We start from the raw sequence: 57,671 nt of genomic DNA, 5'->3' as shown, positions 1-57,671 counted from the left end.
CGCGCTTCCCCGCCGAACCGCAGGAAAACATCCTGTATTTCATCGAGAAGAACGCCCCGCTGCTGGAACCCTGGCAACGTGAAGTGGTGCGCATCGTGCGCAAGATCGCCCAGTATTTCTATCCACAGCGCCAAACCCAGGTGATGAACGAAGGCTGGGCGACGTTCTGGCACTACACGCTGATGAACGACCTGTACGACGAGGGGCTGATCACCGAAGGCTTCATGATGGAGTTCCTGCAGTCGCATACCAGCGTGGTGTTCCAGCCCGGCTTCGACAGCCCCTACTACAACGGCATCAACCCCTACGCACTGGGCTTTGCGATGTACACCGACATCCGCCGCATGTGCGAAAACCCGACGGAGGAAGATCGCCGCTGGTTCCCCGACATTGCCGGCAGTGACTGGTTATCTACCATCAAGTTCGCCATGAGCAGCTTCAAGGACGAGAGCTTCATCCTGCAGTACCTGTCGCCCAAGGTCATGCGCGATCTCAAGCTGTTCAGCATCCTCGATGACGACCAGCGCGACGACCTGTATGTACCTGCCATCCACGATGAGGCCGGCTACCGGACCATTCGTGAACTGCTGGCGGCGCAGTACAACCTGGGCAACCGCGAACCGAATGTGCAGATCTGGAGCGTCGACCGCCGCGGCGACCGCTCGCTGACCTTGCGTCACCAGCAACACAACCGCAAACCGCTGGGCGACTCGACCGATGAAGTGCTCAAGCACCTGCACCGCCTGTGGGGCTTCGACATCCATCTGGAGACCGTGCAGGGCGAGCAGGTAATGAAGACCCACCACATGCCACCGCGCGGCGAGCACGGCGAAAGCGCCGACTATGGCCGCATGGACCTGGCTGTCATCCACCACCTCTAGTGCCACGCCATAACTGCCGACAGGGTATCCTGTCGGCAGTTATGGAGAGTTGCCCATGCACATCTACAAAGTTGGCGGCGCCGTGCGCGATCGCCTGCTCGGCCGCCCTGTCAGCGATATCGACTGGCTGGTGGTCGGCGCCACGGTCGAGGAAATGCACGCCAAAGGCTTTCGACCGGTTGGTACTGATTTCCCGGTGTTCCTGCACCCGAAGACCGGCGAGGAATACGCCCTGGCGCGCACCGAGCGCAAGAGCGGGCGTGGCTATGGCGGCTTCACCTTCCACGCCAGCCCCGATGTGACCCTGGAAGAAGACCTGATCCGCCGTGACCTGACCATCAATGCGATTGCCGAGGACGAGGCGGGTAAGGTGTACGACCCTTATCATGGCCGAGACGATCTCGATCAGCGCCTGTTGCGCCATGTTTCCCCGGCGTTCGCCGAAGATCCCCTTCGCGTGCTGCGTGTTGCGCGCTTTGCTGCCCGTTATGCAGCACTGGGTTTCCGGGTTGCCGATGAGACACTTGAGCTGATGCGTCAGATCAGCGCCTCTGGTGAACTGCAGGCGCTGACCGCCGAACGCAGCTGGAAGGAATTCGAGCGGGCGTTGATGGAGGCGCAGCCACAGGTATTCTTCCAGGTGCTGCATGCTTGTGGCGCACTGCAAGAGCTGTTGCCTGAGCTTGGTGATGCCCCCCAGGCCCTGGCGGCACTGGAACAGGCGGCACTGCACGAACAGCCCCTGCATGTACGCTGGGCCTGCTTGTTGCGGGCGCTACCAGCAGCCGCGATAAAAGCCGTCAACCAGCGCTTCAAGGCACCTCGAGAATGCCAGGAGCTGGCGTTGCTGACGGGCGAGTGCCTGGCGCAAGGCAACCAGGCGCTGGAGCTGCCTGCCACGGCACTGCTGGAGCTGTTGCAGAAGTTCGATGTGTACCGGCGACCACAGCGGTTCGAGGACTTCCTGATCGCTTGCGAGATGACAGCGCTGGGCGAGGGCAAGTCGGGTTATCCACAAGCCGATTACCTGCGCGGGGCAGCTGCGGCGGCGCGGGCGGTGGATGTGAAGCCGTTGGTGCAGGCAGGCCTGACTGGCCAGGCCTTGGGTGAGGCGCTCAAAAGTGAGCGGTTGAAAGCGCTCGAGGCTTACAAGGTGGGTTGAACATACCGGCCTCTTCGCGGGCACGCCCGCTCCCACAGGTAAATCACAGGCCTTGAGAACAGTGACTTACCGGTGGGAGCGGGCGCGCCCGCGAAGAGGCCGGTACAGGCTTATGCCGGAGTCAGCTGCAACCCACGCCATTCAAAGGCAACCGGCGCCAGCACCTGATCGATCCGCGCCTCCTGCCACAGCTGCGCCATTGTCTTGCCTGCCCCCGGATGCACCAGTTGCGGCGCCAGCAGCGACAGCGGCCAAAGCACAAAGGCGTTCTTCAGGATCTCGGCCCGAGGCAACACCAGCCCGTCGAAGGTGCCGTGCAAACCGTCATACATCAGCACGTCGATATCCAGCGGCAGCCCCTTGCGGTCCGGCGCGTAGCGGCCATTGTCGGCCTCGATGAACTTCAGCCGGCGGTCCAGCTCGATCAACGGCAAGGCAGTCTGCCCGGTCACCACAAAGTTGATGAACGGCCCGCTCTTGATACCCACCGCCTGGCTTTCGAACGCCGGCGAACAGTGCATGTCGGTCAGGATGCCCGCCAACGCATCGAGCCCGGCGCACAAGTGCGCCTCGCGGTCGATGTTGCTGCCCAGGCCCAGGTAAACCGTGCTCAGAGACATCCGCGCTCGATCTCCACGCCAACACCACCACGGGCCGCAGGCACCGCTCCCGGCTTGGTCAGTTTCAAGCGCACCCACGGGATATGGAACTCCTCCATCAACGTCGCCACCAGGCGTTCGGCAAAGGTTTCCACCAACTCGAAACGGGCCTGCTCGGCAAACGCCTGGATGCGCGCCGACACGCTGGCATAGTCCAGCGCCAGGCTCAGGTCGTCGCCGGCCGCTGCCGGGCGGTTGTCCCAGGCAAAGCTCAGGTCCAGGCGCAAGCACTGGCGAATATCCCGCTCCCAGTCATAGGCACCGATGACGGTATCGACTTCCAGGCCTTCGATGAACACTCTGTCCAAGCACTTCTCTCCACAGCACGACAAGGGCGACTGGCGCCGTTAGAATCAGGGCGTCCTCGCCCGGAATAGTTAGCATGTTTTGGTTACTGGCGTTGCTCGCCTACCTGCTCGGCTCGCTGTCCTTCGCCATCGTCCTCAGCCGCCTTACGGGCAGCCCGGACCCGCGTTCCAGCGGCTCAGGCAATGCCGGCGCCACCAACATGCTACGCCTGGCAGGCCGCAAACTGGCGATCCTGACCCTGCTTGGCGACCTGTGCAAGGGCCTGTTGCCGGTGTTGCTCGCCCGCCTTGCCGGGCTGGACCTGCACGCGCAGGCCTGGGTCGGCGTGTGCGCGGTGCTGGGCCACCTGTTCCCGCTGTACTTCTGCTTCCGGGGCGGCAAGGGCGTGGCGACGGCCGCCGGCATGCTCATGGGCCTGTACTTACCGGCCGCACTGCTGGCCATCGGCGCCTGGCTGCTGACCTTCTACCTTACCCGCACCAGCTCGCTGGCGGCGCTGATCGCCACACCACTGACCTTGCCATTGCTGGCCTGGCGCGAGCCCGAGGCCCTGCTCCCGATCACCGTGTTGACGGTGATGATCGTGTGGCGCCACCGCAGCAACCTGCGCGACCTGTTCGCCGGACGCGAACGACACTTCTGACGCTCAAAGCGGCGGCAACTGCTCCATCGGCCAGCGCGCCTGCACGCTGATAGCCAGGTCCTGCTGCTGCCCGGCCAACAACCGCTGGCAGCCCGCGTAGGCGATCATCGCGCCGTTGTCGGTGCAAAACTGCGGACGCGCGTAGTACACGTTGCCCTTGATGCTGCCGAGCATGTCCTCGAGCGACGCGCGCAGGGCCTTGTTGGCACTGACGCCACCGGCAATCACCAGGCGCTTGAGGCCGGTCTGCTTGAGCGCCCGCTTGCACTTGATGGTCAAAGTCTCCACCACCGCCTGCTGGAATGCCAGCGACAGGTCGCAACGGGTTTGTTCACTGTCGTCGCCGGCATCGCGGCACTGTTGCCAAGTGTTCAGGGCAAAGGTTTTCAGGCCGCTGAAGCTGAACTCCAGGCCCGGGCGGTCGGTCATCGGCCGCGGGAACACGAAGCGGCCAGGAACGCCGCGCTCGGCCAGGCGGGCGATTTCCGGGCCACCGGGGTAGTTCAGGCCGATCAGCTTGGCGGTCTTGTCGAACGCTTCGCCGGCGGCGTCATCCAGGCTCTCGCCCAGCAGCTCGTACTGACCGATGCCATCGACCCGCACCAGCTGGGTATGGCCGCCGGAAACCAACAAAGCGACGAACGGGAACTGCGGCGGGTTTTCTTCCAGCATGGGCGCCAGCAGGTGGCCTTCCATGTGATGCACGCCAATCGCCGGGATGTCCCAGGCAAAGGCCAGCGCCTGGGCGCAGGAAGCCCCCACCAGCAATGCACCGACCAGGCCCGGGCCCGCGGTGTAGGCAATGGCGTCGATCTCGGTGGCGACGCAGCCAGCCTCGTCCAGCACCTGACGGATGAGCGGCAGCATGCGCTTGACATGGTCACGCGAGGCAAGCTCTGGCACCACACCGCCGAACACGCGGTGCAGGTCGATCTGGCTGAACAGCGCGTCGGCCAACAAACCGCGCTCGCTGTCGTATAATGCGACGCCAGTTTCGTCGCAGGATGTTTCCAATCCCAGTACTAGCATGGGTTCGTCCCTTGTGGGGGCTGAATTCGAAGCCGCGCATGATAGTCCCCGTGTCGGATGCCGACCAGCGGTTTTCGATCAGAGGCTTTGCATTCCGGCTTGCTAAGGGTTAACATCCGCAACCCTTGAAAACCGACGTTCTCCAGCACACCTTTGTTTTGCCAGGAGCACGTCTACCCCGGTAATGAATTAAGGTAGCCCTGGATGCCAGCCGTCAAAGTTAAAGAGAACGAACCCTTCGACGTAGCTCTGCGTCGTTTCAAGCGCTCCTGCGAAAAAGCCGGTGTACTGGCTGAAGTTCGTAGCCGCGAGTTTTACGAGAAGCCGACCGCCGAGCGTAAGCGCAAAGCAGCTGCTGCTGTTAAGCGTCACGCCAAGAAAGTTCAGCGCGAACAGCGCCGCGCCGTTCGTCTGTACTAATACAGGCGTTCTTCGCAAAGCTTCTGCCCTGCCCGGTTAACCGCCGGGCGATGGCAGTGGTCGCTTCAAACTTGAGCAGCTAGCTCAAGGCCCTGCACAAGCCTCGCGCGAACTGCACATGGGCAACCTGCCTGAAACGTCAGAGCTGGTCCTTCTTGCTGTATGACCAGACGTGCACGTCCGACTGACGGGCCCTCAGGGGCTGGCGACGAGCACACATTCCCTCGCACTTCCCCAAGCGGCACTCGCCCCATTCGGCGCGTGAGCGATTAGACTTGCCAGTTGCCAGATGACGAGACTGCCATGGCCGGGCTGATTCCCCAGAGTTTCATTGACGACCTTATCAACCGCCTCGACATCGTCGATGTGGTGAGTTCGCGCGTCCAGCTGAAAAAAACCGGCAAGAACTACTCCGCCTGCTGCCCGTTCCACAAGGAAAAGACCCCTTCCTTCACGGTCAGCCCCGACAAGCAGTTCTACTACTGCTTCGGCTGCGGCGCCGGCGGTAACGCCCTGGGCTTCGTCATGGACCACGACAACCTGGACTTCCCCCAGGCCGTCGAGGAACTGGCCCGCGCCGCCGGCATGGAAGTGCCCCGCGAGCAAGGCCGCCGCGACCACAAGCCGCGCCAGCCAACCGATTCGCCGCTGTACCCGCTACTGGACGCCGCCTCGGAGTTCTACCGCCAGGCCCTGCGCAGCCACCCGACCCGCAAGGCGGCAGTGGACTACCTCAAGGGCCGCGGCCTGTCCGGGGAAATCGCCCGTGACTTTGGCCTGGGCTTCGCCCCGCCAGGCTGGGACAACCTGCTCAAGCACCTGGGCGCCGACACCCTGCAGCAGAAGGTGATGATCGATGCCGGCCTGCTGATCGAGAACGCCGAAAGCGGCAAGCGCTACGACCGCTTCCGCGACCGGGTGATGTTCCCGATCCGCGACAGCCGCGGGCGCATCATCGCCTTCGGTGGCCGGGTGCTCGGCGACGACAAGCCCAAGTACCTGAACTCCCCGGAAACCCCGGTGTTCCACAAGGGCCAGGAACTGTACGGCCTGTACGAGGCCCGCAAGCACAACCGCAACCTCGACGAAATCATCGTCGTCGAAGGCTACATGGACGTCATTGCCCTGGCCCAGCAGGGCCTGCGCAACGCCGTGGCCACGCTCGGCACCGCCACCAGCGAAGAGCACCTCAAGCGCCTGTTCCGCGTGGTACCCAGCGTGCTGTTCTGCTTCGACGGCGACCAGGCCGGGCGCAAGGCCGCCTGGCGCGCCCTGGAATCGACCCTGTCGAACCTGCAGGACGGGCGCCGCGCACGCTTCCTGTTCCTGCCCGAAGGCGAAGACCCGGACAGCCTGGTGCGCGCCGAAGGCACCGACGCCTTCATGGCCCGCATCAACCAGCACGCCCAGCCGCTGGCCGACTACTTCTTCGAGCAACTGAGCGTCGAAGCCGACCCGCGTTCGCTGGAAGGCAAGGCGCACATGGCGACCCTGGCCGCACCGTTGATCGAAAAGATCCCCGGTGCCAACCTGCGCCAGCTGATGCGCAACCGCCTGAAGGAAATTACCGGCCTCGACCCGCAGCAGGTCGAGCAGCTGGCGCAACACGCCCCGGCCGCCAGCAGCGTGCCGGACTACGACCCTGGCTACGACTACGACGCCATGGCCAGTTTCACCCCCGATTACGGCGACATGCCGCAGCACGACTTCGCCCCCGTTCATCAGGAGCAGGAGTGGAAGCCGAACAAGGGCGCTGGCAAGAAGCAGTGGAGCGACAAACCCTGGGACAAGAACCGCAAGGGCGGCAAGCCATGGCAGCAACGTGACGAAGCGCCGCCGCGCGTACCGGCCCCGGTCGAGCCGCCTACCCTGGCCGCTCTGCGCACCCTGCTGCACCACCCGCTGCTGGCCGGCAAGGTGGAGGATGCCAGCCACTTCGCCGACGAAGAGCATCTGTACAGCCAGCTGCTGGTGGCACTGATCGAAGCCGCTCAGAAAAATCCTGGGCTAAGCTCAATGCAGTTGATCGCACGTTGGCACGGCACCGAACAGGGGCGCCTGCTGCGGGCCCTGGCGGAAAAGGAATGGCTGATCGTTGCCGACAACCTTGAACAACAGTTTTTCGACACTATAACTAGCTTGTCCGCCCGCCAACGCGAGCGCAGCCTGGAACAACTGCTCAGGAAATCACGTCAAAGCGAATTGACCAGCGAGGAAAAAACCCAGCTCCTCGCCCTGCTGAGCCGGAATGTTCCCGCACAAACGCCGACCTCATCTGGCGCGTGAGGCCCATGCTCGGGTATAATCCTCGGCTTGTTTTTTGCCCGCCAAGACCTTCAGTGGATAGGGTGTTATGTCCGGAAAAGCGCAACAGCAGTCTCGTATCAAAGAGTTGATCACCCGCGGTCGTGAGCAGGGCTACCTGACTTACGCGGAGGTCAACGACCACCTGCCTGAGGATATTTCAGATCCGGAACAGGTGGAAGACATCATCCGCATGATCAACGACATGGGGATCAACGTATTCGAGAGTGCTCCGGATGCGGATGCCCTTCTGTTGGCGGAAGCCGACACCGACGAAGCCGCGGCCGAAGAAGCCGCTGCTGCGTTGGCGGCAGTTGAAACCGATATCGGCCGCACGACCGACCCGGTGCGCATGTACATGCGCGAAATGGGTACCGTCGAGCTGCTGACCCGCGAAGGCGAAATCGAAATCGCCAAGCGTATCGAGGAAGGCATCCGTGAAGTCATGGGCGCCATCGCCCACTTCCCGGGCACTGTCGACTACATTCTCGGCGAGTACGACCGTGTCACCACCGAAGGTGGCCGTCTGTCCGACGTTCTCAGCGGTTACATCGACCCTGACGACAATATCGCCGCGCCGACCGAAGAAGTGCCGATCCCGGGCGCCAAGGCCGCTGCCGCGAAGGAAGAGACCGACGACGACGAGGAAGAGTCCGAAAGCGGTGACGACGAGGAAGAGGCCGAAAGCGGCCCGGACCCGGAAGTCGCCCGTCAGCGCTTCGGTGCGGTCAACGACCAGCTTCAGGCCACCAACAAGGTCCTGAAGAAAAACGGTCGTGCCCACAAGGAAAGCGTCGAGGCCCTGCAGGCCTTGGCCGACCTGTTCATGCCGATCAAGCTGGTACCCAAGCAGTTCGAAGTACTGGTAGAGCGTGTTCGTGACGCCTTGAACCGCCTGCGTCAGCAGGAACGCGCCATCATGCAGCTGTGCGTGCGTGACGCCCGCATGCCGCGTGCCGACTTCCTGCGCATGTTCCCGAGCAACGAAACCGACCAGACCTGGAGCGGTGACCTGGCCAAGCGCAACACCAAGTGGGCTGCCGCCCTGGGTGAAAAGGACGCTGCCATCGTCGCTTGCCAGCAGAAGCTGATCGACCTTGAGACCGAAACCGGCCTGACCGTTGCCGAGATCAAGGAAATCAACCGTCGCATGTCGATCGGTGAAGCCAAGGCCCGCCGCGCCAAGAAAGAAATGGTCGAGGCGAACCTGCGTCTGGTGATCTCCATCGCCAAGAAGTACACCAACCGTGGCCTGCAGTTCCTCGACCTGATCCAGGAAGGCAACATCGGTTTGATGAAAGCGGTGGACAAGTTCGAATACCGTCGCGGCTACAAGTTCTCGACCTACGCCACCTGGTGGATTCGCCAGGCGATCACCCGCTCGATCGCCGACCAGGCGCGCACCATCCGTATTCCGGTGCACATGATCGAGACGATCAACAAGCTCAACCGCATTTCCCGCCAGATGCTGCAGGAAATGGGTCGCGAACCGACCCCGGAAGAGCTGGGCGAGCGCATGGAAATGCCTGAGGACAAGATCCGCAAGGTGCTGAAGATCGCCAAAGAGCCGATCTCCATGGAAACCCCGATCGGTGACGACGAAGATTCGCACCTGGGCGACTTCATCGAGGACTCGACCATGCAGTCCCCGATCGACGTGGCTACGGTCGAAAGCCTCAAGGAAGCCACCCGTGACGTGCTCTCGGGCCTGACCGCACGCGAAGCCAAGGTGCTGCGCATGCGTTTCGGTATCGACATGAACACCGACCACACCCTTGAAGAGGTGGGCAAGCAGTTCGACGTGACCCGCGAGCGGATCCGTCAGATCGAAGCGAAGGCGTTGCGCAAACTGCGCCACCCGACTCGCAGCGAGCATCTGCGCTCCTTCCTCGACGAGTGATGACAAAACCCCGGCCCAGGCCGGGGTTTTTCTTTTCCGCTTGCACTGCCTGTTCTGGCCTCATCGCCGGCAAGCCAGCTCCCACAGGTACTGCACATGGCTAGAGGTCAATGCAGTCGAGGTGGGAGCTGGCTTGCCGGCGATGGGCTGCGCAGCAGCCCCATTTCCTCGCGACCTACCCCTTCCGACAGCCAGAACACAAAGCCGCCCTTCCACTGCACAGCTGCAGCAATGCCCGTCTACACTCGATTCAGACCCCCTGAATGCGAGGCCGCTATGCATCCGATGCCGGCCATCCTGTTGCTGCTCCTGATTTTGTGGAACACAACGGCCGGCGCCCTGACCCTGACAGACGAGGAGAAAGCCTGGTTGGCTGCCCATCCGCAGCTGAGCCTGGGTGTAGACGCCTCTTGGCCACCGTTCGAGTTTCGCGACCAGGAGGGCCGGTACCAGGGATTGGCCGCCGATTACATCGCCACGATCCAGCAACGCCTGGGTGTGACGCTCAAACCGGTCGAACCCAGCAGTTGGACCGAGGTACTGGCGCAGGCTCGCGAAAGCCGTATCGACCTACTGCCCGGCATCATGTCCACCCCCGAACGCCAAGGCTATCTGGCCTTCACCCGGCCGTACCTCGACTTCCCCATCGTCATCCTCGCCCACAAAGGCGGCGCACAACCGCGCAACCTGAAGGACCTGTACGGCCTGAAGATCGCTGTAGTCGAAAACTACGCTCCGCACGAACTGCTTCGCACCCACCACCCGGACCTCAACCTGGTTGCCCTGCCCAACGTAAGCTCCACCCTGCAAGCCTTGGCCACCGACGAAGTGGACGCGGTGGTCGGTGATCTTGCTTCAAGCATCTGGAGCCTGCGTCAGCTCAAGCTCGATGGCCTTTACGTCAGCGGCGAAACGCCCTATCGCTACCAGCTGGCCATGGCCGCCCCACGCGACAAGAAGGTGCTGGTCGGCATTCTCGACAAAGTGATGGCGGACATGAGCAGCGCCGAAGTCAGCCAGATCCAGCAACGCTGGGTGGGCAATGTGGTCGACCAACGGCTGTTCTGGTCCGACCTGCTGGTTTATGGCCTGCCCGCGGTACTGGCTTTGATAGCCGTGCTGGCGGTGGTCATCCGCATCAATCGCCGGCTCAGTTCGGAAATTTCCCGGCGCATCGCTCTCGAACAGGAACTGCGCAGCAGCGAATACCACTACCGCAGCCTGATCGAGAGCCTGTCTGCCATTGCCTGGGAGGCCGACGCGAACGATTTCACCTACAGCTACGTCTCGCCCCACGCCGAAGGCTTGCTTGGCTATCCACTGGGCGACTGGCTCAAACCCGGCTTCTGGCGCAGTATCCTGCACCCGGAGGATGCCCTCTGGGCCCAGGCCTACTGCGACAGCGAAACCGCCGCCGGGCGCGACCACAGCCTCGACTACCGCGTGATCCGCGCCGATGGCCAGCCATTGTGGGTACGTAACATCGTCAGCATGATTGAGCATGGCCACCAGCCGGTGATGCGTGGGCTGATGATCGATATCAGCGAGACCAAGCGCACCGAAGACGCCCTGCGCCTGTCCGAGCAGAAGTTCGCCTCGGTGTTCCAGCAGTGCCCGGACATCCTGCTGATCGCCCGCCATAGCGACGGCTGCCTGCTGGAAGTGAACGAAGCCTTCGAAGAGCAGATAGGCCTCTCTCCGGGGCAGGTCATCGGCCGTACTGCCACCGATCTCAACCTGTGGGGCGTCGAAGACACTGGCCCGCGGCTGCTCGAACGCCTGCATCAGGGTGGCATCCGCAACATGGAAATGAGCTTCCGTCGCAGCAACGGCCAATTGTTCACCGGCCTGACCTCGGCCGAGACCTTCGAGCTCGACGGCAAGCTCGCGCTGGTGGTGGCAGTACGTGACATCAGCCAGCTCAAGGAAACACAGGAGCAGCTGCAAACCTCGGAAGAGAAATTCGCCAAGGCCTTCCACGCCTCGCCCGACGGCCTGCTACTGTCGCGCCAGAGCGACGGCTTGCTGCTCGAAGTGAACGAGGGCTTCTGCCGCCTCACCGGCTATGACCTCAGCCCGACGCTTGACCAGACCTCGCTGGACCTGGGCATCTGGGTCGATCTCAATGAACGCAAACGGCTGGTCGAACAACTCAAGCGCGACGGCTTCGTACGCGACTTCACCTGCCACCTGCGCCGCAGCGACGGTCAGATTCGCCTGTGCGAGCTCTCGGCACGGCCGCTGCCGATTGCTGGCGACGACTGCATGCTGACCATCGCGCGTGACATCACCGAGCGCCACCTGATGCAGGAAAAGCTGCAACTGGCCGCCACCGTGTTCGAGAACACCGCCGAAGGCGTGCTGATTACCGACATCGACCAGCGCATCAGTGCCGTCAACCGCGCCTTCAGCGAAATCACCGGCTACAGCGAGATCGAAGCCCTCGGCCAGACCCCGCGCCTGCTCGCCTCCGGCCAGCACGACAGCGCGTTCTATGCCGCCATGTGGCACCAACTGACGGCTGAAGGCCACTGGCAAGGCGAGATCTACAACAAGCGCAAGAACGGCGAACTGTACCCCGGCTGGCTGACCATCAGCGCCGTGCGTAACAACGAACGCGAGATCACCCACTTCGTCGCCGTGTTCGCCGACATCTCCAGCCTCAAGCATGCCCAGGCCAAGCTTGACTACCAGGCCCACCACGACCCGCTGACCGGCCTGCCCAACCGCGCCCTGTTCGAGAACCGTCTGCAGGCTGCCCTGACCTGCTCGCAGGTGTCCAACCGCAAGGGCGCGGTGCTGTTCCTTGACCTTGACCGTTTCAAGCACATCAATGACAGCCTCGGCCACCCGGTCGGCGACCTGCTGCTCAAGGGCATTGCCCAACGCCTGAAGGAGCAGGTGCGTGATGTCGACACCGTGGCCCGCCTGGGCGGTGACGAATTCATCATCCTGCTGCCCGGCCTGCACAAACCCAGTGACGCCAGCGCCATCGCCAACAAGCTGCTGACCTGCTTCAACGCGCCGTTCCAGGCTGGCGAGCACGAGTTCTTCACCAGCGCCAGCATCGGCATCAGCCTTTATCCACAGGACGGCACTGACGTTGCCACACTGATTCGCAACGCCGACGCCGCCATGTACCGCTCCAAGGCCAAGGGTCGTAACCGCGTCGAAGCCTACACCCTCGACCTCACCGCCCAGGCCAGCGAACGCATCGCCCTGGAGCATGAGCTGCGTCGCGCCATCGAACGCAATGAACTGAGCCTGTGCTTCCAGCCCAAACTCAGCCTCAAGACCCAGAGCCTGGTCGGCGCCGAAGCGCTGATCCGCTGGAGCCACCCGACCTTTGGTGAAGTGCCGCCAGAGCACTTCATCCACCTGGCGGAAGAGAACGGCACCATCCTCCAGATCGGCGACTGGGTGCTGGAACAGGCCTGCCGACAGATGCAGGCCTGGAAGATGCACTACGACCCCTTCGGCCCTCTGTCGATCAACCTCGCCGGCGCCCAGCTGCGCCACCCCCACCTTGCCCGGCGCATCGAACAGTTGCTGAAGCACTACCAGCTAAAGGCTGGCGACCTGCAGTTGGAAATCACCGAAAACTTCATCATGAGCCAGGCAGAGGAAGCCCTGGCCGTGCTCTACCAGCTGAAGAAACTCGGCGTGCAGCTGGCCATCGATGACTTTGGCACTGGTTACTCCTCGCTGAGTTACCTCAAGCGCCTGCCACTGGACATCCTCAAGATCGACAAGTCATTCATCCGCGGCCTGCCCGACGACCCCCACGACGCCGCCATCGCCCGGGCGATCATCGCCCTGGGCCGCAGCATGCAGCTGACCATCATTGCCGAGGGTGTGGAAAACCAGGCCCAGCAACGCTTCCTCGCGGCTGAAGGCTGCGAGCAGATCCAGGGTTACATCGTCAGCCTGCCCCTGCCCCCGGAGGAGTTCGCGGCGACGTTTCTTCGTATAGCACTATCCGATCTTTCGGATGGCACAGGTGCGAAACCCTCGTTATAATCCGGCCACTTACTGAGGGCCTATAGCTCAGTTGGTTAGAGCAGAGGACTCATAATCCTTTGGTCCACGGTTCGAGTCCGTGTGGGCCCACCAACTTACAAGCCGCGCACTGCGCGGCTTTAAGCTTTTCAGGGTTGTGCATCTGGGTCAGCCGCGGCCTTGGCTCGCTATCATTCAGGTGTACTCTACATTGCGATCAGCTTGGCACAGGCATCGGTAACCGAACCTACAACCGGAAACCGATGCAGACGCAGCCATGCCTGGAAGCTTGTAGCCCTTGAGCTACGCGCTCATCAACCTAGCAAGCCAGGCTTGAGAATTAGACAGTGAGCCGAATAGGCGGCATTATCGGCTCACTGCATGAGCCGAATAGGCTCGTTAATCGGCTCACAGATGAGCAGCCCTTATGAATGACCCGCTCTGGATCTGGCAGCAGCCCGACTGGCCGCGCTTCAGTTGGCAAGCCGAAGCGCTCGCCCCGCTGTTGCGAGCCTGCAGCGAGGCTCAGGGTCGTTTGTTGGGAATGCTCAGTGCGGTGGGCAGTGACACCGAAGTGCATAGCAGCCTGGATGCCATGCTGCAGAACATCGTCACCTCTTCAGCCATCGAGGGTGAGCAACTGAATGTCGGTTCGGTGCGCTCATCACTGGCGCGGCGCTTGGGGCTGAGCGAAGAAGGTCGCACCACCTCGCGCTCCGAAGGCCTGGCGGAACTGCTGCTCGATGCCACCCGCCTGCACCAACAACCACTAGACAAACAGCGACTGTTCACCTGGCACCGTTGGCTATTCCCCACTGATGAGCAATTGCTGACTCGACCGCTACACATCGGTGCACTGCATGGCGAAGAGCCCATGCAGGTCGTTTCAGGTCGGATCGACCGCCCCACCGTACATTTCGAAGCCCCTCCTCGCGCAGGATTGGAAGCGCAACTGACGGACTTTCTCGCCTGGTTCGAGAGCAGCCGCAACGATGCCAGCCTTGACCCCTTTCTGCGCGCCGGTATTGCACATTTCTGGTTCGTAACACTGCACCCCTTCGATGACGGCAACGGTCGCCTCACGCGCGCTATCACCGACCAGGCATTGGCTCAGGGCGAAAAGCATGCCATTCGCTTTTACGCGATGTCAGCGAGCATCCTCGACGACCGCGCTGGTTACTACCGCATCCTCGAAGCCAGTCAGAAAGGCACCTTGGACATCACCGCCTGGCTGCAGTGGTTTCTCAAGACATTGCTCAACAGCCTGGAGCAGGCCCTCGCTCGTATCGACCGCGTACTGGTCAAGGCGCGCTTCTGGCAGGCACACCGCAGCCAAACCCTATCGGCGGAGCAGATCAAAGTGCTGAACCGCCTGCTCGATGGCGGCGAAAAGGGTTTCGAGGACGGAATCAGCGCGGCGCAATACCAAGCCGTGGCCAAGGTCTCCAAGGCCACCGCGACCCGTCATCTGAGAGACCTGATGGAGAAGGGCTGCATCGAGCGGCTGCCCGGTGGTGGGCGCAGCACCCGTTACCAGATAGCACGCTGAGCACCTAAGTCGACCAAGTCAGGCCCCTAGTGCCTCATCGCGCCCTAGGACTATGGTCACGCCCCCCTTGAGCCATTGAAATCAATTAGCCATTATCCGAAGCAGTGCCAGGCAACTGGATTTCGGCACACCTGTGCACCCAGCCATCAAGCAGCTCTGCTCAAGGAAGAAAATGGATTACACCCGATAGTCTCTCAGGTCTGGGGCATGCTGACCTGGTTCATCCCAGCAGCTCTGCTGATCGGCCTACTCAAATCGCCCTGGCCAAGGGGCAGATCGGTGAACTGCTGGTACGCCTGTTCGCCCATTGGCAATTGGACAGTCGACGCCATGCTGCACGCCCTGCAAACCGGCCGCCGCGCACCGACCCTCGCCACCCACCGCGAGCATGTGCAAAACCTTAAGCGCCGTAGTGATCCGACAGCCGAGCGGCAATGCCCGAAATGCGGTAGTGCGCTGCTGATTCGTACCGTGAAATCAGGGACGAAAGCGGGCCAGCAGTTTTGGGGATGTTCAGCATTTCCTAAGTGCAGAATGATGCAAAATATTTGAAGCAGAGGGAGCTGCCCGGTTTGCCGGAGTTCCCACCGGCGGTCTTATCGCCAGAGGAGTTGGCGCGCTGGGGAATGCCACTAACGGAATTCAATATCTCAGCATGGCCAACTGTCTACCCTTGCCCTGCTTACCGCAGGCTGGCTAGGCTAGCGGGCCAACCGTAGAGACTCGCCATGTCGGACTCCCGCTCCATCACGCTGGATGAAATCGATCGCCAGCTGATCGCCCTGCTGCAGATCAACGCCCGCGAAAGCGTCGCCACCCTCGCCCGCCAGTTGGGTATCGCCCGCACCACCGTCAACTCGCGCCTGGAGCGGCTGGAGAAGAACAAGGTCATCTCCGGCTATGGCGTGCGCCTGGGCCAGCGGGTGATGGGGGGTGGGCTGCAGGCGTATGTGGGGATCAAGGTGCAGCCTCGCTCGGGCAAGGAAGTGGTGCGGCGCCTGAGTGCCATGGGCCAGGTGCAGCAGCTGTGCGCGGTGAGCGGCGAGTTCGACTATGTGGCCTGGCTGCGTACGGATTCGCCCGAGCAACTGGACCAGTTGCTCGATCAGATCGGCAGTGTCGACGGAGTGGAAAAGACCACCACGTCGATCATTCTGAGCAGCAAGGTGGACCGCGGGCAGCCGCTCTGAACCTGGCTGGCGGGCAGGCTTCCCGACCCTTGTCATGACATCTTTGTTGCCAGTGAGATCGAGCGCCGCCCGCGCGGCGCTTCGCGGGCTCGCCCGCTCCCACAGGGTCCGATGCTGGGCTTGATTAGCAGCCCCCTGCTCGTCATAAAGCTAACTGGTTTATCCATTTCGACGAAACCAACTACATTCAGACAACACTCTGCACCTTAATAACGAACACTCCACTCCCTAAAATGGCCACCAGGCATCTCCTATACTCAGGCTCCGCCCGCTGCGCAGCCTCTCTGGCAAGGTCACTCCATGAACAAGAAAAACCGCCACCCCGCCGACGGTAAAAAGCCAATCACCATCTTCGGCCCGGATTTCCCCTTCGCCTTCGACGACTGGCTGGAACACCCCGCAGGCCTGGGCAGCATCCCGGCCGAGCGCCATGGTGAGGAAGTGGCCATCGTGGGCGCCGGTATCGCCGGCCTGGTGGCGGCCTACGAGCTGATGAAGCTGGGCCTCAAGCCGGTGGTGTACGAAGCCTCCAAGCTGGGTGGCCGGCTGCGCTCGCAAGCTTTCAACGGCACCGACGGGATCATCGCCGAACTGGGTGGCATGCGCTTCCCGGTGTCATCCACCGCCTTCTACCACTACGTGGACAAGCTGGGCCTGGAGACCAAACCGTTCCCTAACCCGCTTACCCCCGCTTCGGGCAGCACGGTAATCGACCTGGAAGGCCAGACCTACTACGCCGAAAAACCCACCGACCTGCCCAAGCTGTTCCACGAAGTGGCCGACGCCTGGGCCGACGCGCTGGAAAGCGGTGCCCAGTTCGCCGACATCCAGCAGGCCATCCGCGACCGCGACGTACCACGCCTGAAAGCGCTGTGGAACAAGCTGGTACCGCTGTGGGACGACCGCACCTTCTACGACTTTGTCGCCACCTCGCGCTCGTTCGCCCAGCTGAGCTTCCAGCACCGCGAAGTGTTCGGCCAGGTCGGTTTCGGCACCGGCGGCTGGGACTCGGACTTCCCCAACTCGATGCTGGAAATCTTCCGCGTGGTGATGACCAACTGCGACGACCACCAGCACCTGGTGGTCGGCGGTGTGGAGCAGGTACCGCAAGGCATCTGGCGCCATGTGCCGGAGCGCTGCGTGCACTGGCCGGAAGGTACCAGCCTGAGCGCTCTGCATGGCGGCGCGCCGCGTACCGGGGTCAAGCGCATCGCCCGCGCCACCGATGGCCGCCTGGCGGTCACTGACAACTGGGGCGACACCCGCCACTACAGCGCCGTGCTCGCCACCTGCCAGACCTGGCTGCTGACCACCCAGATCGACTGCGAAGAATCGCTGTTCTCGCAAAAGATGTGGATGGCCCTGGACCGCACCCGCTACATGCAGTCGTCGAAGACTTTCGTCATGGTCGACCGGCCGTTCTGGAAGGACAAGGACCCGGAAACCGGTCGCGACCTGATGAGCATGACCCTCACCGATCGCCTCACCCGCGGCACCTACCTGTTCGACAACGGCAACGACAAGCCCGGGGTGATCTGCCTGTCGTACTCCTGGATGAGCGACGCGCTGAAAATGCTGCCGCACCCGGTGGAAAAACGCGTACAGCTGGCGCTGGATGCACTGAAGAAGATCTATCCGAAGACCGATATCGCCGGGCACATCATCGGCGACCCGATCACCGTTTCCTGGGAAGCCGACCCGCACTTCCTCGGCGCCTTCAAGGGCGCGCTGCCGGGTCACTACCGCTACAACCAGCGCATGTATGCGCACTTCATGCAGCAGGACATGCCTGCCGAGCAGCGCGGCATGTTCATCGCCGGTGACGACGTATCGTGGACCCCGGCCTGGGTGGAAGGCGCAGTACAAACATCGTTGAATGCGGTGTGGGGTATCATGAACCACTTCGGTGGCCGCACTCACCCGGACAACCCCGGCCCAGGCGACGTGTTCGACGAGATCGGCCCGATCGCCCTGCCGGACTGAGACAAGGAGGCACCATGCGCATCGCTCTGTTCCAGGGCGCACCCAAGCCCCTGGACGTGCCCGGTAACCTGCAACGGTTACGCCACCAGGCACAACTGGCGGCCGAACGCGGCGCCCGGTTGCTGGTGTGCCCGGAGATGTTCCTGACCGGCTACAACATCGGCCTGGCCCAGGTCGAGCGCCTGGCCGAGGCCGTCGATGGCCCCGCGGCCATGGAAGTGGTGGAAATCGCCCAGGCGCACCGCATCGCCATCGTCTACGGCTACCCGGAGCGTGGCGACGATGGCGCAATCTACAACAGTGTGCAGCTGATCGATGCGCACGGCCGCTGCCTGGGCAACTATCGCAAGACCCACCTGTTCGGCGAGCTGGACCGCTCGATGTTCAGCCCAGGCTCCGATCACTTTCCGGTGGTGGAGCTCGATGGCTGGAAGGTCGGCCTGCTGATCTGCTACGACATCGAGTTCCCGGAAAACGCCCGGCGCCTGGCGCTGGACGGTGCCGAGCTGATGCTGGTGCCGACCGCGAACATGACGCCCTACGACTTCATCTGCCAGGTGACCGTGAGAGCGCGGGCGCAGGAGAACCAGTGCTACCTGGTGTATGCCAACTACTGTGGCTCGGAAGGCGAGATCCAGTATTGTGGGCAGAGCAGCATCATCGGCCCGGATGGCAGCCTGCTGGCCATGGCCGGGCGGGATGAGTGCCAGTTGCTGGCGGAGCTGGAGCATGAGCGGGTGGTGCAGGGGCGGGAGGCGTTTCCTTACCTCACCGATTTGCGCCAGGAGTTGCATCTGCGCAAAGACTGATGGCCCTTTCGCGGGCACGCCCGCTCCCACAGGGTCTGCGCTGCCTTTCATACCTGCGCGATACCTGTGGGAGCGGGCGTGCCCGCGAAGAGGCCGGGCCTGCAAACAAATGAGTTAGCATGGACAGCAGTTACCGGAGCTCCCATGCCTGACGCCACCCGCCACCTCACCCTCGCCAACGGCCTGCAGCTGACCCTGCGCCACGCCCCACGCCTGAAACGCTCGGCCGCCGCACTGCGGGTGCATGCGGGCAGCCACGACGCGCCTGGCAAGTGGCCCGGTCTGGCACACTTCCTGGAGCACCTGTTCTTTCTCGGCACCCCGCGCTTTCCCCTGGACGACGGCCTGATGCGCTACGTGCAGGCCCTCGGCGGCCAGGTCAATGCCAGCACCCGCGAACGCACCACCGACTTTTTCTTCGAGGTCCCACCCAGCGCTCTGGCCGGGGGCCTGGAGCGCCTGTGCCAGATGTTGGCCGAGCCAGACCTGGGCATCGAACGCCAACGCCGCGAACGTGAAGTCATCCATGCAGAGTTCATTGCCTGGTCGCGCAGCCCGCAGGCCCAGCAACAGTTCGCCTTGCTGCAAGCCGCGGCGCCCGGCCATCCACTGGGTGCTTTTCATGCCGGGAACCGATATACCCTGGCCTTGCAGGACCCAGCCTTCCAGCAAGCGCTGCGTGGCTTCCACCAGCGTTTCTACCAGGGCGGCCAAGTCACCCTGAGCCTGTGCGGCCCGCAATCGCTGGATGAACTGGAAAGGCTGGGCCGGCAGCATGCCGGGCTGTTCGCAACGGGAGCGCGGGTGCCACAAGCGCTGCCACTGCCTTTATCGGCGACCGATACGCAACGGCTCTTCAGTCACGAAAACCTGCCGGCAGGCGCCGAGCAGGCCCTGGAGTTGCTGATCGCCTGCCTCAACGACAGCCGCCCAGGCACTTGGCTGGATGCGCTTCGCCAACGTGGCTGGCTGCAAGGTTTCAAGGCCGAGGCGCTGTATGCCTTTGCCGGGCAGTTACTGTGGCACATTGAGCTGAAGCTCAGCGAGGACGCCAGCGCGGACGAAGCGGATGCGCTGTTGCAGGGTTGGTTCGGCTTCATCCGCCAGGCCGCGCCTGAGCACTTGAATACCGAGTTCGCACTGCTGCAGCAACGCCGCGAACGCAGCGCCAGCGCGCTTGAGCTTGCCCGCCGGGACAGCGCCGGCCAGCCGTTTGCAGGTCTGGATCCTCAAAGCCTGCAAGCGCTCGATGCCCTGCTGGAAGGCCTGTCGGTCCGCGAGTACGGGCATTGGCAACTGCCCGCTGTCGACCCCTTGCTACTGGCGGAGGTGCCTGATGCCAGGCAGCAGCCGCTGCCAGCGGCACTGAAGGTCAGCGACCAGCTGCCTGGCGACCGTCAATACGCGGTGCTGTACCTGCGCTGGCATGTCCCTTCACCCTTGCGCCAACGCCTGCATGCGCTGCTCGAGCGCGCCCTGCACCCCATGAAGGAGCGCTGCGAGCGCGTATCGGTGCAGTTGCAGTTCAGTGCCGCTGGCGAATACTGGCAGCTGCGCTGCGCCGGGCTACCGGCTGCGGTATTGCGCACTGTGGAACAGGCCTTGGCGCTCATGCTCAAGCCCCCGGCAGCCAGTTGGCAGCCCTGTTCGGCGCAGCCTCCGGCACTGATCCCGATCCGCGCCCTGCTCAGGCAACTGCCCGACGCCGTGCTGGGCGCCACGTCGGCAGCTGTGCCGGATTGCACCTTGGCACAGACCGAACTCGACAGCCTGTGGCAGCAGGCACGCTGGCACGGCCTGGCGGCAGGCTTCGACGATGCTGCCCTGAATGCATTGGGCACTGTGCTGCAGCGCTGCCCTGGCCAAGGCTCGGCGCCTGGCCCTCTGCCCGCCTGGGCCAACCACCGTTGGCAACATGCCGAAGTACCCGGTAGCGAACATGCCCTGCTACTGTTCTGCCCACTGCCGGCGGCCATGGAAGCCGCAGGCCGTCTGCTCGCGCAATTGCTGCAAGGGCCGGTCTACCAACGGCTACGGGTGGAACTGCAACTCGGCTATGCGGTATTCAGTACCTTTCGTCAGGTCGAGGGGGTCGGTGGCCTGCTGTTCGGGGTCCAGTCGCCTCACGCCAGCCAGGTACAGATACTCGACCACTTGCTCACCTTGCTACGCCAGGGCGTCACCTTCGATCCGGCCGCTCGCCAGGCCCTGGCCGGGCAATTCGATGAACCGGCAATGGGCAACGCCGAAGTCGCCGAATGGGCGTGGCAGACATACCTGGCCACACAAGCCGGCAGGCTGGATGCGCTGCGCAGGTCTATCCTGAATGCGCGGCAGACGGATCTGGACCACCTGCTGAGCCACATGCTTGGTACAGGTTCTACCTGGCTATGCCTGGCCAACGCTGCCGCACCAGATGCTTCCTGGCTGGGTTGAAACGCATGATTGTTACGAAAACCGCAACGGAGTTTTCGAATAATTAACCTTTCGGTACAAATTTTTCTTGTAAGATAGCGCAATCCCAGCCAGGGGGAACCTCCAGCCAATGGCGGTACCCAAGTAGTAGCTGACAAACCCACCCCTCATCCGGAAGGAGTAATTCCATGTGGACCAAACCTGCATACACTGATCTGCGCATCGGCTTCGAAGTCACCATGTACTTCGCCAACCGCTAAGCCCGGCTTACGGTTCGACGCCTCGGCCTGCCGGGGCGTTTTCGTTTTTTCGCTACGGTTTTCTGCAGAGAGAGTGGCCATGTACATCCAGGTTCTCGGTTCCGCCGCCGGCGGCGGGTTCCCGCAGTGGAACTGCAACTGCGTCAACTGCAAGGGCTTGCGCGACGGTACCTTGCGGGCCACGCCGCGCACCCAGTCGTCCATCGCCCTGTCCGACGACGGCGTGCATTGGGTGCTGTGCAATGCCTCGCCCGACATTCGCGCCCAGCTTCAGGCTTTTGCGCCGATGCAGCCGGCCCGCGCCCTGCGCGACACCGGCATCAACGCCATCATCCTGCTGGACAGCCAGATCGACCACACCACCGGCCTGCTCAGCCTGCGCGAAGGTTGCCCGCACCAGGTGTGGTGCACCGACATGGTCCACCAGGACCTGACCACCGGTTTCCCGCTGTTCAACATGCTCAGCCACTGGAACGGCGGCCTGCAATGGAACCGCATCGAACTGGAAGGCAGCTTCGTCATCGACGCCTGCCCCAACCTGCGCTTCACCCCGTTCCCCCTGCGCAGCGCCGCGCCGCCTTATTCGCCGCACCGCTTCGACCCGCACCCGGGCGACAACCTTGGGCTGCTGGTCGAGGACACCCGCACCGGCGGCAAGCTGTTCTACGCCCCGGGCCTGGGCCAGGTGGACGACAAGCTGCTGACGATGATGCACGGCGCCGACTGCCTGCTGGTCGATGGCACCCTGTGGGAAGATGATGAAATGCAGCGCCGTGGCGTGGGCACCCGTACCGGTCGCGAGATGGGCCACCTGGCGCAGAACGGCCGCGGCGGCATGCTGGAAGTGCTGGATGGCTTCCCACGGCAGCGCAAGGTACTTATCCACATCAACAATACCAACCCGATTCTCGATGAAGACTCGCCCGAGCGTGCCGAAGTGCTGCGCCGGGGTGTGGAAGTGGCCTTCGATGGCATGAGTATCGAGTTGTAAGCACAGCCCTTTAGGTGACACAAACCCTGTGGGAGCGGGCATGCCCGCGAAAAATCCGACACGGTGTATGGCACCGGCTTCGCCGGTGTTCGCGGGCATGCCCGCTCCCACAGGGGGCGAGGTGAGCCGAGACTCAGCTATACAGGAGCCAGCCGAATGAGCGACGCACTGCCAATGTCCCCTGCCGAATTCGAGCAGGCCCTGCGCGCCAAGGGCGCCTACTACCACATCCATCACCCATACCACGTGGCGATGTACCAAGGCCGCGCCAGCCGCGAACAGATCCAGGGCTGGGTGGCCAACCGCTTTTACTACCAGGTCAACATCCCGATGAAGGATGCCGCGATCCTGGCCAACTGCCCGGACCGCGAAGTGCGCCGCGAGTGGATCCAGCGCCTGCTCGACCACGATGGCGCGCCCGGCGAGGACGGTGGCATCGAAGCCTGGCTGCGCCTGGGCCAGGCCGTGGGCCTGGACCCGGACCAGCTGCGCTCCCAGGAACTGGTATTGCCCGGCGTGCGTTTTGCCGTGGACGCCTACGTCAACTTCGCCCGCCGCGCCAGCTGGCAGGAAGCGGCCAGCAGCTCGCTGACCGAGCTGTTTGCCCCGCAGATCCACCAGTCGCGCCTGGACAGCTGGCCGCAGCACTACCCCTGGATCGACCCGGCCGGCTACGAGTACTTCCGCACCCGCCTGGGCCAGGCCCGGCGTGACGTGGAGCACGGCCTGGCGATTACCCTGCAGCACTACACCACCCGCGCGGGCCAGGAGCGTATGCTGGAGATACTGCAGTTCAAGCTGGATATCCTGTGGAGCATGCTCGACGCCATGAGCATGGCCTACGAGCTGAACCGCCCGCCCTATCATTCCGTCACCCAGGAACGGGTGTGGCACAAAGGGATCACCCTATGAGTTTCAACCGTAATCAAGTGCCGAACTGGCGCCCCGGCTATCGCTTTCAGTACGAGCCGGCGCAAAAGGGCCATGTGCTGCTGTACCCAGAGGGCATGATCAAGCTCAACGACAGCGCGGCCCTGATCGGCGGCCTGATCGACGGCCAGCGCGACGTTGCCGCGATCATCAGCGAACTCGAACAACAGTTCCCCGGTGTCCCGGAAGTGGCCGATGACATCGAGCAGTTCATGGAGGTGGCCCGTGCCGAACACTGGATCGTCCTCGCCTGAGTTACCGCCTACGCCGGCAGTAGGCCTGCCGCTGTGGCTGCTGGCCGAGCTGACCTACCGTTGCCCGCTGCAGTGCCCGTACTGCTCCAACCCGTTGGACTTCGCCGCCCAGGGCCAGGAGCTGAGCACCGCGCAGTGGTTCAAGGTGATGGCCGAAGCCCGGGAAATGGGTGCCGCGCAAATCGGCTTTTCCGGCGGCGAACCGCTGGTCCGCCAGGACCTCGCCGAACTGATCGGCGAGGCCCGCCGGCTGGGCTACTACACCAACCTGATTACCTCGGGCATCGGCCTGACCGAGGCGCGCATCGCCGACTTCAAGAAAGCCGGCCTGGACCATATCCAGATCAGCTTCCAGGCCAGTGACGAGCAGGTGAACAACCTGCTGGCCGGCTCGAAGAAAGCCTTTGCGCAAAAGCTGGAAATGGCCCGTGCAGTGAAAGCCCATGGTTACCCGATGGTGCTCAACTTCGTCACCCACCGGCACAACATTGACAAGATCGACCGCATCATCGAGCTGTGCATTGCCCTGGAGGCCGACTTCGTCGAACTCGCCACCTGCCAGTTCTACGGCTGGGCCCACCTCAACCGGCTGGGCCTGTTGCCGACCCGCGCGCAGCTCGAGCGAGCTGAACGCATTACCAACGAATACCGGGAAAGGCTCAAGGCCGAGGGCAACCCGTGCAAGCTGATCTTCGTCACCCCGGACTACTACGAGGAGCGCCCCAAGGCCTGCATGAATGGCTGGGGCAGCCTGTTCCTCACCATCACCCCGGACGGCACTGCCCTGCCCTGCCACGGCGCACGCCAGTTGCCGGTGCAGTTTCCCAACGTGCGCGACCACGACCTGCACCACATCTGGTACGACTCGTTCGGCTTCAACCGCTTCCGTGGCTATGAGTGGATGCCCGAACCCTGCCGCTCCTGCGACGAGAAAGAAAAGGACTTCGGCGGCTGCCGCTGCCAGGCCTTCATGCTCACCGGCGATGCCAGCAATGCCGACCCGGTGTGCGCCAAGTCGGCCGACCACGGCATCATCCTCAAGGCCCGCGATGAGTCGGAAAGCGCCCAGCTCACCATTGAACAGATGACCTTCCGCAATGAACGAAACTCCCGTGTCATCGCCCGCGGCTGAGTTCAGCGCGGCCCAGGCTGTTGCCGCAGGCACCGACTTCGCCGAACTCAAGGTCAGCGCCGCGGGGCTGTTCTGGAACGAGTTCCGCCCGGCCGATGGTGCCTGTCGCATCTGGCACTGGCAGCACCAGCAGGCCCGCTGCCTGACACCCGATGGCTTCAGTGTGCGTAGCCGGGTCTACGAATACGGCGGTGGCAGTTTTTGCCTGGGTGGCGACGGGCTGCTGTTCGTCAACGAAAAGGACCAACAGGTCTATACCCAGGCCCTGGACGGCGCGGTACCGCGCGCCCTGACCGAGGATGTCAGCTGCCGCTACGGCGATGTGCAGTGGCACGACGGCCTGCTGCTGGCAGTCGAGGAGCAGCATGGCGAAGGGGTCGAGCATCGCCTGGTCGCTCTGAGTGAGCAGGCCCGCGAAGTGCTCGCCGAGGGTGCCGACTTCTATGCTTCGCCTACGGTGAGTGGCGACGGCCAGCGCCTGGCGTGGGTCGAATGGGACCGCCCGGCTCAACCCTGGACCTTCACCAGGCTGATGTGCCGCACACGTGATGCCAGTGGTCACTGGGGGCCGGCGCAATGTATTGCCAGCGCTGACGAGTCGCTACAGCAGCCGCGCTTCGATAGTGAAGGCCGACTTTACTGCCTGTCCGACCGCAATGGCTTCTGGCAGCCCTGGGGCGAGGTCGATGGCTGTTGGCAGGCCTTGCCTGCCGAACCCGCGGACCACGCTGCAGCCCCCTGGCAACTGGGCGCCAGTACCTGGTTGGCGTTGGGGCCGCAAAGCTATCTGGCCAGCTGGTTCGAAAACGGCTTCGGGCAGCTGGGGCTGCGCACTGCCGATGGCCGCCTGGAACGTTTCGCCAGCGCCTACACGCGCTTTCGCAGCCTGGCCATGGATACCGGACACCTGTACGCGATAGCCGCCTCGCCGATCAGCCCGCCGGCGGTCATCGCCATTGCCCGCAGCAACCACGAGGTCAGCGTATTGGCTGGTGGCGCCGAAGTGCTGCCGGCAAGACATATCAGCCTGCCGCAGTCGTTCCACTACGGCAGTGGCGGCCATTGCGCCCATGGCTTCTTTTACCCGGCAGCCCGGTCGCAAGTGGCCTCGCCGCTGGTGGTGTTCATTCATGGCGGGCCGACCTCGGCCTGTTATCCCGTGCTCGACCCACGCATCCAGTACTGGACCCAGCGCGGCTTCGCCGTCGCCGACCTCAACTACCGGGGCAGCACCGGCTATGGCCGTGAATACCGCCAGGCCTTGCACCTGCGCTGGGGCGAAAGCGATGTGGCCGATGCTTGCGCGGCGGTGGAACACCTGGCAGGTCGTGGGCTGATCGACGGCCGCAAGGCGTTCATCCGTGGCGGTAGCGCGGGCGGCTACACTACCCTCTGTGCCTTGGCGTTCCATGATGTGTTCCGCGCCGGCGCCAGCCTGTACGGGGTTAGCGACCCGGTTGCCCTGGGCAGGGCCACCCACAAGTTCGAAGGGGACTACCTGGACTGGTTGATCGGCGACCCGCTGCAGGACGCCGAGCGCTATCGCCAGCGTACACCGCTGCTGCATGCGGGGCAGATCAAGGTGCCGGTGATTTTCTTCCAGGGCGAACTGGATGCAGTTGTGGTGCCAGAGCAGACGCGGTCGATGCTGGAAGCGCTGCAGGCTAACGGGATCGAGGCTGAAGGGCACTTCTATGCGGGGGAGCGACATGGGTTCCGCAAGGCGGAGAACCTGGCGCATGCGCTGGAAGAAGAGTGGAAATTCTATTGCCGGGTGTTGGGGCAGTAAGCCGGGCTAGCCCTTGTAGGAGCAGCCTTGCGATGCGAAAGGGCCCTTATGGCAAGCGCATTTACTGTGCCTGTAATGGCCTCTTCGCAGCACAAGGCTGCTCCTACAGGGACCGTGCTCGCTGCTTAACGCTTGGCGATGATATACACCGCATGCACGATCCCCGGAATGTACCCCAGCAAGGTCAGCAGGATATTGAGCCAGAACGCCCCGCCAAACCCAACCTGCAGGAATACGCCGAGCGGCGGCAGGATGATGGCGATGATGATGCGTATGAAGTCCATGCGAGTCTCTCCTGAAGGGGTTACATCAGAGACTAGCTGCCCACCGTAGAGGTTCAACAGGCAAAAAAAAACGCCCCGGGCCGAATGAAACAGGCCAGGGGCGATGCGCAGGAACGCCAGACGGTTCGTAAAATTCGGATCAGGCCGGTACTTCCCGGCGGGCCTGCTGCCAGGTGTGCAGGCGGGCGAAGGCGCGGGCCAGGCGCAGCAGCATTTCGTCGATGTTGCCCTTGCTCACGGTCAGCGCCGGCGAAAAGCGCACCACATCCGCCTGCGGTGCGTTGAGCAGCAGGCCTTCGTGCAGGGCCGCCGCCACCAGCTCGCGGGCCAGGTTCTCCTTCAGCTGCAGGGCCCACAGCAGGCCTTGCCCGCGCACTTCGCCCTGGCCATAACGCCCGGCTAGCCGGCCAAGGCCCTCACGCAGGTGGCGGCCGTTGTCCTGCACCTGGGCGAAGAAGCCAGGCTCCAGCACGGTATCCAGCACGGCCAGGCCGGCGGCGCACATCAGCGCGTTGCCATGGTGGCTGCCTTCCAGTTCGCCAGGCTCGGCGCAGCACGCCGTGCCCCGGGCCAGCAAGGCCGCCAGCGGCACGCCACCACCCAGACCCTTGCCCAAGGTGATGATGTCGGCACGCACGCCGTAGGTTGCTTCGGCCAGCAGCGCGCCACAGCGGCCGATGCCGGTCTGCACCTCGTCGAGGATCAGCAGGATGCCCAGTTCGCGGCACAGCGTTTCCACACCCTTGAGGTACTCCTGCGTGGCCGGAATGACACCCGCCTCGCCCTGGATAGGCTCGAGCATGATTGCCACGGTGCGTGAGTCCACCTCGGCATGCAGCGCCGCCAGGTCGTTGAACGGCACCTTGCTGAAGCCCGGCAGGCCCGGCTCGCAGCGGTTGCACGGCAGCGGGTCGGACGCCGACAACGCGCCCAGGCTTCGGCCATGGCAGGCCTGGCTGGCGGTGATGATGTGATAGGCGCCGTTGCGGTGCAGCTGGCCCCACTTGCGCGCCAGCTTGATCGCGCCCTCGCAGGCTTCGGCACCGCTGTTGAGCAGGTAAGCCTGGTCGCTGCCGGTGCTCTGGCACAGGCGGTTGACCAGCCCCAGCAGCCCATGGCTGTGAAAGCCCGAGCCCGGGTTGATCAACGCCTGGGCCTGGGTGCTCAGCGCCTTCACCAGCACACTGGGGCTGTGGCCCAGGCTGTTGACCGCACCACCCTGGGTGAAGTCCAGGTAGGCATGCCCTTCGTTGTCCCACAACCAGGAGCCTTGGCCACGCACGAACACTTGCGCTGCGCGTTCGGTGCCGGGCATCAGGCGCTCACGCGACAGCTGCGGCGCTTCCGGCACGATCACCGGCGCACGCTTGGGCTCGGCGACGGCGGCAGGGGCCGGGCGGCGCAGGTTGAACAGGTTCATCAGGGCTCCAACCAGTCACGGCAGAGGGCGGCCACGGTGCGGTCTGGGTGCCGGCACTCGATATTTTGCCTTGCCTATCAAAAGTGTTTTTCATTCGGGGTAACAATCGACCGATTCATCGCTGTAACCCGCTGGAATACGGCGATAGACTAGGCTTCGCGAGGGTGTACGACCATTTCGTTTTTTCAGCATTTTCGATAAGCATTACTTATGGATTTTCGCCAACTGCGTTATTTCGTCGCGGTGTATGAAGAAGGCCACGTGGGCCGCGCCGCCGAGCGCCTGTCGCTGTCCCAACCGGCTCTTTCCCAGCAGATCCGCCAACTGGAGCACAGCCTTGACCTGAGCCTGTTCGAGCGCAGCAACAAACGCCTGCTGCCGACGCTGGCCGCCCATACCCTGTACAACCACGCCCTGCCGCTGCTCGACGGCCTGCAGCGCGCCCACGAGGCCATGCGCAACTTCAAGGGCCAGTCCCTACGTACGCTGGCCATCGGCGTGCTGCAGACCGTGCGGCCAAGCCTGGTGCCGCAACTGCTCGAACGCCTGCGCAGGGCACAGCCGCACCTGGTGGTGCAGATCTACGAATTGTCGGGGCTGGAGATCGAACGGCGCTTGCTCAACGGCAGCCTGGATATCGGCATCAGCTACCTGCCGCCACGCCAGCCGGGGCTGCATGGCCTGCTGCTGTACGAAGATGAGCTGCAACTGGTGATCCCCGCTACCCACCCGCTGAAAGACTTCAAGAAGGTGTCCATCCGCCAGGCCGCCGAGCTGCCCATGCTGATGCTGGGTGAGGAATTCCAGATTCGCCAGATCTGGCAGGCGCAGCTGGCCAGCCAAGGGCGTCGGCCGCAGGTGCAGGCCGAGATGAACAACATGGCGGGGATTCTCGACAGCCTGGCCCATACCGCGCTGGCCACCATCCTGCCGGGGCGGGCCAAGGAGGCAGCCGAGGATGATCAGGGGTTGCTGTGGAAGCCATTGAGTGAGCCGCGGGTACCGTTGAAGGTTGGCCTGGTGTTCCGCGATGCCCAGCGCCAGCAGGCCTCTGTGGAGCTGCTGCGCACGCTGCTGGAGGAAGAGACGGACGCCCGCCTGTTGGGCGCATCATCGCTGGATGTGCTGGGCTGAAAAACACGCGCACAAAGAAAACCCCGCCGAAGCGGGGTTTTCCCAGACTGTTTCCCTGTGACATCCGTATCGCCCCACCATCCTGGCAGGCGTCCTTCGTCGTCATCCTTGATCTGTCCTTTGCGCTTCCTGCGCAACGTCCATGTGGTAAAGAATAACCGTGGATCCAATCTGAGAACAGTGGTGAAAAGTCACCACGTCGTGTAGGAAAAGGCTTACAAAGCAGCCCCACCCCCCCTCAGAACTGCTCGGCATCCAGCAGGTACAACGACTCACTCCCCGCCTTCACCGAAGCCACCAGCGAATCCACCCGCGGCAGCAACCGCGCAAAGTAGAACCGCGCCGTACCCAGCTTGCCCGCATAGAACGCTTCGTCCCCCTTACCCGCCTGGGCCGCACGCGCCATCAAGGCCCACATGTAGGCATAGGCGACATAACCAAAGGCATGCAGGTACTCGACCGAAGCCGCGCCAATCTCGTTCGGGTTGCCTTTGGCCTGCTCCAGCACCCATTCGGTAAGCCCGTCAAGTTGATCGAGGCAAGTACCCAACGGCTTGGCAAATTCATCCAGTTCGCTGCCCGCGCTGGCAATGAACTGGCGAATCTCGTCGGAGAACAGCCGGTAGTACGCCCCACCACTGGCCACCACCTTGCGCCCCATCAGGTCGAGGGCCTGGATGCCGTTGGTGCCTTCGTAGATCTGCGTAATACGCACATCACGCACCAATTGCTCCTGCCCCCATTCACGAATATAGCCATGCCCGCCGAACACCTGCTGGCCGTGCACCGCGCACTCTAGGCCCAGATCGGTGAGGAAGGCCTTGGCCACCGGTGTCAGCAGTGCCACCAGCTCTTCGCTGCGCTTGCGCACGGCGGCGTCTTCGCTGTACTTGGCGCTGTCCAGTTGCAGGGCCACGTAACTGGAGAAGGCACGGCCACCCTCGATCAGCGCCTTCATGGTCAGCAGCATGCGGCGCACGTCGGGGTGGACGATGATCGGGTCGGCCGCCTTGTCCTTGGCTTGCGGCCCGGTCGGGGCGCGGCTCTGCAGGCGGTCGCGGGCGTATTCCACGGCGTTCTGGTAGGAGCGCTCGGCCGAGGCCAGGCCCTGGATACCAACGCCCAGGCGCTCGTAGTTCATCATGGTGAACATGGCCGCCAGGCCCTTGTTCGGCTCACCGACGATGTAGCCGACCGCTTCGTCGAAGTTCATCACGCAGGTGGCCGAGGCCTGGATACCCATCTTGTGCTCGATCGAGCCACAGGTTGCCGGGTTGCGTGCGCCCAGGCTGCCGTCTTCGTTGACCAGGAACTTCGGCACCAGGAACAGCGAAATGCCTTTCGGCCCCGCAGGTGCGTCCGGCAGCTTGGCCAGCACCAGGTGGATGATGTTCTCGGTCAGGTCGTGTTCACCGCCAGTGATGAAGATCTTGGTGCCGCTGACCTTGTAGCTGCCGTCGGCCTGGGGTTCGGCCTTGGTGCGAATGATGCCCAGGTCGGTACCGGCGTGCGGCTCGGTCAGGCACATGGAACCGGCCCACACACCGGCGTACATGTTAGGCAGGTACTTTTCCTTCAGCGCCTCACTGGCGTGGGCATTGATCGACAGGCAGGCGCCGGCGGTCAGCATCGGGTACAGGCCAAAGGACAGGCTGGAAGCGTTGACCATCTCCTCGACCTGGGCCGAGATGACCTTGGGCATGCCCATGCCGCCGAACAGCGGGTCGCCGCCCACGCCCACCCAACCGCCTTCGGCGTAGGTGTTGTATGCCTCGATGAAACCGGCCGGTGTGCGTACTGCGCCGTTGTCCCAGTGGCAGCCCTCTTCATCCGCGGCGCGGCTGAGCGGCGCAATGGACTTGGCAGTGACCTTGCCGGCTTCTTCCAGCACCGCCATGGCCGTGTCGGCATCGACAACCTCGGCCAGCCCGGGCAACTGCGCCCACTGCTCGGCCACGTTGAAGACTTCATTCAGTACGAAGCGCATGTCGCGCAGGGGCGCTTTATATTCAGCCATGACAACCTCTCGCTAGTCGGGTCGGGGCGGTCTCGGGGAACCGCGACACTGGGTTGCTGGCAGTGTAACCGAACAACTTTTACGAGACATAGGGTCATAAACAGACTGAATAGTCTATTTAAGTCACGCCGTGCGCACTGCCCCTCGCTGCGATTGCTGCCCATGCACCATGACACAATTGCGCCCTGCGCCTTTGGCGTTGTATAGCGCCAGGTCGGCAGACTTCAACACCGCCTCGGGGTTGCGATGATCGGCCTGGCGCTCGGCCACACCGATGCTGATGGTGACCGACACCGTGCCGCCACTGCTGCCCGCGCGCCGCTGGCGCCCGGCGGTATCGTCCTGCGGGCGGTTGTACTGGTCGCGCAGGTGCATCACGTAGTTGGCGATCACTTCGCGCACGGCTTCCACATGCGGCAAGCATTCTTCGGCGGTCTTGCCGGCAAACACCAGGGCGAACTCCTCGCCGCCATAGCGATAGGCCCGGCCACCGCCGGTGACCTTGGACAAGCGGCTGGCGACCAGGCGCAGCACCTGGTCGCCAACGTCGTGGCCGTGGGTGTCGTTGAATTTCTTGAAGTGGTCGACATCGGTCATGGCGATCACATAGTTGCGCCCCAGGCGCTGCATGCGCTCGTTCAGCGCACGGCGCCCCGGCAGCCCGGTCAGCTCGTCGCGGAATGCCATCTGGTAGGCCTCGTGCGCCACCGCCGCGGCGATCATCAGCATTACCTGGCTGCACATGATGTTCAGGGTGAACGGCAGGATGAAGGTTTGCGGCAACATCCAGAAGATGCCCAGCAGGCCCGTCACCAGTGCCGCGTGCAGCGGCCGTGGTGCGCGCAGATATTGCACCACCAGCAGAATGAACACGCCGAGGAACAGTGGGTAGACCATCTGGATCAAGCTCATCCACTGACCATGCAGGGTTGGCCAGCGGATTTCCGCCAACCAGGTCAGCAACGCCTCGGGGAAGCTTTGCTCCAGGGCCACGGCCACGCTGCCGATGGCAAACAGCACGGCCCCACGGGCAACCAGGTCCTGCAGCAGGTGGGTACGTTCCTGCCAGGCGCCATACAGCCCGAACAGGGCGGGCAGCAACAGGCATACCAGGTGGAAGGTCACCGCCGCGTCCTCGCGCACGCGGCCATGGTCACGGTAAAAGTCGGTCTGGGTGTCGAGCAGGTAGTAGGCGATATACACGGTGAGCATGAGAAACAACTCACGCTGACGGCGGTACACCGCGCAATAAGCGCCGCCCAGCAGCAGGACCAAGGTTGGCAGGACGTTGAACAGCGATGTGAAAAAGACACTCAGGTCTCTCACATAGGCTGCGGCGAGCCCTGCCAGCAACAAGAACAGCGACGGCAGGAAGTGGCTTGCGCGAACAGCGTTAAGACGAAACAAGGGTAATCTCCGACCCGGCAGATCAATAATGGCATTGTGCCCTCACTTCATCGGCAGTGCACATGAACAGTTGAGTTTCAGGAGGGAAGAACAGGAAGTTCCGGCCTGCACGCTATCTCTTGTGGGAGCGGGCATGCCCGCGAAACAGGCGACGCGGTGGCTGGCACCGGCTTTGCCGGTGTTCGCGGCGGTTCGACGCCTCGACACGCCCGCTCCCACAGGGATCGCGTGCAGCCCCTAAATGCAAAAACCCGCCTGCCGGTGAAGGCAGGCGGGTTTGCTTTACAGCGGCAGGTTCAGTACGACAGGCCGAAGTGCTCTTCGTCCATCGCCATCAGGTTGTCGGCACCCGACAGCATGCTCGCAACATGGGTACGGGTACGCGGCAGGATGCGCTGGAAGTAGAAGCGCGCGGTCTGCAGCTTGGCGGTGTAGAACGCTTCTTCGCTGGTGCCGGCAGCCAGTTTCTCGGCCGCCAGGCGGGCGATGTCGGCCCAGAAGTAGGCCAGGCAGGCGTAGCCGGAATACATCAGGTAATCGACCGAGGCCGCACCCACTTCTTCGCGGTCCTTCATGGCGGCCATGCCCACTTTCATGGTCAGCTCGCCCCACTCCTTGTTCAGCGCCGCCAGCGGTTCGACGAATTCCTTGACTGCGTCGTTGCCTTCCTGCGCCTGGCAGAACTTGTGCACGATCTTGGTGAAGCCCTTCAGCGCTTCGCCCTGGGTCATCAGTACCTTGCGGCCGAGCAGGTCCAGAGCCTGGATGCCGGTGGTACCTTCGTACAGCATGGAAATGCGGCTGTCGCGCACGTTCTGCTCCATGCCCCACTCGGCGATGAAGCCATGGCCGCCGTAGATCTGCACGCCGTGGTTGGCGGCTTCGAAACCGACTTCGGTCATGAATGCCTTGGCGATCGGGGTCAAGAACGCCAGCAGGGCATCAGCCTTCTTGCGCTCTTCCTCATCCTGGCTGTACTTGACGATGTCCACCTGTTTGGCAGTGAAGTACACCATCGCACGGTTGCCTTCGGCGAAGGCCTTCATGGTCAGCAGCATGCGACGCACGTCCGGGTGTACGATGATCGGGTCAGCAGCCTTGTCCGGTGCTTTCGGGCCAGTCAGAGAACGCATCTGCAGGCGCTCACGGGCGTACTTCAAGCCACCCTGGAAAGCCACCTCGGCGTGAGCCAGGCCTTGCAGCGCAGTACCCAGGCGAGCGGTGTTCATGAAGGTGAACATGCAGTTCAGGCCTTTGTTGGCCGGGCCGATCAGGTAGCCGGTAGCGCCGTCGAAGTTCATCACGCAGGTGGCGTTGCCGTGGATACCCATCTTGTGCTCGATCGAGCCACAGCTCACGCCGTTGCGCTCGCCCACACCGCCTTCGGCGTTGGGCAGGAACTTCGGCACGATGAACAGCGAGATACCCTTGGTGCCGGCCGGTGCGTCCGGCAGACGGGCCAGGACGATATGGACGATGTTGTCGGCCATGTCGTGCTCACCGGCCGAAATGAAGATCTTGGTACCCGACACCTTGTAGCTGCCGTCGGCCTGTGGCTCGGCCTTGGTGCGCAGCATGCCCAGGTCAGTGCCGCAGTGTGGCTCGGTCAGGCACATGGTGCCGGTCCACTCGCCGGACACCAGCTTAGTCAGGTAGGTGTGCTGCTGCTCGGGGGTGCCATGCGCGGAAATGGTGTTCATCGCGCCGTGGGACAGGCCGGGGTACATGCCCCACGACCAGTTCGAACCGCCGACCATTTCGCTCAGGGCCAGGCCCAGCGACTCTGGCAGGCCCTGGCCGCCGTGCTCGACGTCGTGCGCCAGGCTCGGCCAGCCGCCTTCGACGAACTGCTGGTAGGCCTCCTTGAAGCCGGTCGGGGTTTTCACGCCCGATTCGCTCCAGGTGCAGCCTTCCTGGTCACCCACACGGTTCAGCGGCGACAGCACCTGCTCACAGAACTTCGCGCCTTCTTCAAGGATCGCGTCGACCATGTCGGGCGTGGCGTCCTGGCAACCCGGCAGGCTCTGATAGTGCGCCTCATAACCGAGCAGTTCGTCGCGAACGAAGCGGATATCACGCAAGGGGGCTTTGTAATCAGGCATTGCGATGAACCTCTAGGTGAGTTCTGTGGGGTGACCCGCACTTGGCGGCCGTCGATCAAACAGTTGTTTGAAACTTACGTTTAGCTCTGCCTGATGTCAAGGATGGACTATGGTGCCATTTACGCCACGAAAAATGACGTTTACGCCAAGCTCAGAAAAAGCGCTGCCCTTGTGGGAGCGGGCGTGCCCGCGAAAGGGCCTGAGCAGACAATGGAGGTGCCTGAGCTGGCGCATTCGCGGGCACGCCCGCTCCCACAGAGGGCTGTGTGTGATTCGAGGGGGCGCCTGTCAGGCGTAGGTGTCGATGAACCGGCCGAGCATTTCGTCGGATGCTTTGGCGACCTTTGCGCCAAGCTCGACTTCAAGTTTGCCTACGGCCAGTTGTACGGTGCTGGTGGCCAGGTCCATCTGCTGGCTGCGGTCGACCGCGCGCAGGCGTTCGGCCTGAAAATCGCTGGACTGGCTGGTGGCGGTTCGTTCGGCGGTGTTATTGGCGATCTGGCTGGCGGCCTGATCGACGCGGTTCTGGCCGGTCTGGATTGCGCTCAGGCCCGCGTAATAGGCGGAGCTACCGGTGATTTCCATGTCAGGACTCCATTGACGCTGGATGACGAACAGGCCCAATTAAAACAGGCCAGGGGCGAAAAGGCCCGTTTAAATCCCTAATGGCCTGATGCCAGTTGATAGGCCCTGGGTATTCCTGCACTGGCCTCTTCGCGGGTAAACCCGCTCCCACAGGACTCCACAGCTCTGAGACTTGTGCAATACCTGTGGGAGCGGGTTCACCCGCGAAGAGGCCAAGCCTGGAAACGGCTAATCCAGCAGATCCAGCTGAAGGTGTTCAGCCACCATGTCGGCACTGGCCTGCTTCAATTTGGGCACCCGCCCCAGGCATGGCGCCGGCAAACGCTCGGCCAGGCTGGCCAGGTTCTCTTCCAGGCGCGAAGTACGCGGCTCGATGATGTTCGCCACCCAACCCGCCAATTGCAGGCCGTCACGAGCAATCGCCTCGGCGCTGAGCAAGGCGTGGCTGATGCACCCCAACCGTACCCCCACCACCAGGATCACCGGCAGCTTGAGGGCAATGGCCAGGTCGGACAAGTTGGCTTGCCCCGACAACGGCACGCGCCAGCCTCCGGCCCCCTCGATCAGGGTGAAGTCGGCATTTTGCCGCAGCACATTGAGCATCGCCGCCAGCAGGTCCGACACAGCAAGCGTTACCCCTGCCTCGCGCGCGGCCACATGGGGTGCGATAGCCGGTTCGAAGGCAAACGGGTTGACCTGCTCGTAGGGCAGCTTGATGGAGCTTTCATCGATCAACGCCTGGGCGTCACTGTTGCGCAAACCTTTCGATGTCATCGTGCAACCGGAGGCCACCGGCTTTGCTCCCAGCGTGCTCATGCCCTGCGACCGTGCCGCATGCAACAGCCCCGCAGCGATGGTGGTTTTGCCAACATCGGTGTCGGTACCGGCAATGAAATAGGCCTGGCTCATCTCGCTCCCCTTAAGCCTGTGGCTTGCGCAACACACCATAGACCACCTGGTAGGTGGCTGGCAGCCCTTCAGGCTGGCGAAATGCCTCATAAGCCTGCAACAGGCCCTGCATGCGCGCCCGACCGGTAAGGCCAGAAGGCCGGCCAGGGTTCAGATTGTGTGCCCCCAGCGCCTTCAGTTCGTGCGTCAGGCTGCGCACATCCGGGTAGTGCAGCACGTGCGGGCAGCGCTGCAGCCCAAGCTGCTCGAAGCCGCTGGCTGCACACAGGCGCTGATAGTCCTCGAAACGGCGGAAGCGGTTCACATGCACCAGGCCATCCACCGCCTGCCAACTGGCACGCAGTTCACCGAGGGTACCCACACACAGGCTGCTGAAGGCCAGTACGCCGCCCGGGCGCAGCACTCGCAGCGCTTCTGCCAGCACGCTGGCGAACTGGCCACACCATTGCACGGCCAGGCTGGTGAATACCAGGTCGACGCTAGCATCACGCAGCGGCAAACGCTCGGCGTCACCAGCCACATGGTAGAGCGCCCCGCCCTGTTCGTTGCGGGCATGGCACAACATGCCCTCGGCGATATCCACCGCCACGCCGCTGGCCTGGGAGAAACGCTCGGCCAGCGCCCGGCTGAAATGGCCGGTACCACTGCCCAGGTCCAGCCAGCGTGACGGCTGCAGGCCTGCCGGCAACTGCTCCAGCAAGCTCGAACCCACTGCACGCTGCAAGGCTGCCACACTGTCGTAGCTGGCTGCGGCGCGGGAGAACGAGGCCGCTACCTGGCGCTTGTCGGGCAATGCGCCGGGCAGGGTCGGACGGGAAAGGTCAGTCATCGCCACTCTCATGCAGGAAACTCTTGATGCCCGCCGCCAGTTCCTGCGGATACTCCAGCAGGAAGGCGTGGGAACTGTCTTCGACCAGGCCCACTTCCACATCGGGCAACAGCTCACTCAGCGCCTTTGCCGCCTCTGCCGGTACCAGTGCATCGCTGCCGGCGAACAGGTGCAGTTGCGGGCCGGCATAGGCCTGCAGGGCTTCGCGGGTATCCAGCCTGGCCAGTACTTCGAGGCCGGTGGCCAGGTACAGGGGGTCGGTATCCGGCACGCCAACACCCAGCTGGCGCAGCAGGGTGCGCGGTTGCTGGGCACCATCGCTGCACAGGGTACGGAAGCGCTTGAGGGTGACCTGGGTATGGCTGCGGCAGCCGTCGAGGAAGGTACCGAAGGTGTCTTCGGCCATGCCATGCGGCCAGTCCGGGCGGGCCACGAAACTGGGGTTGCTGGCCAATGTCAGCAGGCCGCAGCAGTGGTCGCCACGCTTGTGCGCCAGCGCGCTGGCCAGCATGCCGCCGAGCGACCAGCCGCCCAGCCAGACATCGCTGGGCAACTTGCGGTCCAGGTGGTCAAGCCAGGCGTCCACGTCGCTGTGGGCCAGTTCTGGAAGGGGCATCAGCTCTACCTGCAAGCGCGCATCCTGAGCACGCAGGCTGGCGGCCAGCGGCTCCAGGGAAGCAGTGCCCAGGCCCCAGCCAGGCAACAGAACAAGTCGATTACGCATCGGCGCTCTCCAACTGTGGATAACACTCGGCCAATGCATTCAACAATAGCTGCACCTGCGCCTCGCTGTGCGCGGCGCTCAATGTCACCCGCAAGCGTGCACTGCCCGCCGGCACAGTGGGTGGGCGGATGGCCGTCACCAGCAAGCCGCGCTCGCGCAGCATGCGTGACAGGTGCAGGGCCTGCGCGCTGTCGCCGATGACGATGGGCTGGATCGGGGTCGGGCTGTCCATCAATGCCAGGCCGATCTGCTGTGCGCCTTCACGGAACTGGCGGATCAACGCGGCCAGATGCTCGCGGCGCCAGGTCTCGCGGCGCAGCAGTTCCAGGCTCTTGAGGGTGGCGCAGGCCAGCGCCGGTGGCTGGCTGGTGGTGTAGATGTACGGGCGGGCGAACTGCACCAATGCCTCGATCAGCTCTTCGCTGCCGGCTATAAACGCGCCAGCGGTACCACAGGCCTTGCCCAGCGTACCGACCAACACCGGCACATCTTCGACGCCCAGGCCGAAGTGCTCGACGATACCGCCGCCCCGAGTGCCGAGGGTGCCCAAACCATGGGCATCGTCAACCATCAGCCAGGCACCGTGAGCGCGGGCCACATCGGCGAGCGCCGGCAAGTCGGCCAGGTCGCCGTCCATGCTGAACACACCGTCGGTCACCACCAGCGTATTGCCGGCGGCTTTGTCCAGTCGGCTGGCCAGGCTGGCCGGGTCGTTGTGCAGGTAGCGGTTGAAACGGGCGCCGCTGAGCAACCCGCCATCCAGCAACGAAGCGTGGTTCAGGCGGTCCTGCAGCACCGTGTCACCCTGCCCCACCAGCGCGGTGATGGCGCCCAGGTTGGCCATGTAGCCGGTGGAGAACAGCAGCGCGCGCGGGCGCCCGGTAAGTTCTGCCAGTGCCTCTTCCACCTGGTGGTGCGGCGTACTGTGGCCGATCACCAGGTGCGAGGCACCGCCACCGACACCCCAGCGTTCGGCGCCGGCCTGCCAGGCGGAAATCACATCGGGGTGGTTGGCCAGGCCCAGGTAGTCATTGCTGCAGAAGGCCAGCAAGCGCTGGCCATCGACCACCACTTCCGGCCCCTGCGGGCTCTCCAGCAATGGCCGCTGCCGATACAGGTCTGCGGCGCGCCGTTCGGCCAGGCGCGCCGCCAGGTCGAAGGCCATCTCAGGCCGACGCGGCGTTGTAGAACATCTCGCTGCTGCGCTGTTCGACCAGCGCCTGCTCGATGGCCGCCTGGTGCACTTCGTCGGCGTGCTCTTCACGCGCTTCGGGCTTGATGCCCAGGCGGGCGAACAGCTGCATATCCTTGTCGGCCTGCGGGTTGGCGGTAGTCAGCAGTTTTTCGCCGTAGAAGATCGAGTTGGCGCCCGCCATGAAGGCCAGCGCCTGCATCTGCTCGTTCATCTGCTCACGGCCGGCGGACAGGCGCACGTGCGACTTGGGCATGAGGATACGGGCAACGGCCAGCATGCGGATGAAGTCGAACGGGTCGACGTCTTCTTCCTCGGCCAACGGCGTGCCGGCCACCTTGACCAGCATGTTGATCGGCACCGATTCCGGATGCTCGGGCAGGTTGGCCAACTGGATCAGCAGGCCGGCGCGGTCGTCCAGCGACTCGCCCATGCCGAGGATGCCGCCGGAGCAGATCTTCATCCCGGCATCGCGCACATAGGCCAAGGTCTGCAGGCGCTCACTGTAGGTGCGGGTGGTGATGATGCTGCCGTAGAACTCCGGCGAGGTGTCGAGGTTGTGGTTGTAGTAGTCCAGGCCGGCCTGGGCCAGAGCCTTGGTCTGCTCCTGGTCGAGCTTGCCGAGGGTCATGCAGGTTTCAAGCCCCATGGCCTTCACGCCTTTGACCATCTCCAGCACGTAGGGCATGTCTTTGGCCGATGGGTGCTTCCACGCCGCGCCCATGCAGAAGCGGGTGGAACCGATGGCCTTGGCGCGGGCGGCTTCTTCCAGCACCTTCTGCACTTCCATCAGCTTCTGTTTTTCCAGCCCGGTGTTGTAGTGGCCCGACTGTGGACAATATTTGCAATCTTCCGGGCAGGCGCCGGTCTTGATCGACAGCAGCGTCGAAACCTGAACGCGGTTCGGGTCGAAATGCGCGCGGTGCACGGTTTGCGCCTGGAACAGCAGGTCATTGAACGGTTGCTGGAACAGCGCCTTGACCTCGGCCAGGGACCAGTCGTGACGAGTTGTTGCAGTTGTGCTGGCGCTCATTGGCGTTTCCTTGTTTAGGCTGAAGCAGGCGCCGGGACAGGAAAGCCCGCCAGCGCATCACGGATAGCTCGCATAGTCATGGAAGGCCTATGAACTGTCAACCACACTGGAAAAGACCGGTTTACAAGTGCTCAATTATTAATCAATCGTGCTTGCTGTGCGATGAACCTGCCGAGCAGGCCTACCCGCTGTGCGTAGCCTGCGAGCAGGAACTGCCATGGCTCGGCGACCAGTGCCTGCACTGCGCCCTGCCGTTGCCTATGGCCGGCCTGACCTGCGCCCCGTGCTGCCGCCGCCCACCGGCCTTCGAGCAGGTGGTTGCGCTGTGGCATTTCGGCTTTCCGGTGGACACGCTGATCAGCCGCTTCAAGCACAACCGCCAATGGCCCTTAGGGCGGTTGATGGCTGAACTGCTGGGGCATGGGCTGTTGCATCGCTTTGCCGAGGGGCTACCCCGCCCCGACCTGCTGTTGCCTGTACCCTTGGCCAAACGTCGACTGCGCGAGCGAGGGTTCAACCAGGCGGAGCTGCTCGGGCGCTGGCTGTCGTCCCGGCTGGGGGTAGGTTGCGACGAGCGGTTGCTGCTGCGCACGCGGGAGACACCTGCGCAGCAACGCCTGGATGCCAAGGCCAGGCGGCGAAATTTGCGCCAGGCTTTTGCGGTCATGGGTGAACTGACGGGCAAGCATGTCGCCATAGTGGATGATGTGCTGACCACCGGCGCTACCGCGCAGGCTATCGCCGAGGTGCTTCGCAAGGCCGGGGCACGGCGGGTGGATGTGTATTGCCTGGCGCGTACGCCCAAGCCGGGGTATGTATGACTCGAAGTGGGTGCGATCCATGTGGGAGCGGGCGCGCCCGCGAAACAGGCGACGCAGTGTATGGCACCGGCTTTGCCGGTGTTCGCGGCGGTTCGACGCCTCGACGCGCCCGCTCCCACAGGGACCTGGTCAAGCTTCTGGATTTTGCGCAAGACAGGTGTTCCTCCACAATCCACACTTGGCTACCACTTACATCGACTGACTGCCCATGCCCCTACCCACCCTCCTCACCCAGCACATCACCCGCCGCCCGCAGCGCATCGCGCTGCTGCAGCACATTGCCGAAGAAGGTTCGATCACCCGCGCAGCCAAGGCCGCGGGCATCAGTTACAAGGCCGCCTGGGATGCCATCGACGAACTGAACAACCTGGCCAGCCAGCCCCTGGTCGAGCGCAGCACTGGTGGGCGTGGCGGCGGTGGTGCGCGGCTTTCGCCGGAAGGCGAGCGTGTACTGCGCCTGTATCAGAGGCTGCAGGCCCTGCAGGCGCAAATCCTCGAAGCAGCCGAGGAGTCCAGCGACTTAGACCTGCTTGGCCGGCTGATGCTGCGTACCAGCGCACGCAACCAGTTGCAGGGCCAGGTCAGCGGCCTGCGCCGAGAGGGCCGGTATGATCGCGTCAGTCTGGCGCTGGGCGGTGGGCTGGAGATCGAGGCGTTGATCACCGCCGACAGCACTGCGCGGCTGGAGCTGACGCTGGGGACAATGGTGGTGGCGTTGCTCAAGGCGGGGTGGGTGACGCTGTTGGCCGATGAGGAAGAGGCGGAAGCGGGTAGCAATTGCCTGCGGGCGACAGTGGAAGAGGTGCTGGCGGAAGCTGATGGGCCTAATGAGGTCAGGCTGGCATTGGGCAATGGGCAGACGTTGTGTGCGTTTGCCGAGGCGGATTGGTTGGCTGGGCAGCGGGTGGAAACTGGCAATGCGGTGCGGGTGCAGTTTCATCCATCTTATGTGTTGATCGGGGTCCCCGCGTAGCCTGGCCGCGCTGCGCGCGGTTCGCGGGTAAACCGCTCCCACAGGGATAGCGCACGACTTGAAGCCTGTACTGTACCTGTGGGAGCGGGTTCACCCGCGAAGAGGCCGGTACAGGCATAACGCGCTACCATGGGCCCCATGCAGCTTACCCTCGGAGCCTCCATGTCCCACCCCTTCGACACCCTCACCCCCGATCTGGTCCTGGACGCCGTGGAAAGCATCGGCTTTCTCAGCGACGCCCGGGTGCTGGCACTGAACAGCTACGAGAACCGCGTCTACCAGGTGGGCATCGAAGATTCGCAACCGCTGATCGCAAAGTTCTACCGCCCAGGCCGCTGGAGCGACGCGGCCATCCTCGAAGAACACAGCTTCACTGCCGAACTGGCCGACTGCGAAGTACCGGTGGTTGCGCCCATGCAACACGACGGCCGAACCTTGTTCGAACATCAGGGCTTCCGCTTCACCCTGTTTCCCCGCCGTGGCGGCCACGCCCCGGAGCCGGGCAACCTCGACCAGCTCTACCGCCTGGGCCAGCTGCTCGGCCGCCTGCATGCCGTGGGCGCCAGCAAACCGTTCGAACACCGCGAAGCGTTGGCTGTGGACAACTTCGGCCATGCCTCGCTGAACACGTTGCTGGAGGGCGGTTTTATCCCGTGCGAGCTGCTGCCGGCGTTCGAGTCCGTGGCCCGCGACCTGCTCAAGCGGGTCGAGAGCATCTATGCCCGCACCCCACACCAGCTCATCCGCCTGCACGGCGACCTGCATCCCGGCAACCTGATGCACCGCGACGAGGTGTACCACGTGGTCGACCTCGACGACTGCCGCATGGGCCCGGCAGTGCAGGACCTGTGGATGATGCTGGCCGGTAACCGCGAAGAGCGCCTGGGTCAGCTTGCCGAGTTGATCGACGGCTACAACGAGTTCCACGACTTCGACCCGCGCGAACTGGCTCTGATCGAGCCGCTGCGCGCCCTGCGTCAACTGCACTACAGTGCCTGGCTGGCGCGGCGCTGGGATGACCCGGCATTCCCGCCCAGCTTCCCCTGGTTTGGCCAACCACGCTACTGGGGCGACCAGATTCTCGCCCTGCGCGAGCAGATGGCCGCGCTGGACGAACCACCACTGAAGTTGTTCTAGACCTTGCAGCAGAAAAGACTGACCTGACAAACAGCGCAACGCGCCAGCCGGCAGGCGACATGCCGGCACCCTTGCCATGCAACTTCCTTAGAGCATCACCTAGTATTTTTGCCAGTAGGCAAGGCCGAAGGCTGGGTGTAAAAAACTCTCAAGTCAGCTAGGAAGTATCAGTCATGAATCAAACAAACTGCGACATCGCAGAACTGACTCTGACTTGTCAGCAACCCTTTTCGTAACCGACAGGCTGACGTCGCGTATCAACATCAACATGCAAATGGTGCCTGCGCGAGCGCGATAGATAACACAGCACAAACCAGTACGGCACTTATGGCGAACGCGTCGCCGCCATCACTAAATCGGCTTAAGGTAATCTACCCATGAGCAACTCAATAAAACAGTCTCTCGAAAAAACTTTGGAAGCACTTGGCAAAGATCAATACAATTTCGGCTATCCGATGATCGTGGGATTCGATCAAGTCACCACCAACTATGTCTTGAAACAAGAGTTTATCGAGCGCTATTCGAGTGGACTGTTCCTTGACCCGATGAACAGTGAAATTGACGTGGAACCAGGTGTGTCCCTGCACGAACTCGTCGACTTTTGCCTGGATGAACCCAGGCTCTCATTCGAAAATGCAGACCTCAGCGATTCCAGAGCCATGTTGCTGATGCGAACCGTGCGCGGCAAACAACTTCAGTTAAGCCGGCCGTTGGGTGCTCAGCGCATGCGTATGACGCGGATGGCAGAGGCGACCCCCATCAATGGTCCAGCCCTCGTATTTGACATTAAGTTGAACGCACTGGAAACGGGCATCAGCGATGACGGCAGAATCTATTTCAGCTTTTTTGCCAAAGAGGGCAACTATAACTTCTACGGCGGGGTAACCGAGTTCGAGAGGGACAAGCTAGGGCTGCATTTCAAAAAGCATTTCGAGTCTTACACAGCACCGCCTGATAAAAATCGACGCATCGAATATACGCTAGGCCAGATGACCCAGCTACCTGACCCATCCCTGAAGCCACACAGGTTTAAAATCCGCACCCACAAAACGGGTGAAACATCTGGCGACGGGGCCGTCGTTCTATTTATAGAGCTAGAAGAGTTCGACAGTAGCAAAGCCGTGCCGCCAGATGAGAACAGCAAACTCCCCTATCTTTTGCCGGACGGTTACAGCGCAAGCATGCTTGTCAATACCGACTTTTTAGGGCAAGCCATTATCGCATCGCACCTAAACAAATATGATACCGAACGACTGAGGTTAGCGTTCAAGGTGACGCCAGGCTACACGTTCAGGTATCACGGAGAGGGCCAAGTCCTATTTGACGCAATTTTTCATTCTAGCCCCGCGGGCACAATCATAGGTATCGACCCTCGGTGGACTTCACCCGCTTCATTCGATGAAAAAAATAGCCTATTCCTGGAGATCAAGGGGACCAGCGTCACCCTGAACTTTACTGGAAAAACCACGATTGACTTCGAGATGAATAGCAATGGCGTAACACGACATGCTACAGCTGACTACTCCTGGAGCCTCCGTCAGAAATACAAATTTGAGTTTGACAATAGTAACGGCGCGAGCAAAATTGTCCTTGTCCAGGATGGCAAATATGAATGGTCATACACTCCAACGCTTAGCGAGGAGCTCAAGGGTTTAATATTTGTCTATAATTTCAGTGAAGACGCCTTTCTAGCGGATTTCCACCGCCCCATTGGAATCATGATCACGACAATGGCCGGATTCATGAATTCGATGAATATGGAAATAGATACCTTCATCATGTCTTCGCTGTTGTTCCGCAATTCACACATCACCCTTGACAGTTTGCACCAGCCCAATGACTTTTTCGCCCCCGGTCAATTGGCAGCGGACCGAAACAAGTTCAAAATTATCAGGACTGACGGCCAGCCCATAGATAAAGGTGAAACGTATACGCTACCCGGGCGCAGCATACCCTTCAAGACCGAGCCTGCCACTGAAGGCGTAACATGGAGCGTCCGCCACGTCCCTGACTACGAAGGTGACAACTCCCCAGGAAAGATTGATCCGCCTACCGGAGACTACAGAGCGCCCGCCGCTGACGAATTCAAAGGTACTCACGTCAAGGTCATCGTTACCGCCACAAAAGGCGCTGAGGTTTCTCACGCCCTGGTGAGCGTGCTGCGGACCAGCGTCAATGTCTATCCATCCGTCGCCAGTGTGAACGTCGGGGCGTTCGCCGACATCATTGCAGGCGAGATGAACGGGAACTCTATCAGTTGGAAGGTCGAAGGCCTTGGCGACTTGGGGGACGTCCCCGAGGACGACCCGCTGGCCCAAACGAGCCAACGTTACCTTGCCCCAACCGAGGTGGAGGAATGGGACGAAAGCATGCCTGTGGTCGACATGGTGATGCGTCACAGCAAGGTGGTGATCAGCAGCGGCGACATCGAAAAAGTCGTTGACATACTCATACCCGTGGAAATGGAAGGCTCATATTGGCTGGAGCCGAAAGAACATGACGGGGGTGTTAAACATGAGCTCTGGGTGAAACCTAAAAACAGCAGTCCAATACAAGTTCCGCAGCATGAAACGTCCTGGCATGTACGCGTAGGCAATGGCACGATCAAGGACGGGGTTTACACGCCAGATCCGGACAAGCCAGAAGAATACGCAGTCATCGTGGCCATTCACGACACAGCGTACCTGCCTGAGTACGCGAGCATGATCGTGCCGCTGCCTTTCCTCGACGTTAAGCAGTACCTGGCGCTTTATGCGCCCGATAACGCCAAGGCGATGGCAGGCCAGTAGTCCAGCAGCCGGCAATGATCGACGCAGCGATCATTGCCGGCCGGGTGCCCAGCGCCATTGACACGGATAACCAGGGCCTCATCCTGGTTATCGCGTGTCATAAGTCTCAGCACAAATCGGCGGCCTGTGCTGAAATAGCTCGACGCTTTATTTAGCTACCTAAGCAAGGATTCTGCATGCACGCCGCCAACCCGCGTCGCGGGTACATCCTGGGCCTGAGCGCCTACATCATCTGGGGCCTGTTCCCCCTCTACTTCAAGGCCATCCAGAGCGTCCCTGCGGTGGAGATCATCGTCCACCGGGTGCTCTGGTCGGCACTGTTCGGCTCGCTGCTGCTGTTGGTGTGGAAGCACCCCGGCTGGTGGCGCGAACTGCGCGACAACCCGCGCCGGCTGGGCATCCTGGCCCTGAGCGGGGCGCTGATCGCCGGTAACTGGCTGACCTACGTATGGTCGGTAAACAACGGCCGCATGCTTGAGGCCAGCCTGGGGTACTACATCAACCCGCTGATCAACGTGCTGCTGGGCATGCTGATCCTTGGCGAGCGTCTGCGCCGCTTGCAATGGCTGGCAGTGGGCATGGCCGCCGTGGGTGTGGCCCAGCAGGTGTGGCAAGTGGGCAGCCTGCCCTGGGTGTCGCTGGTGCTGGCGCTGAGCTTCGGTTTCTATGGGCTGATTCGCAAGCAGGCACCGGTGGCGGCACTGCCGGGCCTGGTGGTGGAAACCTGGATGCTGGTACCGCTGGCCCTTGGTTGGCTGTTGCTGCACCCGGCAGCCACAAGTGCCCAGGGTGCGTTCTACACCAGCAGCGAAGCGCTGTGGCTGATGGCAGCGGGGCCGGTAACATTGGTGCCGCTGGTGTGCTTCAACGCTGCGGCGCGGCACTTGCCGTATACCACGCTGGGCTTCCTGCAATACCTGGCGCCGACCCTGGTGCTGCTGCAGGCAGTGCTGCTGTTCGATGAGCATTTGTCGTCGAGCACCTTGGTGGCGTTCATGTTCATCTGGGCGGGTTTGGCGATTTACAGCGTCGATGCGTGGTTGAGTTTGCGCAAGCGCAGCTGATCAAAAAACGAACAAAACTCTGCAGCCCATGTGACTCGTGGGCTGCAGAGACATCTCCAAAGGTTATCCACACCCTCGTCCCCGTGCTTTGTGCACAAGCTGCTGATTTTTGGGTGTTTTTTGAGCAAAGCTGTGTAGGGCGCGCAGTTGTTGGGCTGGAGAGGTACACCCCCAGGTTATCCACAGGGCCTTCCCCGTGATATCGGGATAACCGCAGGGGGCCGCTTCGCGCCCCATCGCCGGCAAGCCAGCTCCCACACCGACCGCGCTACCCTCAAGGCCTCATGCATACCTGTGAGAGCTGGCTTGCCGGCGATGGGCCGCGAAGCGGCCCCGGCAATCTCGGATCACTCCTCCGGCCGCAGCTTCAACTCCACCATCAAGTCATCCGCCAGGCTCTCCAGCCGCTGCTGCAGTTCTTCAAGCGGCAGAGTCAACGGCAAAGCCAACAACGCATCTGCATGAAACAACGGCTCACTGCTCATCGGCGCTGGCCGCACCTCTGTGGAGAACCGCTCGACGTTCACCCCCAGCTCAGCCAGCAGCCGGGTAATGTCCCGCACGATCCCCGGCCGGTCATTCCCCACCAGCTCCATGGCAATCGGCTTCCAGGTACACGACGGCTCGATACCGCTCTCGGCGATCAGCACACGAATGTCATATCGGGCCAACCCTTGTAGCGAAGCCACCAGCTCGTCGTAGTTTTCAGCTGGCACCGCCACCCGCAGGATGCCGGCGAACTGCCCAGCCATACGGGACATGCGGCTTTCCAGCCAGTTGCCGTTGTGGTCAGCGATGCACTGGGCAATGCGCTCGACCTGGCCGGCCTTGTCAGGGGCAATCACAGTCAGTACAAGATGATCCACTAGCCCTTCCTCGTGTCGGACCGCGCCGGGCGGCAGAAAATCGGGGGATCGACTCAGTATAGGCAAGGCGCGGCAACCTGCCGCAGGGCAATCTGCATAACGAATCGTGTACTGTTTCAAGATTTATCTGGAACAATCCACATGTTTTTTGCGAACATACCCACTCCCAGCGTGACCATACGCGACCAACGGGTCGCATAACGGCGCTTTTAGTCTGATTTTGCCCCGCCTACTGCTTCATGTAGTATCCCGTGGCGCGGACTACAAAACGTCGTTTGGATGTCTGCCAAGGCGCCTGTGAAAATACGCACACTGTCTGCCAGCCGGTCTGGCAGGCCGCACCCAGCCGCGCTCGGGGCTCTACTCGGGGGCATGCACTGGTGCCGTGTTTAGAGAAGCGCTACAGGCTTAATACAGAAGAGCGAAATAGCTGAGCAGAGTGAGGCAAGCAATGACTGGATACGTTCAAGTCGGTGGCCTTCAGGTCGCCAAGGTCCTGTACGACTTCGTGAACAACGAAGCCATCCCAGGGACCGGCATCGTCGCCGAGCAGTTCTGGGCCGGTGCAGAGAAGATCATCAATGACCTCGCTCCAAAGAACAAAGCCCTGCTCGCCAAGCGCGACGAGCTGCAAGCCAAGATCGACGCCTGGCACCAGGCACGCAAAGGCCAGGCCCACGACGCCGTAGCCTACAAAGCATTCCTCCAGGAGATCGGCTACCTGCTGCCACAAGCCGACGATTTCCAGGCAACCACCCAGAACGTGGACGAAGAAATTGCCCACATGGCCGGCCCTCAGCTGGTCGTACCGGTGATGAACGCCCGCTTCGCCCTGAACGCTGCCAACGCCCGTTGGGGTTCGCTGTACGACGCGCTGTATGGCACCGATGCCATCAGCGATGAAGGCGGCGCCGAGAAAGGCCAGGGTTACAACAAGGTGCGTGGCGACAAGGTCATCGCCTTCGCCCGCGCCTTCCTCGACGAAGCCGCGCCACTGGCGGCCGGCTCGCACGTCGACTCCACCGGCTACCGCATCGAAGGCGGCAAGCTGATCGTTGCCCTGAAAGGCGGCAGCAACAGCGGCCTGCGTGACGACGCCCAGCTGATCGGCTTCCATGGCGATGCCGCTGCGCCGACTGCCGTGCTGCTCAAGCACAACGGCCTGCACTTCGAAATCCAGGTCGATGCCAGCACCCCGGTCGGCAGCACTGACGCCGCCGGTGTGAAAGACATCCTGATGGAATCGGCGCTGACCACCATCATGGACTGTGAAGACTCGGTTGCCGCCGTCGACGCCGACGACAAGGTGGTCGTCTACCGCAACTGGCTGGGCCTGATGAAAGGTGACCTGGCCGAAAGCGTCAGCAAGGGCGGCAAGACCTTCACCCGCACCATGAACCCGGACCGCGAGTACGCCGCGCCCAACGGCGGCAGCGTGACCCTGCATGGCCGTTCGCTGCTGTTCGTGCGCAACGTTGGCCACCTGATGACCAACCCGGCGATCCTCGACGCCCAGGGCAATGAAATCCCGGAAGGCATCCAGGATGGGCTGTTCACCAACCTGATCGCCCTGCACAACCTCAACGGCAACACCAGCCGCAAGAACACCCGCACTGGCAGCGTGTACATCGTCAAGCCGAAGATGCACGGCCCGGAAGAAGTCGCCTTCGCCGCCGAGATTTTCAGCCAGGTCGAAGACCTGCTGGGCATGAAGCGCAACACCGTCAAGGTCGGCATCATGGACGAGGAACGCCGTACCACGGTCAACCTCAAGTCGTGCATCAAGGCCGCAGCCGAGCGCGTGGTGTTCATCAACACCGGCTTCCTCGACCGCACCGGCGATGAAATCCACACCTCGATGGAAGCCGGCGCCGTGGTGCGCAAGGGCGCCATGAAGAACGAGAAGTGGATCGGCGCCTACGAGAACAACAACGTCGACGTCGGCCTGGCCACCGGCCTGCAAGGCCGTGCGCAAATCGGTAAAGGCATGTGGGCCATGCCCGACCTGATGGCGGCCATGCTCGAGCAGAAGATCGCCCACCCGCTGGCTGGTGCCAACACCGCCTGGGTGCCGTCGCCGACCGCCGCTACCCTGCATGCCCTGCACTACCACAAGGTGGATGTACAGGCACGTCAGCGTGAACTGGCTTCGCGCACCCCGGCGTCGGTAGACGACATCCTGACCATCCCGCTGGCCGCCGACACCAACTGGTCGGCCGAAGAGATCCGCAACGAACTGGACAACAACGCCCAGGGCATCCTCGGCTACGTGGTGCGCTGGATCGACCAGGGCGTGGGTTGCTCGAAAGTGCCGGACATCAACAACGTCGGCCTGATGGAAGACCGCGCCACCCTGCGCATCTCGGCCCAGTTGCTGGCCAACTGGCTGCGCCACGGCGTGGTCAGCCAGGAGCAGGTGCTGGAAAGTCTCAAGCGCATGGCCGTGGTGGTCGACCAGCAGAACGCCGGTGACGCCCTGTATCGCCCGATGGCTCCCAACTTCGACGACAACGTCGCGTTCCAGGCGGCGGTAGAGTTGGTAGTGGAAGGTGGCAAGCAGCCGAACGGCTATACCGAGCCGGTACTGCACCGCCGTCGCCGCGAGTTCAAGGCGCGTAACGGGCTGTAAGCGACATCTGCGACAAGGGGCCGCCTTGCGGCCCGATCGCCGGCAAGCCAACTCCTACAGGGACTGTACAGGCCTCGACATTTGTGCGGTCCCTGTGGGAGCTGGCTTGCCGGCGATGAGGCCGGAACAGGCTCTTCACTTAATCAATCTTCAATTCTCTCTTCACCAGCTCCAGCAGCCTGTCCAGGTCCACCGGCTTCAACAGAAAATCCACCACCCCCAGGTGCATCACATCCACCGCCTCCTCCACGTCGGTGTCGCCTGACACCACGATGATCGATAACGCCGCCCGCTCCGACTCGCGAATCTGCCGGATCAGGTCCAGCCCATCCTCGGGCTGCATGCGCAAATCGGTGATCATCAAGCCGATTCGTGGCTGGTAGTGCAGGTACAGCCTGGCTTCCTCAGCACCATCCGCCCCGACACAGTCGATCCCCCGGCTTTTCAGGTACAGGATCAATGCGTCACGGTTCACCGCATTGTCGTCCACCACCAGCACCAACGGCTTGGCTGCCACAGGCGCACTCACCACGGCCAATGCCTCGCGCTCGGCGTCGCTCAGGATGTCGTGTTGCTCAGGCATGCTCATCTCGTCAAAAAAATTCCGCTTCAGCATTAGGACCGCAGAACTTGCATAACCCGGCTGGCCTTTCGTCGGGTCTTTGACAGGGGCGCTCATAGACTTACGTCCAATGGGCACCATCCCGCCGCAAGCCGACCATGGAGGCAGAGAACAACATGGTCGGCACCTATATATATAGATATATAGTTCGGCATAGCGATACGGTCAGTTTCATGAGCAAAAAGGACGCCTACAGCCAGGCGGGCAGGACAGCAGTGCTGCAGAACATCCAGGGCACCCTGCAGTTCCTGCAGCGCTTTCCGCCGTTCAACCAGATGGAACACAGCCACCTGGCCTACCTGGTCGAACAGTGCCAGCTGCGCTTCTATGCCAGCGGCGAAAGCATCGTCAAACCTGCCGACGGGCCGGTCGAGCACTTCTACATCGTCAAGCAGGGCCGCGTGGTCGGCGAGCGCCAGCACCTGGTCAAGCCGGGTGTGGAAACCACCTTTGAAATCACCAGCGGCGAATGCTTCCCGCTGGCCGCCCTGCTTGGCGAGCGGGCGACCCGCACCGAGCACCTGGCCGGTGAGGACACCTTCTGCCTGCAACTGAACAAGGCCGCATTCATCCGCGTGTTCTCGATGTCGGAAGTGTTCCGCGATTTTGCCCTGCGCGGGGTCAGCAGCCTGCTCGACCAGGTCAACCAGCAGGTACGCCAGCGCGCGGTGGAAACCCTCGGCACCCAGTATTCGTTGAACACACCCCTGGGCGAACTGGCCATGCGCCACCCGGTGGTATGCAGCCCCGACACGCCCCTGCGCGATGCCGTGCGGCTGATGCATGAGCAGCAGGTCGGCAGCATCGTGGTGGTCGACCCGCAGCGCTACCCCACCGGTATCTTCACCCTGCGCGACCTGCGCCAAGTAGTGGCAGCGGCCGATACCGACCTGAGCGCCCCCATCGCGCGGCACATGACCGCCCAGCCGTTTTACCTTAGCCCCCAGGCAAGCGCCTTCGACGCGGCCATGGCCATGACCGAACGGCATATCGCCCATGTATGCCTGGTGGAAAACCGGCGTCTGTGCGGGGTGGTTTCGGAGCGCGACCTGTTCTCGCTGCAACGGGTCGACCTGGTGCACCTGGCGCGCACCATCCGCCATGCGCCACGCCTGGACACCCTGGTCTCGCTGCGTGGCGAAATCAGCCAGCTGGTCGAGCGCATGCTGGCCCATGGCGCGTCATCCACGCAGATCACCCAGATCATCACCCTGCTCAACGACCATACCGTGTGCCGGGTGATCGAACTGGCACTGGCCGAGCGCGGTGATCCGGGTGTGCCGTTCAGTTGGCTGTGCTTTGGCAGCGAAGGGCGACGTGAACAAACCCTGCACACCGACCAGGACAACGGCATCCTCTTCGAAGCCGCCGACAGCGCCGAAGCCGAGGCCATCCGCGCCCGCCTGCTGCCGCTGGCGCAATACATCAACCAGTGCCTGGCCCAGTGCGGCTTCACCCTGTGCAAGGGCAACGTCATGGCCGGCAACCCGGAACTGTGCCTGTCGCGCAGTGAGTGGGCGCGGCGCTTTGCCGGTTTTGTCCGCGAAGCCAGCCCGGAGAACCTGCTGGGCTCAAGCATCTACTTCGACCTGCGTGTGGTGTGGGGCGACGAGCAAGGCTGCGAGCAACTGCGCCAAGGCCTGCTCGACCAGGTGGCCGACAACCGCATCTTCCAGCGCATGATGGCTGACAACGCCCTGCGCCAGCGCCCACCGGTGGGCCGCCTGCGCGAGTTCGTGCTGACCCGCCAAGGCAACGACAAGGCCGCTACCCTCGACCTCAAGGTCCAGGGCCTGACGCCCTTCGTCGATGGTGCCCGGCTGCTGGCTCTGGCCAACGGCATCGGTGCCTGCAATACCCTGGAACGCCTGCGCCAGCTGGTGGCCAAGGGCGTGATCGAGCCGCTGGACGGTGCCGCCTACGAGGAGGCCTACCACTTCATCCAGCAAACCCGCATGCAACAGCACCAGCGCCAGACCCGCGACAACCTGCCCTATTCCAACCGCCTGGACCCGGACAACCTCAACCATCTGGACCGGCGCATCCTGCGCGAGTCCCTGCGCCAGGCCCAGCGCCTGCAAAGCAGCCTGGCCTTGCGGTACCAGCTATGAGCCTGTTCGCCTGGCTGCGCCCCAGCGCGCCCGAACTGGACCATGCCACGCGCCAGCGCCTGGCCCGCCTGCCCAAGGCCATGCCTCTCGGGGTGTGTACCCTGCGCGAGCAGCGCTGGGTGGTGCTGGACCTGGAGACCAGCGGCCTGAACCCCAGCCGTGACCAGGTGTTGTCGATCGGGGCAGTGGCCATCGAAGATGGCGCCATCGACTTTGCCCAGCAGTTCGAACGCACCCTGCACCGGCCAACGCAGAAGACCAACGCCAGCGTGCTGATCCACGGCCTGGGGCCGAGTGCCCTGGCTGCCGGCTGCGACCCGGCCGAGGCCTTGCTCGATCTGCTCGACTTCATTGGCAATAGCCCGGTGCTGGCTTTCCATGCGCCGTTCGACCAGCGCATGCTGGCCCGGGCGCTGAAGGAAAGCCTGGGCTATCGCTTGCAGTCGCACTTCCTGGATGTTGCCGAGCTGGCGCCGATGCTCAACCCCGACACCGTGCTGCGCGAGGCCGGGCTGGATGACTGGGTGGCACGGTTTGGCCTGCAGGTGGAGGAGCGCCATCATGCCAGCGCCGATGCGCTGGTCACCGCCGAACTGGCGCTGATCCTGCTCAGCCAGGCCCGGCGCCAGCAGCTGGACAGCCCGTTGCAGCTGGAGCAGCGGTTGCGCGGGTGGCGGCGACGCAAGGTGCAGAGCCACGGCCTGTAGCCTTGCATTGACCTTGCTGGCCTCTTCGCGGGTAAACCCGCTCCCACAGGTACTGTGCAATGCTCAAGGCCCGCGCCGTACCTGTGGGAGCGGGTTTACCCGCGAAGAGGCCTGCACAGGTGATGCACCTTCCATGATGGGCCATCCGATAAGCGTCCATTGCACCCACCCCCTCCCCTCTGCAACAATCGCGAATAATTATCGTTAGTTAATGCATACGTTCCAGGGGGACGCTGCTTGTCTTCTGCACAGAGCCCACACGCCGATCTGGTCGGTGCGCTGTACCGCGACCACCGCGGCTGGCTGCTTGCCTGGCTGCAGCGCAGCATGGCCTGCCGCCAGCGTGCCGAAGACCTGAGCCAGGACACCTTCGTGCGCCTGCTCGGCCGTGCGCAGCTGGATACGCCCCGCGAACCCCGCGCATTCCTGGCCGCCGTGGCCAAGGGCCTGATGTTCGACCACTTTCGCCGCACCGCGCTGGAACAGGCCTACCTGGCCGAACTGGCCCTGATGCCTGAGGCCGAGCAACCGTCCCCGGAAGTGCAGCACCTGGTCCTCGAGGACCTCAAGGCCATCGACCGCCTGCTCGGCAAGCTGTCGAGCAAGGCCCGCGCAGCTTTCCTGCACAATCGCCTGGACGGCATGAGCCATGCCGAAATTGCCGAACGCCTGGGGGTTTCGGTGTCGCGGGTGCGCCAGTACATCGCCCAGGGCATGCGCCAGTGTTACGTGGCCCTGTACGGGGAGCCGACGTGAGCAGTGCACCGGTATCGTCCCAGGTGCTGGAAGCCGCCATTGCCTGGAAACTCAGCCTCGACAACGGCAGCGGCACACCGGACGAGCGCAGCGAATTCATGCGCTGGCATGCCGCCAGCGAGGAGCACGCCCGCGCCTGGCACCAACTTGGCGCCATGGACCAGCGGGTGAACGCCGCTGCCGGCCCGGCACGCCAAGCCCTGCTGCAATCGCGCGCCGGCCTGCGCCGACGTATCGGCAAGGGCAGCGCCGGGCTGGCCGGCATGTTCCTGCTGGGCTCACTGCTGGCCTGGGTCGGCGCGCCATCGCTGGCACCGAGCTACTGGCTGGCCGACCAGCGCACCGCCACCGGCGAACTGCGTACCCTGCGCCTGGAAGACGGCACCTTGCTGAGCCTGAACAGCCACACTGCCGTGGACATCGACTACGCCGGCGAGCAACGGGTGATCGTGCTGCACCAGGGCGAGATCTCGGTCGAAACCGGTCATCAGGACCCGCGCCCGCTGCTGGTGCGCACCGACGATGGCCGCCTGCGCCCGTTGGGCACGCGCTTCCTGGTGCGCCGCGAGGGCGACGGCACACGCCTGGAAGTGCTGCAAGCCTCGGTCGCCGCCATGCCGCTGAACAGCGGCGACGAACAGGTGCTGCGCGAAGGCCAGCAGGTGCTGATGAATGCCAACGGCCTTGGCCGGGTCGGCACGGTGCCCGCCGGTGCCGACGCCTGGACCCGCGGCATGCTGGTGGTGGACAACGTACGCCTGGCTGACCTGCTGGCCGCGCTTGGCAAGTACCGTAGCGGTTACCTGGGGGTAGACGACAAGGTCGCCGACCTGCGTGTGACCGGCAGCTTCCCGCTGACCGACACCGACCTGGCGCTGTCGTCGCTGGTGCCGGCACTGCCGGTGAAGATCGAGCGGCATACCCAGTGGTGGGTCAGCGTCGGTCCCAAGTAGGCCTGCACCGGCCCTTTCGCGGCGGTTCGGCGCCCCGACTTGCCCGCTCCCACAGGTACTCCTCAGTGCTTGAGACCTGTGTGATACCTGTGGGAGCGGGCAAGTCGGGGCGCCGAACCGCCGCGAAAGGGCCGGTACAGGAAAAAACAAACTTCAAATAATTCTCGATATTTTTCAGATTCGCCCTGTCACTTTCCAAATCTCGCTCGGCAAGGAAGCAGTAAGCACTTTTCCGTCGAGGAGCCGCTGCATGTCCCGTGCTGTTGATCGTATCCTGTGCCCCGGCCTGATAGCCCTGGCCATCACCATGGCCGCGCCATTGGCCAGCCCTGCCCTGTTCGCCGCCGAGCAATCCGCTCAGCGCGCCTACGACCTGCCCAGCGCCCCGCTGGCCACCACCCTCAACCAGATCGCCAGCCAGGCCGGCATCGCCCTGGCCATCGACCCGGCACTGGTCAGCGGTCGCACCTCGGCCCCGGTGAGCGGACAGTACGATGGCCTCGGTGCCCTGCAGGCAGCCCTGCGCGGCACCGGCCTGCAGCTGCAACAGAGCAGCGTGGGCAGCTACAGCCTGGTGGCGGTCCCGGACGGTACCCTGGCACTTCCGGAAACCACCGTCGAAGCTGCCAGCATCAGCGAAAGCGCCTGGGGCCCGGTCGAAGGGTACGTTGCCCAGCGCACTGCCGCTGGCACCAAGACCGATACCGCACTGGTCGAAGTGCCGCGCTCGATCTCCGTTGCCACCCGCGAACAGATGAAAGACCGCGGCGTGCACAGCCTCGACGATGCCGTGCGCTACATGCCCGGCATCGTGTCCGCCAGCTTTGGCAGCGACACGCGCTATGACTGGATGCGCGTGCGTGGCTTCGAGCCGACCCAGTTCCTCGATGGCTTGCCGCTGCCACGTGGCGTATATGCCAACCCGAAAGCCGAAACCTGGAATCTCGACCGCCTCGCCCTGTTGCGCGGCCCGGCTTCCTCGATCTATGGCCAGACCCCACCCGGCGGCCTGCTCGACATGGTCAGCCGCCGCCCGCAGGCCGAAAGTGCCCACGAGATCGAGCTTCAATATGGCAGCGACAACCATCGCCAGATCAACTTCGCCAGCACCGGCAAGGTCGACGCCGAAGGCCGCCTGCTGTATGGCGTCAGCGGTGTCATCCGCGACAGCGGCACACAGATCGACCATATCGACAACAAGCGCTATAACATCGCCCCGAGCCTGACCTGGAACATCGACGAAGACACCTCGCTGACCTTCCTCAGCCAGTTCACCCGTGACGATACCGGGGTCACCAGCCAGTTCCGGCCGATTCAGGGCACCAAGATCGACATGCCGTTCGGCAAGATTTCACACCACAAGAACCTCGGCGACCCGGACTACGAGTTCTATGACCGCACCTACTACGCACTGGGCTACGCATTCGAGCACCGTCTCAATGATGTCTGGCAGTTCCGTCAGAATCTGCGCTATACCAAATCGGAGCTTTCGTTCCAGACGGTTACGGTGAACAGCTACAACCCGGGTTTCGCAGATTTTGGCTTTGTCGTGGACGACGAAGGCAATACCGGCCGCAGCACGACGAACGTGGATGAAGACATCAGCCAGTTCGCCGTCGACAACAACTTCCAGGCCGACTTCAGCACCGGTGCCATCAGCCACACCGTGCTGGTTGGCCTGGATCACCAGCGCACCAACAACAACTTCCTGACGATCTACGGCACTGCGCCAGACATCAACGTGAACAATCCGGCCCACGGCTTACCGATCACCCGCCCGGACCGCTCGAATGCTTATTACGACTATGACCAGAAAACCAGCCAGACCGGCCTGTACGTTCAGGACCAGATGGCACTCGGTAATTGGCGCCTGACTTTGGGCGGCCGGGAGGACTGGGTGCACACCGGCACCAAGTTCTTCAACAAGGGCGATGCCACCAATACCCAGCGTGACAGTAACTTCAGCGGCAACGCTGCAATCAGTTACGTCTTCGATTCC

The 57,671-nt window shown here is 63.0% G+C and carries 46 protein-coding genes, 1 tRNA gene and 1 pseudogene (2 of these 48 cut by a window edge); 32 read left to right on the top strand and 16 right to left on the bottom strand.

Annotation, left to right across the window (positions count from 1 at the left end; translation table 11 throughout):
• Both CAF70_RS18090 and CAF70_RS18085 read left to right on the top strand, forming a co-directional pair.
• Nucleotides 1-881: the 3' portion of a SpoVR family protein gene (locus tag CAF70_RS18090; protein ID WP_085626252.1), read on the top strand. The gene continues 688 nt to the left of window position 1, outside the view; 881 of the gene's 1,569 nt are visible here — the last part of the coding sequence; its start codon lies off the left edge, out of view; its stop codon occupies nt 879-881.
• 55 nt (nt 882-936) lie between these two features.
• Entirely contained in the window at nt 937-2,043 is a 1,107-nt protein-coding gene (locus CAF70_RS18085) for a multifunctional CCA tRNA nucleotidyl transferase/2'3'-cyclic phosphodiesterase/2'nucleotidase/phosphatase (protein ID WP_085626251.1), read from the top strand.
• Between the two features lie 110 nt (nt 2,044-2,153).
• Here the strand turns inward: CAF70_RS18085 and folK are convergent, their stop codons facing one another.
• Nucleotides 2,154-2,663 (bottom strand): 2-amino-4-hydroxy-6-hydroxymethyldihydropteridine diphosphokinase, encoded by a 510-nt coding sequence (gene folK / locus CAF70_RS18080; RefSeq protein ID WP_085626250.1) that lies wholly within the window; start codon nt 2,661-2,663, stop codon nt 2,154-2,156.
• Nucleotides 2,654-3,010, bottom strand: a complete 357-nt coding sequence (gene folB / locus CAF70_RS18075; RefSeq protein WP_019471281.1) for a dihydroneopterin aldolase — start codon at nt 3,008-3,010, stop codon at nt 2,654-2,656. The genes folK and folB overlap by 10 nt, the downstream gene beginning before the upstream one ends.
• 74 nt (nt 3,011-3,084) lie before the next feature.
• Between folB and plsY the strand changes: the two genes are divergently transcribed.
• On the top strand, nt 3,085-3,654 hold the full coding sequence (gene plsY, locus CAF70_RS18070; protein WP_085626249.1) for a glycerol-3-phosphate 1-O-acyltransferase PlsY: 570 nt from the start codon (nt 3,085-3,087) through the stop codon (nt 3,652-3,654).
• Nucleotides 3,655-3,657: 3 nt separating this feature from the next.
• Here plsY and tsaD read toward each other — a convergent pair whose 3' ends face one another.
• A complete protein-coding gene (gene tsaD / locus CAF70_RS18065; RefSeq protein ID WP_085626248.1) occupies nt 3,658-4,683 on the bottom strand; it encodes a tRNA (adenosine(37)-N6)-threonylcarbamoyltransferase complex transferase subunit TsaD in 1,026 nt (341 codons plus the stop codon).
• A 204-nt stretch (nt 4,684-4,887) separates the two neighbouring features.
• Between tsaD and rpsU the strand changes: the two genes are divergently transcribed.
• From rpsU to CAF70_RS17980, 17 genes and pseudogenes are all read left to right on the top strand, one after another.
• Nucleotides 4,888-5,103 (top strand): 30S ribosomal protein S21, encoded by a 216-nt coding sequence (gene rpsU, locus CAF70_RS18060; protein ID WP_003255575.1) that lies wholly within the window; start codon nt 4,888-4,890, stop codon nt 5,101-5,103.
• Nucleotides 5,104-5,406: 303 nt separating this feature from the next.
• The gene (dnaG, locus tag CAF70_RS18055; protein ID WP_085626247.1) at nt 5,407-7,389 is read left to right on the top strand and encodes a DNA primase; all 1,983 of its coding nucleotides are present in this window, start codon (nt 5,407-5,409) and stop codon (nt 7,387-7,389) included.
• A 67-nt stretch (nt 7,390-7,456) separates the two neighbouring features.
• Nucleotides 7,457-9,307, top strand: a complete 1,851-nt coding sequence (gene rpoD, locus CAF70_RS18050; RefSeq protein WP_085626246.1) for an RNA polymerase sigma factor RpoD — start codon at nt 7,457-7,459, stop codon at nt 9,305-9,307.
• A 276-nt stretch (nt 9,308-9,583) separates the two neighbouring features.
• The gene (locus tag CAF70_RS18045; RefSeq protein WP_085626245.1) at nt 9,584-13,327 is read left to right on the top strand and encodes a bifunctional diguanylate cyclase/phosphodiesterase; all 3,744 of its coding nucleotides are present in this window, start codon (nt 9,584-9,586) and stop codon (nt 13,325-13,327) included.
• Nucleotides 13,328-13,343: 16 nt separating this feature from the next.
• Nucleotides 13,344-13,420 (top strand) — tRNA-Ile (locus CAF70_RS18040).
• Nucleotides 13,421-13,733: 313 nt separating this feature from the next.
• Nucleotides 13,734-14,855, top strand: a complete 1,122-nt coding sequence (locus CAF70_RS18035) for a Fic family protein (protein WP_085626244.1) — start codon at nt 13,734-13,736, stop codon at nt 14,853-14,855.
• A 207-nt stretch (nt 14,856-15,062) separates the two neighbouring features.
• A pseudogene (locus CAF70_RS18030) lies at nt 15,063-15,407 on the top strand (topoisomerase DNA-binding C4 zinc finger domain-containing protein).
• Between the two features lie 176 nt (nt 15,408-15,583).
• The gene (locus tag CAF70_RS18025) at nt 15,584-16,045 is read left to right on the top strand and encodes an Lrp/AsnC family transcriptional regulator (RefSeq protein WP_015268712.1); all 462 of its coding nucleotides are present in this window, start codon (nt 15,584-15,586) and stop codon (nt 16,043-16,045) included.
• A 300-nt stretch (nt 16,046-16,345) separates the two neighbouring features.
• On the top strand, nt 16,346-18,028 hold the full coding sequence (locus CAF70_RS18020) for an NAD(P)/FAD-dependent oxidoreductase (protein ID WP_085626243.1): 1,683 nt from the start codon (nt 16,346-16,348) through the stop codon (nt 18,026-18,028).
• A 14-nt stretch (nt 18,029-18,042) separates the two neighbouring features.
• Nucleotides 18,043-18,837, top strand: coding sequence for a carbon-nitrogen hydrolase family protein (locus tag CAF70_RS18015; protein WP_085626242.1), 795 nt, complete (start codon nt 18,043-18,045; stop codon nt 18,835-18,837).
• 144 nt (nt 18,838-18,981) lie between these two features.
• Nucleotides 18,982-21,273, top strand: a complete 2,292-nt coding sequence (gene pqqF / locus CAF70_RS18010; RefSeq protein WP_085626241.1) for a pyrroloquinoline quinone biosynthesis protein PqqF — start codon at nt 18,982-18,984, stop codon at nt 21,271-21,273.
• 167 nt (nt 21,274-21,440) lie between these two features.
• Nucleotides 21,441-21,512 (top strand): pyrroloquinoline quinone precursor peptide PqqA, encoded by a 72-nt coding sequence (pqqA, locus tag CAF70_RS18005; protein WP_003243383.1) that lies wholly within the window; start codon nt 21,441-21,443, stop codon nt 21,510-21,512.
• 79 nt (nt 21,513-21,591) lie between these two features.
• Nucleotides 21,592-22,503: a pyrroloquinoline quinone biosynthesis protein PqqB gene (gene pqqB, locus CAF70_RS18000; RefSeq protein WP_085626240.1), complete on the top strand. Its 912-nt coding sequence runs from the start codon at nt 21,592-21,594 to the stop codon at nt 22,501-22,503.
• Nucleotides 22,504-22,659: 156 nt separating this feature from the next.
• Nucleotides 22,660-23,415, top strand: coding sequence for a pyrroloquinoline-quinone synthase PqqC (gene pqqC, locus CAF70_RS17995; protein ID WP_061550893.1), 756 nt, complete (start codon nt 22,660-22,662; stop codon nt 23,413-23,415).
• Entirely contained in the window at nt 23,412-23,687 is a 276-nt protein-coding gene (gene pqqD, locus CAF70_RS17990) for a pyrroloquinoline quinone biosynthesis peptide chaperone PqqD (protein WP_085626239.1), read from the top strand. Before pqqC ends, pqqD begins: the two co-directional genes overlap by 4 nt.
• Nucleotides 23,659-24,819 carry a pyrroloquinoline quinone biosynthesis protein PqqE gene (gene pqqE / locus CAF70_RS17985; RefSeq protein WP_085626238.1) on the top strand — a complete coding sequence of 387 codons (1,161 nt, stop codon included), beginning with the start codon at nt 23,659-23,661 and terminating at the stop codon, nt 24,817-24,819. The genes pqqD and pqqE overlap by 29 nt, the downstream gene beginning before the upstream one ends.
• Nucleotides 24,785-26,608 carry a S9 family peptidase gene (locus CAF70_RS17980; protein ID WP_085626237.1) on the top strand — a complete coding sequence of 608 codons (1,824 nt, stop codon included), beginning with the start codon at nt 24,785-24,787 and terminating at the stop codon, nt 26,606-26,608. Before pqqE ends, CAF70_RS17980 begins: the two co-directional genes overlap by 35 nt.
• Nucleotides 26,609-26,733: 125 nt before the next feature.
• Here CAF70_RS17980 and CAF70_RS17975 read toward each other — a convergent pair whose 3' ends face one another.
• Both CAF70_RS17975 and CAF70_RS17970 read right to left on the bottom strand, forming a co-directional pair.
• The gene (locus CAF70_RS17975) at nt 26,734-26,892 is read right to left on the bottom strand and encodes a YqaE/Pmp3 family membrane protein (RefSeq protein ID WP_009681539.1); all 159 of its coding nucleotides are present in this window, start codon (nt 26,890-26,892) and stop codon (nt 26,734-26,736) included.
• A 139-nt stretch (nt 26,893-27,031) separates the two neighbouring features.
• Entirely contained in the window at nt 27,032-28,312 is a 1,281-nt protein-coding gene (locus CAF70_RS17970) for an aspartate aminotransferase family protein (RefSeq protein WP_085626236.1), read from the bottom strand.
• Nucleotides 28,313-28,522: 210 nt separating this feature from the next.
• Here CAF70_RS17970 and CAF70_RS17965 point away from each other — a divergent pair, with 210 nt between their 5' ends.
• Nucleotides 28,523-29,446 carry a LysR family transcriptional regulator gene (locus CAF70_RS17965; protein WP_085626235.1) on the top strand — a complete coding sequence of 308 codons (924 nt, stop codon included), beginning with the start codon at nt 28,523-28,525 and terminating at the stop codon, nt 29,444-29,446.
• A 238-nt stretch (nt 29,447-29,684) separates the two neighbouring features.
• Here the strand turns inward: CAF70_RS17965 and CAF70_RS17960 are convergent, their stop codons facing one another.
• The 9 genes from CAF70_RS17960 to bioB all read right to left on the bottom strand — a co-directional run bounded on the left by CAF70_RS17960 (nt 29,685) and on the right by bioB (nt 40,244).
• The gene (locus CAF70_RS17960; RefSeq protein WP_085626234.1) at nt 29,685-31,463 is read right to left on the bottom strand and encodes an acyl-CoA dehydrogenase C-terminal domain-containing protein; all 1,779 of its coding nucleotides are present in this window, start codon (nt 31,461-31,463) and stop codon (nt 29,685-29,687) included.
• Nucleotides 31,464-31,586: 123 nt separating this feature from the next.
• Nucleotides 31,587-32,870, bottom strand: coding sequence for a diguanylate cyclase (locus tag CAF70_RS17955; protein WP_085626233.1), 1,284 nt, complete (start codon nt 32,868-32,870; stop codon nt 31,587-31,589).
• A gap of 296 nt (nt 32,871-33,166) precedes the next feature.
• Nucleotides 33,167-34,972, bottom strand: coding sequence for a phenylacyl-CoA dehydrogenase (locus tag CAF70_RS17950; RefSeq protein ID WP_085626232.1), 1,806 nt, complete (start codon nt 34,970-34,972; stop codon nt 33,167-33,169).
• Nucleotides 34,973-35,260: 288 nt separating this feature from the next.
• Nucleotides 35,261-35,557 carry a pyrroloquinoline quinone biosynthesis protein PqqE gene (locus tag CAF70_RS17945; protein ID WP_085626231.1) on the bottom strand — a complete coding sequence of 99 codons (297 nt, stop codon included), beginning with the start codon at nt 35,555-35,557 and terminating at the stop codon, nt 35,261-35,263.
• A gap of 228 nt (nt 35,558-35,785) precedes the next feature.
• Nucleotides 35,786-36,466 (bottom strand): dethiobiotin synthase, encoded by a 681-nt coding sequence (gene bioD, locus CAF70_RS17940; RefSeq protein ID WP_085626230.1) that lies wholly within the window; start codon nt 36,464-36,466, stop codon nt 35,786-35,788.
• A gap of 10 nt (nt 36,467-36,476) precedes the next feature.
• Nucleotides 36,477-37,295 (bottom strand): malonyl-ACP O-methyltransferase BioC, encoded by an 819-nt coding sequence (gene bioC / locus CAF70_RS17935; protein WP_085626229.1) that lies wholly within the window; start codon nt 37,293-37,295, stop codon nt 36,477-36,479.
• The gene (locus tag CAF70_RS17930; protein ID WP_085626228.1) at nt 37,288-38,019 is read right to left on the bottom strand and encodes an alpha/beta fold hydrolase; all 732 of its coding nucleotides are present in this window, start codon (nt 38,017-38,019) and stop codon (nt 37,288-37,290) included. Before CAF70_RS17930 ends, bioC begins: the two co-directional genes overlap by 8 nt.
• The gene (bioF, locus tag CAF70_RS17925) at nt 38,012-39,184 is read right to left on the bottom strand and encodes an 8-amino-7-oxononanoate synthase (protein ID WP_085626227.1); all 1,173 of its coding nucleotides are present in this window, start codon (nt 39,182-39,184) and stop codon (nt 38,012-38,014) included. Before bioF ends, CAF70_RS17930 begins: the two co-directional genes overlap by 8 nt.
• Nucleotide 39,185: 1 nt before the next feature.
• Nucleotides 39,186-40,244, bottom strand: coding sequence for a biotin synthase BioB (gene bioB / locus CAF70_RS17920; RefSeq protein ID WP_085626226.1), 1,059 nt, complete (start codon nt 40,242-40,244; stop codon nt 39,186-39,188).
• 89 nt (nt 40,245-40,333) lie between these two features.
• Between bioB and CAF70_RS17915 the strand changes: the two genes are divergently transcribed.
• From CAF70_RS17915 to rarD, 5 genes are all read left to right on the top strand, one after another.
• Nucleotides 40,334-41,065 (top strand): ComF family protein, encoded by a 732-nt coding sequence (locus CAF70_RS17915; RefSeq protein ID WP_085626225.1) that lies wholly within the window; start codon nt 40,334-40,336, stop codon nt 41,063-41,065.
• 208 nt (nt 41,066-41,273) lie between these two features.
• Entirely contained in the window at nt 41,274-42,038 is a 765-nt protein-coding gene (locus tag CAF70_RS17910; protein WP_085626224.1) for a TOBE domain-containing protein, read from the top strand.
• Nucleotides 42,039-42,200: 162 nt separating this feature from the next.
• On the top strand, nt 42,201-43,175 hold the full coding sequence (locus CAF70_RS17905) for a serine/threonine protein kinase (protein ID WP_085626223.1): 975 nt from the start codon (nt 42,201-42,203) through the stop codon (nt 43,173-43,175).
• Between the two features lie 377 nt (nt 43,176-43,552).
• Nucleotides 43,553-45,964: a hypothetical protein gene (locus CAF70_RS17900; RefSeq protein ID WP_085626222.1), complete on the top strand. Its 2,412-nt coding sequence runs from the start codon at nt 43,553-43,555 to the stop codon at nt 45,962-45,964.
• A gap of 176 nt (nt 45,965-46,140) precedes the next feature.
• Entirely contained in the window at nt 46,141-47,028 is an 888-nt protein-coding gene (rarD, locus tag CAF70_RS17895; protein ID WP_085626221.1) for an EamA family transporter RarD, read from the top strand.
• Nucleotides 47,029-47,375: 347 nt separating this feature from the next.
• On the opposite strand, the gene CAF70_RS17890 is transcribed toward rarD, so the two are convergent.
• Nucleotides 47,376-47,894, bottom strand: coding sequence for a glycine cleavage system protein R (locus CAF70_RS17890; RefSeq protein ID WP_085626220.1), 519 nt, complete (start codon nt 47,892-47,894; stop codon nt 47,376-47,378).
• Between the two features lie 451 nt (nt 47,895-48,345).
• Here CAF70_RS17890 and CAF70_RS17885 point away from each other — a divergent pair, with 451 nt between their 5' ends.
• On the top strand, nt 48,346-50,523 hold the full coding sequence (locus tag CAF70_RS17885) for a malate synthase G (RefSeq protein ID WP_085626219.1): 2,178 nt from the start codon (nt 48,346-48,348) through the stop codon (nt 50,521-50,523).
• 139 nt (nt 50,524-50,662) lie between these two features.
• On the opposite strand, the gene CAF70_RS17880 is transcribed toward CAF70_RS17885, so the two are convergent.
• The gene (locus tag CAF70_RS17880; protein WP_085626218.1) at nt 50,663-51,202 is read right to left on the bottom strand and encodes a response regulator; all 540 of its coding nucleotides are present in this window, start codon (nt 51,200-51,202) and stop codon (nt 50,663-50,665) included.
• Nucleotides 51,203-51,318: 116 nt separating this feature from the next.
• Here CAF70_RS17880 and CAF70_RS17875 point away from each other — a divergent pair, with 116 nt between their 5' ends.
• From CAF70_RS17875 to CAF70_RS17855, 5 genes are all read left to right on the top strand, one after another.
• A complete protein-coding gene (locus CAF70_RS17875; RefSeq protein WP_085626217.1) occupies nt 51,319-53,256 on the top strand; it encodes a DUF294 nucleotidyltransferase-like domain-containing protein in 1,938 nt (645 codons plus the stop codon).
• Nucleotides 53,253-53,963 carry a PolC-type DNA polymerase III gene (locus CAF70_RS17870; RefSeq protein WP_085626216.1) on the top strand — a complete coding sequence of 237 codons (711 nt, stop codon included), beginning with the start codon at nt 53,253-53,255 and terminating at the stop codon, nt 53,961-53,963. The genes CAF70_RS17875 and CAF70_RS17870 overlap by 4 nt, the downstream gene beginning before the upstream one ends.
• A 237-nt stretch (nt 53,964-54,200) precedes the next feature.
• On the top strand, nt 54,201-54,719 hold the full coding sequence (locus CAF70_RS17865) for an RNA polymerase sigma factor (protein ID WP_085626215.1): 519 nt from the start codon (nt 54,201-54,203) through the stop codon (nt 54,717-54,719).
• The gene (locus CAF70_RS17860) at nt 54,716-55,672 is read left to right on the top strand and encodes a FecR domain-containing protein (RefSeq protein ID WP_085626214.1); all 957 of its coding nucleotides are present in this window, start codon (nt 54,716-54,718) and stop codon (nt 55,670-55,672) included. Before CAF70_RS17865 ends, CAF70_RS17860 begins: the two co-directional genes overlap by 4 nt.
• Nucleotides 55,673-55,922: 250 nt before the next feature.
• A protein-coding gene (locus CAF70_RS17855; protein WP_085626213.1) for a TonB-dependent siderophore receptor crosses the window boundary here: on the top strand, nt 55,923-57,671 show its 5' portion. The gene runs 693 nt beyond the window's last position; the window shows 1,749 of its 2,442 coding nt (coding positions 1-1,749); its start codon is at nt 55,923-55,925; its stop codon lies off the right edge, out of view.

The sequence above is a fragment of the Pseudomonas sp. B19(2017) genome, assembly GCF_002113165.1.
In the GTDB taxonomy this organism is placed as follows: domain Bacteria; phylum Pseudomonadota; class Gammaproteobacteria; order Pseudomonadales; family Pseudomonadaceae; genus Aquipseudomonas.
The sequence above is the reverse complement of the archived record's forward strand: the minus strand, read 5'-3'. Positions and strand labels throughout refer to the sequence as shown.

Excerpts from the sequence above, each read along its gene's own strand:
- CAF70_RS18085 (WP_085626251.1), top strand. The coding sequence starts at position 937 with ATGCACATCTACAAAGTTGGCGGCGCCGTGCGCGATCGCCTGCTCGGC.
- folK (WP_085626250.1), bottom strand. The coding sequence starts at position 2,663 with ATGTCTCTGAGCACGGTTTACCTGGGCCTGGGCAGCAACATCGACCGC.
- plsY (WP_085626249.1), top strand. The coding sequence starts at position 3,085 with ATGTTTTGGTTACTGGCGTTGCTCGCCTACCTGCTCGGCTCGCTGTCC.
- tsaD (WP_085626248.1), bottom strand. The coding sequence starts at position 4,683 with ATGCTAGTACTGGGATTGGAAACATCCTGCGACGAAACTGGCGTCGCA.
- rpsU (WP_003255575.1), top strand. The coding sequence starts at position 4,888 with ATGCCAGCCGTCAAAGTTAAAGAGAACGAACCCTTCGACGTAGCTCTG.
- dnaG (WP_085626247.1), top strand. The coding sequence starts at position 5,407 with ATGGCCGGGCTGATTCCCCAGAGTTTCATTGACGACCTTATCAACCGC.
- rpoD (WP_085626246.1), top strand. The coding sequence starts at position 7,457 with ATGTCCGGAAAAGCGCAACAGCAGTCTCGTATCAAAGAGTTGATCACC.
- CAF70_RS18045 (WP_085626245.1), top strand. The coding sequence starts at position 9,584 with ATGCATCCGATGCCGGCCATCCTGTTGCTGCTCCTGATTTTGTGGAAC.
- CAF70_RS18035 (WP_085626244.1), top strand. The coding sequence starts at position 13,734 with ATGAATGACCCGCTCTGGATCTGGCAGCAGCCCGACTGGCCGCGCTTC.
- CAF70_RS18025 (WP_015268712.1), top strand. The coding sequence starts at position 15,584 with ATGTCGGACTCCCGCTCCATCACGCTGGATGAAATCGATCGCCAGCTG.
- CAF70_RS18020 (WP_085626243.1), top strand. The coding sequence starts at position 16,346 with ATGAACAAGAAAAACCGCCACCCCGCCGACGGTAAAAAGCCAATCACC.
- CAF70_RS18015 (WP_085626242.1), top strand. The coding sequence starts at position 18,043 with ATGCGCATCGCTCTGTTCCAGGGCGCACCCAAGCCCCTGGACGTGCCC.
- pqqF (WP_085626241.1), top strand. The coding sequence starts at position 18,982 with ATGCCTGACGCCACCCGCCACCTCACCCTCGCCAACGGCCTGCAGCTG.
- pqqB (WP_085626240.1), top strand. The coding sequence starts at position 21,592 with ATGTACATCCAGGTTCTCGGTTCCGCCGCCGGCGGCGGGTTCCCGCAG.
- pqqC (WP_061550893.1), top strand. The coding sequence starts at position 22,660 with ATGAGCGACGCACTGCCAATGTCCCCTGCCGAATTCGAGCAGGCCCTG.
- pqqD (WP_085626239.1), top strand. The coding sequence starts at position 23,412 with ATGAGTTTCAACCGTAATCAAGTGCCGAACTGGCGCCCCGGCTATCGC.
- CAF70_RS17980 (WP_085626237.1), top strand. The coding sequence starts at position 24,785 with ATGAACGAAACTCCCGTGTCATCGCCCGCGGCTGAGTTCAGCGCGGCC.
- CAF70_RS17975 (WP_009681539.1), bottom strand. The coding sequence starts at position 26,892 with ATGGACTTCATACGCATCATCATCGCCATCATCCTGCCGCCGCTCGGC.
- CAF70_RS17970 (WP_085626236.1), bottom strand. The coding sequence starts at position 28,312 with ATGAACCTGTTCAACCTGCGCCGCCCGGCCCCTGCCGCCGTCGCCGAG.
- CAF70_RS17965 (WP_085626235.1), top strand. The coding sequence starts at position 28,523 with ATGGATTTTCGCCAACTGCGTTATTTCGTCGCGGTGTATGAAGAAGGC.
- CAF70_RS17960 (WP_085626234.1), bottom strand. The coding sequence starts at position 31,463 with ATGGCTGAATATAAAGCGCCCCTGCGCGACATGCGCTTCGTACTGAAT.
- CAF70_RS17950 (WP_085626232.1), bottom strand. The coding sequence starts at position 34,972 with ATGCCTGATTACAAAGCCCCCTTGCGTGATATCCGCTTCGTTCGCGAC.
- CAF70_RS17945 (WP_085626231.1), bottom strand. The coding sequence starts at position 35,557 with ATGGAAATCACCGGTAGCTCCGCCTATTACGCGGGCCTGAGCGCAATC.
- bioD (WP_085626230.1), bottom strand. The coding sequence starts at position 36,466 with ATGAGCCAGGCCTATTTCATTGCCGGTACCGACACCGATGTTGGCAAA.
- bioC (WP_085626229.1), bottom strand. The coding sequence starts at position 37,295 with ATGACTGACCTTTCCCGTCCGACCCTGCCCGGCGCATTGCCCGACAAG.
- CAF70_RS17930 (WP_085626228.1), bottom strand. The coding sequence starts at position 38,019 with ATGCGTAATCGACTTGTTCTGTTGCCTGGCTGGGGCCTGGGCACTGCT.
- bioF (WP_085626227.1), bottom strand. The coding sequence starts at position 39,184 with ATGGCCTTCGACCTGGCGGCGCGCCTGGCCGAACGGCGCGCCGCAGAC.
- bioB (WP_085626226.1), bottom strand. The coding sequence starts at position 40,244 with ATGAGCGCCAGCACAACTGCAACAACTCGTCACGACTGGTCCCTGGCC.
- CAF70_RS17915 (WP_085626225.1), top strand. The coding sequence starts at position 40,334 with ATGAACTGTCAACCACACTGGAAAAGACCGGTTTACAAGTGCTCAATT.
- CAF70_RS17910 (WP_085626224.1), top strand. The coding sequence starts at position 41,274 with ATGCCCCTACCCACCCTCCTCACCCAGCACATCACCCGCCGCCCGCAG.
- CAF70_RS17905 (WP_085626223.1), top strand. The coding sequence starts at position 42,201 with ATGTCCCACCCCTTCGACACCCTCACCCCCGATCTGGTCCTGGACGCC.
- CAF70_RS17900 (WP_085626222.1), top strand. The coding sequence starts at position 43,553 with ATGAGCAACTCAATAAAACAGTCTCTCGAAAAAACTTTGGAAGCACTT.
- rarD (WP_085626221.1), top strand. The coding sequence starts at position 46,141 with ATGCACGCCGCCAACCCGCGTCGCGGGTACATCCTGGGCCTGAGCGCC.
- CAF70_RS17885 (WP_085626219.1), top strand. The coding sequence starts at position 48,346 with ATGACTGGATACGTTCAAGTCGGTGGCCTTCAGGTCGCCAAGGTCCTG.
- CAF70_RS17880 (WP_085626218.1), bottom strand. The coding sequence starts at position 51,202 with ATGAGCGCCCCTGTCAAAGACCCGACGAAAGGCCAGCCGGGTTATGCA.
- CAF70_RS17875 (WP_085626217.1), top strand. The coding sequence starts at position 51,319 with ATGAGCAAAAAGGACGCCTACAGCCAGGCGGGCAGGACAGCAGTGCTG.
- CAF70_RS17870 (WP_085626216.1), top strand. The coding sequence starts at position 53,253 with ATGAGCCTGTTCGCCTGGCTGCGCCCCAGCGCGCCCGAACTGGACCAT.